This window comes from Salipiger marinus (genome assembly GCF_900100085.1).
Lineage (GTDB): Bacteria > Pseudomonadota > Alphaproteobacteria > Rhodobacterales > Rhodobacteraceae > Salipiger > Salipiger marinus.
In genome coordinates this window covers 1-54,389 of sequence record NZ_FNEJ01000021.1, presented here as the reverse complement: position 1 = coordinate 54,389, position 54,389 = coordinate 1, and the positions used below count along the sequence as shown (strand labels likewise).

The following is a 54,389-nucleotide window of genomic DNA, read 5'->3' as shown; positions in this document are numbered from 1 at the left end:
GAGGGGGCCGCCGCCGATGCGCTGGAAGCGGCGCTGGCCGCCGCCGACCGCGCCGAGGTCGCCCGCGCCCTGGGCATCCTGCAGGTGCTGGAGCAGGCGATGGAAGGGCTGACCGGGGATCCGTGGCTGGCCGCACTGCTGGCACAGGCGCATCTGGCCATGGCGCGGGTCTGGCAGGGGCGGCCCGGCGCGCCCGATCCGACCCCGGCGCGGCGCGAGGCCCGCGCGCAGCATCTGGACGCGGCGGCGCGGCTGGTGGCGCCGTTCGAGCCGCTGGAGCTTGACTCGCCGCTGCTGGCCGCGCTGCGCTGCGCGCTGCTGGACCGCGCGGCGCGGCCCGGGGCGCGGGTCGCCGATGATTACGAGGATCTGATCGATCTCGACCCCGGCAGCCCCGAGCACATGCGCGCGCTGGGGCGCGACCTGCATCCGGCACGGTTCGGCAGCTGGCGCAGGCTTGATCTGGAGGCGCGCCGCTGCGCGCAGCGCACCGCCGATCTGTGGGGGGCGGGCGGCTATGTCTGGGTGTGGATGGATGTGCTGGCCGGGGACAGCCGCGGCTTTGCCCATGTGGAGGCGGAACTGTTCAGCGAAGGCCTGCATGACATTCTGGCCCGGCGCGACGGCCAGCACATGGCGAACCTGCTGGCGGCCTATTGCGGGCTGACCCTGTCGGGCGCCGCCGGTCCCGGCACGGCGCGGGCGCGGATCACCGGCGCGCTTGGCTGGATCCTGCGCGACCACCTGCGCGAGATCCATCCCGAACTCTGGGCCGAGGCACGGCCCGGCGCGGGCAGCGGCGACACGGCGCTGCGGCGCGGCAAGGTCCGCGCGCTGTCGGTGCTGGCCGAACATTTTGCCGCCGATCTGCGCCGGGGCCATCGCGTGGTGATCTCTGCCCAAGGGCTGGAGATCCGCGCGGCAGGCTGAGCCGCCTGTGCCCTTGCCCCCCCTGCCGCTCTGGCGTATCCCCATGTCATTCTGCCAGACGAGGAACCGCCATGCTTGACCTGAGCTTCGAGCCCCCCAGACCCAAGGTCATCGCCGGGGCGAAACACGACTGGGAACTGGTGATCGGGATGGAGATCCATGCCCAGATCTCGTCCCAGTCGAAGCTCTTTTCCGGCGCCTCCACCCGGTTCGGCGCCGAGCCCAATTCCAATGTCGCCTTCGTGGATGCGGCCATGCCCGGCATGCTGCCCGTCATCAACGAATTCTGCGTGGAACAGGCGGTGCGCACCGGGCTGGGGCTGAAGGCGCAGATCAACCTGAAATCCGCCTTCGACCGCAAGAACTACTTCTATCCGGATCTGCCGCAGGGCTATCAGATCAGCCAGCTGTATCACCCCATCGTGGGCGAGGGCGAGGTGATCGTGGACATGGAGCCGGGCATCGCGCGGCGGGTGCGCATCGAACGCATCCATATCGAACAGGATGCGGGCAAGTCGATCCATGACATGGATCCGGCCATGTCCTTTGTCGATCTCAACCGCACCGGCGTGGCGCTGATGGAAATCGTCAGCCGCCCCGACCTGCGCGGCCCCGAAGAGGCGGCGGCCTATGTGGCCAAGCTGCGCCAGATCCTGCGCTATCTGGGCACCTGCGACGGCAACATGCAGAACGGCAACCTGCGCGCCGACGTGAACGTGTCGGTCTGCCGCCCCGGTGCCTATGAGCGCTATCAGGAAACGCAGGATTTCGGCCATCTGGGCACGCGCTGCGAGATCAAGAACATGAACTCCATGCGGTTCATTCAGGCGGCGATCGATTTCGAGGCACGGCGCCAGATCGCCATCCTTGAAGCGGGCGGCACGGTGGATCAGGAAACCCGGCTTTACGATCCCGACAAGGGCGAGACGCGGTCGATGCGGTCCAAGGAAGAGGCGCATGATTACCGCTACTTCCCCGATCCGGACCTGCTGCCGCTGGAAATCGAACAGGCTTGGGTCGATGACATCAGGGCGACGCTGCCGGAACTGCCCGATGCCAAGAAGGCGCGCTTTGTCACCGAATTCGGCCTGTCGGAATATGACGCGGGCGTGCTGACCGCCGAAGTGGTGAACGCCGCCTATTTCGAAGAGGTGGTGACCGGCTGCGGCGACGGCAAGCTGGCCGCGAACTGGGTCATCAACGAACTCTTCGGTCGGCTGAAGAAGGAAGGCCACGAGATCACCGAAAGCCCGGTCAGCCCCGCCCAGCTTGCGGGCATCATCACGCTGATCAAATCGGGCGACATTTCCGGCAAGATCGCCAAGGACGTGTTCGAGATCGTCTATACCGACGGCGGCGACCCGGCCCAGATCGTCGAGGCGAAGGGGCTGAAGCAGGTCACCGACACCGGCGCCATCGAGGCCGCGGTGGACGAGATCATCGCCGCCAACCCCGCGCAGGTCGAAAAGGCCCAGCAGAACCCCAAGCTGGCGGGCTGGTTCGTGGGGCAGGTGATGAAGGCCACCGGCGGCAAGGCCAACCCGCAGGCGGTCAACGAGATCGTGACGGCCAAGCTGGGCCTCTGAGCGCGGGCCTATTCTGGACAGAAGGGCGGACCCGCAAGGTCCGCCCTTTTTACATGTCCGGCGCCATCAGGGCGAAGGGCCTTGTGGACCGGCCTCCGGCAAGCCGCGCCCTGCTGCGGCGTCTTGGTCCCGGCGATCACCCCTGCCGTGGCACCGTCTGGATAGCGGCTTAGCCGTCCCGCCCGGGCTCGTCCTGAGTGCTGCAAAACAGCGCGATCTTGTTGCCCTGCGGATCACGCAGATAGCCCACGTAAAAACTGGCCCCGTAGGCGTCGCGAAACCCCGGCGGCCCTTCGTCCCGCCCGCTTACGGCGAGCGCCGCTGCATGAAGGTCGCGGACCTCCTGCTGGCAGCTTGCCTGAAACGCGATCATCGCGCCATTGCCCGCTGATGCGGGCCCTCCATCGAAGGGCGGTTTGACGTAGAACTCGGGCAGACTGGCGCCTCGGCCCGGGTGTTGCGGCAGCGCGTAGCTCAGGCCTTCCGGCCCTTCCTCCAGCCCGTAGCCCAAAGGGGGCAGGATCGCGGAATAGAACCGCTTCGCGCGCGGGATGTCGTCGGCACCGACCGTGACATAACCGATCATGCTGCACATCTCCTGTCAGAGGCCGGGCTGGCGATTGTGCCGGGGCTCGCAAAGGTCATAGCCCGTGGCACGGCCCGGCTCCAGCTTCTGCTGTGGTCCCGCTGCATCGCGCCATCGGGGACCATCGCAGCACCGCCAAGGCCTGCGCATCTGGCAAAGGCCTGCCCGCAAGGTCCGCCCTTTCTGCTGCCTGCGGCCAGCGCAAGCCGCAATGACCCGCGCAGAAAACCGGACTTCGGCCTATATGAACAGCCTCCTGCGGGCAGCGGCAAAGGCCCCGGATACGCTGCCGGGGCAGCGGAGGAAACGTAAGGAATCCCCCACTCGCGGCTCTGCTCACGGATTTGCTAGGGTTACGTTACCGGGTCCGTGAGTGCCCGGTGCGCGCTGCAGGTCATCGTGGCGGGCGTACCAGTCCATTGAAACTTCGCATTTCCAGCAGCCGAGCCGGGGGAGGGCCACAGGTCCGCCCCCGGTCTTTACTTGGCGGAGCGCCGCCGATACCCCCTTGCCAGACAGCAAGGATCCGGGGAAAACCGCAGCCATGAACAGGTATGAATACAAGGTCGTGCCCGCCCCCGCGAAGGGCGAGAAGGCACGTGGACTGAAGGGCGCGGAAGACCGCTTTGCCTTTGCCATCGAGCGGCTGATGAATGACATGGCCGCGCAGGGCTGGGACTATCAGCGCGCCGAAACCCTGCCAAGCGAGGAACGCAGCGGCCTTGCCTCCAGCCAGACGGTGTGGCGCAACCTTCTGGTGTTCCGCCGGGAGGTGACGCAGGGCGCGCAGATGCACGCGCCCTCCCCTGCCCCGGCCGTGGTGACGGCACCTGCGCCCGTGGCGGCAGAGACCCCCGCCCCCGCGCCCCGGATCGATCCGCCGCGACAGGGCCCGGTCTTTCCCGACCCCCAGCCCGAGCCGGAGCCGGAGCGCAATCTGCTGCGCGCCACCCGCGAGGCCCCGCTGCGGCCCCCGGCAGAGGCGGGCCCGGACGGCGCGCCCCCGCTGGAGCGTCCGCTCACCGTCCTTTCCGACCGCGACACGCGGACGAAGGACAGCGGCGGCACGGACTGACCGGCAGCGTCAGTCCTGCAGATCCAGCGACAGCGCGTGGATGGCGCCGACCAGATCCCCGCCCAGTGCGCTGTGCACGGCGCGGTGGCGGGCGATGCGGCCCATGCCCTTGAACTCCGGTGCGCGCATCCGCACATGGAAATGGCTTTCGCCCCCTTCCTGATACCCCGCATGGCCGATATGTTGCGCGCTCTCGTCGCGCACCTCCAGCTCGGCCGGTGAAAACGCTGCCCTCAGGCGGCTCTCGATTTCCATGACTCGCGACAATTTTCCCTCCGTGACACTTCAATCTCTCGGAGGATTGTCTAAACTGCTGCGTCCGAGTCGAAAAGGTGAGACCATGAGCAGACCCGATCCCTTCGGTTTCGACATGTCGATCAAGTCGGCAAAAAGAAAAAATCCGCGCGGGCGGCGCGGCATGACCGGCGAGCAGGAGACCTCGACCCGCGTGTGTGATCACGAGGGCTGTCAGGAGCCCGGCAAGTTCCGTGCGCCCAAGGCGCCGGATGTGCTGGATGACTTCTTCTGGTTCTGCAAGGACCATGTGCGCGACTACAACAACCAATGGAATTTCTTCCACGGCAAGACCGAGGCGGAGATGAACGCGCAGTCCACCGCCGACAAGGTCTGGGAGCGCAAGACCAAGGATTACCGCGATCCCGAAGCGCGGGCCTGGGCCCGGCTGGGCATCGAGGACGCGCATCAGGTGCTGGGCGAAAACGCCACGCGCAATCCGGGCCGCAACAAGGCGGCGGGCACCGGGCGCCGCCTGCCCCCCACCGAAAAGCGCGCGCTGGAGATTCTGGACCTGCGCGATGCCGAGACCAAGGCCGAGGTGCGCAAGGCCTACAAGGCGCTGATCAAGGTGCTGCATCCCGACATGAACGGCGGCGACCGCAGTCAGGAAGACCAGCTGCAGGAGGTGGTCTGGGCATGGGATCAGATCAAGGAGAGCCGCAACTTCAAGTGAGCCAGTCAGGGATGTGCCGGAAATTTCGGCATCTCCCCGGCCTTTTCGCCGACTCGGCAGCTTCTCGCCTTCGCTCACCCTATGGTTGCACGTTCACGCTGGACGCTCGCCTTCAACACATGGTAGGGCTGGGCTGTCGGTGGAGATGATCCACCGGTGAGCTTCCGCGCTCCCTGTGCCGGACTCTCACGGACCGAACGGGCCTGCACGCCACTCCCCTAGGCGTGCAGGTTGTCCCTGTCTGCCGCCCCGCCGTCACCCTCCGGCGGGGCGGTTTGCCGTCCGGGGCTTACATGGCGGGCAGCAGCACCCGGTCGATCACATGGATGACGCCGTTGGACTGGCGCACATCCGCGATGGTCACGGTGGCAGAACGGCCCTGTTCATCGGTCAGCGTGATCTTGCCGCCCTGCATCCGCGCCTGCAGCGTGCAGCCGCCGACGGTCGGCACCGGATGCACGCCGCCATCATCCGCGATCATCCCGGCGATGGCATCGGACATCACGCTGGCAGCCACGACATGACAGGTCAGGATCTGGGCCAGCTGCGCCTTGTTCTGCGGCATCATCAGCTGCGACAGGCTTTCGTCGGAAATCCGGTCAAAGGCCGCATCGGTCGGCGCGAAGACCGTGAACGGACCTTCGGAATTCAGCGTGTCCACCAGACCGGCCTGCTGCACGGCGGCGACCAGCGTTTCATGATCCTTGGAATTGACCGCGTTCGCCACGATGGAGCGGTCGGCAAACATGGCGGCGCCGCCCACCATCGGGTTTTCCTGCGCGACGACCGGCAGGCCAAGCGGCAGGACCAGAAGGGCAACCTTGAATGCGTCAAACATGATGATAGTTCCTCCAACTGCCCCGCCGGATGTCGGCGGGATCAGTCGAAGTCACGCCATCTGGCGGGTTGGAGTTTCAGCGGCGGCAGCGGTTCCGCTCACATCCGCGTGACCATGCGCAGGCGCCCGAAGGCGCCGCGCGACCGTCACAGGCTGGCGGGGATGCGGGCGTCCAGCAGGCCGCTGGCCAGCACCGGGCCGGTGGGCAGGCCGGTGGGCGATCCGCCCTCGGGCTCTTCGGAAATGGCGACCGTGGCCCCCGGCACCTGCGCCGCCAGATCCTCCGGCAGCCAGATCGAGGTCAGCCCCTCGCCGCGCGCGATCAGGCCCACCGACAGCGGCGTTTCCGCCCCTTCGGGGATCACCCAGATCTGCAGCGCGCGGTCGTCGGGATAATCCCCGCCATCCCAGCGCACCATGAAGGTGCCGGTTTCCGGCGACCAATGCGCCAGCATGTCGAGCCCCCGGTCGGGCACCCGCAGTTCGGCATAAAGATGCGGATCTTCCGCCGGTCCGACCAGACCCGTGGTCAGCGCGGCCCAGGCCAGCGCCCCGGCGGTGACCGCGCCCAGCAGATAGGGCAGCAGACTGCTGCCAAAGCCCCGGCGGCGACGGCCATAAAGCCGCGCCTCGATCCGGCGCAGCACCTGCGGCGGCGGCGCCACCGGCGCGATCTCGTCCGTCAGGGTGGAAAAGTAATCCTGCCATGCCTCGACATCGCGCTGCAGGTCACGGTCCTGCCCCAGCCGCGCATGAAAGGCGCGCGCCTCAGCCTCCGGCAGAAGCCCGAGGACGTATTCCGCCGCGGCGGCTTCCCAGCCCCCCGGCAGATCCGTCTCGTCTCGCCCGGTCATCGGCTCAGGCACTCCCTCAGTTGCATCAGGCTGCGTCGCAGCCAGGTTCGAACAGTGTTGAGCTTGACCCCCGTCGCGGTGGACAGCTCGGCATAGGTGGCGCCTTCCAGATAGGCCCTGCGGACCATCTCGGCGCGGTCGGGCGGCAGTTCCCGCAGACAGGCCCCCAGCGCCGCCGCTTCGGCCCGCGCCTCCAGCAGGGCTGCAGGGCCCGGAGAGGGATCGGCCACAAAATCCGCAGCATCGATCGGCTCGGGCCGTCGGCCCGCATCACGCTTCCGCCGCCGGTCCACCGCCGCATTGCGCGCCAGAGTGATCAGCCACGTCATCGGAGAAAACCCGTTGACCCGGTACTGACCGGCATTGTTCCAGACCTTGATGAAGACATCCTGTAATGCCTCCTCGGCTTGGGTGCGATCATCCAAGACACGCAGGCAGACGCCAAAGAGTTTCGCGGAGGTGCGATCATAGAGCGTGCGGAAGGATGCTCTGTCCCCCATCGCGATGCGGGCGATCAGATCCTCGATATCAGGATGCGGGGAAGTCACGGTTTATTTTTCGCCGGTCTCTGTTCGTCGAGCGATACCCTAGCGCGGGCCGCTGGCCCCGGCAAACATATTCGCGGACAGATATTTGAGCGCGCGCCCGACCGGTGCTGCGGCGCAGCTTTGCCCGCGCCGCCGCCAATCACCGGCCCGCCCGGCGACGATGCGCCCGCGCCCCTTGCCCTTGGTCAGGATATGAGGCACGACGGAGCCCAAGTTTCTTCACGACCGGACAGGGGCACGACCATGGCGGATGGCATCATCGACATCAATGCGAAACCCACCGAGGAAATCTCGGTCCGCGAGGTGTTCGGCATCGACACCGACATGGTGGTGCATGGCTTTGCCGACCGCACCGACCGCGTGCCGGATCTGGACAGCACCTACAAGTTCGACCCCGACACCACGCTGGCCATCCTTGCGGGCTTTCGCAACAACCGCCGCGTGATGATCCAGGGCTATCACGGCACCGGCAAATCGACCCATATCGAACAGGTGGCCAGCCGCCTGAACTGGCCGGCCGTGCGGGTCAACCTCGACAGCCATATCAGCCGGATCGACCTGATCGGCAAGGACGCGATCAAGCTGGTGGACGGCAAGCAGACCACCCAGTTTCAGGAAGGCATCCTGCCCTGGGCGCTGCGCAACCCCTGCGCCATCGTGTTCGACGAATATGATGCAGGCCGCGCCGACGTGATGTTCGTGATCCAGCGCGTGCTGGAAACCGACGGCAAGCTGACGCTGCTGGACCAGAATCAGGTGCTGACCCCGCACAAGTATTTCCGCATCTTCGCCACCGCCAACACCGTGGGTCTGGGCGACACGACCGGGCTTTACCACGGTACCCAGCAGATCAACCAAGGCCAGATGGACCGCTGGAGCCTCGTGGCGACGCTGAACTATCTCAGCATCGACGCCGAAGTGAACATCGTGCTGTCGAAGGCCCCGCATTACAACAACGAGAAGGGCCGCAAGACCATCCGCCAGATGGTGACCGTGGCCGACTTCACCCGCCGCGCCTTCATGAACGGCGAACTGTCGACGGTGATGTCGCCGCGGACGGTCATCGCCTGGGCGCAGAATGCCGAGATCTTCCGCAACGTCGGCTACGCGTTCCGGCTGAGCTTCCTCAACAAATGCGACGAGCTGGAACGCCAGACAGTGGCGGAATTCTACCAGCGCTGCTTTGACGAGGAACTGCCCGAAAGCGCCGCAAGCCTGTCCATCACGTGACCGGGCGCGCTCCGCGAGGGACAGCCGCTGCCGGGGGGCTCTGCCCCCCGCGCCTGCGGCGCTCCCCCCGGAGTTTGACGGGCAAGATGAAAGGGCCGGGGCTGTGCCTCGGCCTTCTGCTTGCCGCGGGTCCGGGCGCGGCGGACAGCGACGCGGCGCTGCGCTGCGCCGCCTTCTGGCAGGCCTCCGCCGATATCCGCCGCGCCTCCCCCGGTTACGGGATCAGCCCTGCCACATCTGAAGCGCTGGCGGATGACTTCCGGGCGCGCATCACCACACCCGATGACGCCGCCTTCGCCCGTGAACGGGAAGGATTCCGGCTGCTGCATCGGGGCGTGCTTCGCGGCGACAGGCAGAGCCGGGATCTCGCCGAACGCATTGCCGCGCGCTGCGATGGGCTGCTGCGCGCGGAGTAGCGCTTTCATCTTGCCCCTAAACTCCGGGGGGAGCGCCGCAGGCGCGGGGGGCAGAGCCCCCCTGCCCCCTCAGGCGCTTGTGGCGCGGGCGGCCATGGTGGCCTCGGCCCACCACAGCAGTTCTTCGATCATCGCATCGGCAGATCCGCCGATGGCGTTCTCGACCTCCGCCAGCGGCTTTTCCTGCCCGCCCAGCGGATGAACCTCCATGAAGGTGCCGGCAGCGATATGTACGGCGTTGCGCAGCGGCACCATCTGCAGCTCCACCGCGATGCCGCGCAGATGCTCGATCGCGCGCGCAGCCCCCACGCCGCCATAGCCCACGGCGCCTGCAGGCTTGCGGTTCCATTCCTTGTAGGCCTGATCCAGCGCGTTCTTCAGCACACCGGTGATGGAGTGGTTGTATTCCGCGACCACAAAAATATAGCCGTCAAACTCCGCCAGCGTTTCCTGCCAGCGCACGGCACGGGGATCCTGCGAGGGCGCCCAGAGGTTGGAGGCCGCCTCGTCAAAGAAGGGCAGGTCGAAATCGCGCAGGTCCAGAAGCTCGGCTTCCATCCGGCCATCGGCCTGCAGGCGCGCGGTGATCCAGTCGGCGGGCACATGGTTCCAGCGCGCGTCACGGGTGCTGCCGGTGATGACGGCGATGCGGGGCTTGCGGGTCATGAAAGTCTCCTTGGCAAAGGGGGTGTCCCCGCACAACATGGCGCGGCACGGTCCACAGGCAAAGATCCGGTCCCCGCACAGCCGCTGTGCGCTTCCCTCTTGCCAATCCCGCGCGGCGGCGCGAAACCTGTGCCATGGCACGCGACACCGACAACCCCGCAGATCCGTTCAAGAAGGCGCTGGCCGAGGCCACCAAGGTCATGGCCGACGATCCCGAGCTTACGGTCAACTATTCCGTCGACCCCTCCGGGGTGTCGGGCGACATCATGCGCCTGCCGCAGGTGTCGCGCCGTCTGACCCGCGACGAGGTGCTGCTGGCCCGCGGCACCGCCGACGCGCTGGCGCTGTACCGGCGCTATCACGATCCCGCGACCCATACCCGCTACGCGCCCCCCGGCGCCATCGCCCGCGATCTTTACGAGGCGATGGAAACCGCGCGCTGCGAAGCGATGGGGGCGCGCGACATGCCCGGCACCGCCGGCAATATCGACGCCAAGATCGGCCACGAGGCGGCGCGGCGCGGCTATGGGCAGATCACCCAGGCCTCGGAGGCGCCGCTGCCGGTGGCAGCGGGCTACATGATCCGCCATCTGGCCACCGGACGCGACCTGCCCAAGGACGCGCGCCATGTCATGGAACTGTGGCGCGGCTTCATCGAGGATCAGGCGGGCGGCACGCTGGAAAGCCTGCAGGACAAGCTGGCCGACCAGACCGCCTTTGCCCGTTTCGCGCGGCAGATCATCACCGATCTGGGCTATGGCGACCAGCTGGGCGATGACCCGGACCAGCTGGATGACGACCAGCAGGACGAGGCCGAACCCGGATCCGACGAAGACGAACAGCCCGATTCCAACGGCGACGACCAGCAGGATCAGGACGAGGCGGAAGCCTCGCCCGAACAGTCGCAGGACGACACGCAGGACCAGAGTCAGGCGCAGGTCTCCATGGACGAGCTTGCCGATCAGGAGATGGGCGAAGAGGCCGAGATGCCGGACGGCGAGGCGCCGCTGGAACCGCCGCCGCCCCCCGCCGCCTCCGAGGCCGATCCGCTCTACAAGGTCTATGACGGCAGCCATGACGAGGAAATCCCCGCCGAGGATCTGGCCGATCCCGCCGAACTGGAACGCCTGCGCGCCTATCTGGACCAGCAGCTTGATCCGCTGAAAGGGGCGGTGTCGCGGCTGGCCAACAAGCTGCAGCGCCGCCTGCAGGCGCAGCAGAACCGCAGCTGGGAATTCGATCTGGAGGAAGGCATCCTTGATGCCGGACGTCTGGCACGCGTGGTCGCGAACCCGACCACCCCGCTCAGCTTCAAGGTCGAGAAGGATACGGAATTCCGCGACACGGTGGTGACGCTGCTGCTGGACAATTCCGGATCCATGCGCGGGCGCCCCATCTCCATCGCGGCGATCTGTGCCGATGTTCTGGCGCGCACGCTGGAACGCTGCTCGGTCAAGGTGGAGATCCTTGGCTTCACCACCCGCGCGTGGAAGGGCGGGCTTGCCCGTGAAAAATGGCTGGCCGAGGGGCGCGAACAGCAGCCCGGGCGGCTGAATGACCTGCGTCACATCATCTACAAACGCGCCGACGCGCCGTGGCGCCGGGTGCGCGACAATCTGGGCCTGATGATGAAAGAGGGCCTGCTGAAGGAAAACATCGACGGCGAGGCGCTGGAATGGGCGCACCGGCGTATGGTCGGGCGCCCCGAGGCGCGCAAGATCCTGATGGTGATCTCCGATGGCGCGCCGGTGGATGACAGCACCCTGTCGGTGAACCCCGCCAACTACCTTGAAAAGCACCTGCGCGATGTCATCGCCATGGTGGAACGGCGCCGGCAGGTGGAACTGCTGGCCATCGGCATCGGCCATGACGTGACCCGCTACTACAACCGCGCCGTGACCATCACCGACGTGGAACAGCTCGCCGGAGCGATGACCGAACAGCTCGCCGCCCTGTTCGATTCGGACCCGCGCGCCCGGGCACGGGTCATGGGCATGCGCCGCATAAGCTGAGATGCCGGGGCCGAGGGGCCAGCCCCTCGGGCTCCCCGGGATATTTTTGGTCAGAAGAAGGATATGCGAGTTTTCTTCTGACCAGAAATATCCCGGGGTGAATTGGCGCGGCACGCGCCAAGAGGGGCAGAGCCCCTGACCAGCCCTCCAGAGGAGAGACCGCCATGTTCCAGAGCTTCGAGACCGCCGCCCGCCCGGAGCAGGGGCCGCCCCGTCTGGCCGCCCTGCGTGCCGAGCTTGCGGCGGAGGGTCTGGACGGGTTTCTGGTGCCGCGCGCCGATGCGCATCAGGGCGAATATGTGGCGCCGCATGACGACCGGCTGGCATGGCTGACCGGCTTTACCGGATCGGCGGGCTTTTGCGTGGCGCTGCGCGACAGTGCCGGGGTGTTTGTCGATGGCCGCTACCGGGTGCAGGTCAAGGCGCAGGTGGCCGCCGAGTTCACCCCGGTGGACTGGCCGGAAACCAGCTTGGGCGTCTGGATCGCGGCGCGGCTGCCGCAGGGCGGTCGGGTCGGGTTTGATCCATGGCTGCTTTCGGTGGAGCAGGCCACGCGGCTGCGCGCCGATCTGGGCGCGGTGGAGCTTGTGCCGGTCGCCAATCTGGTGGACCGGATCTGGACCGACCAGCCGCCGCCGCCCGCGGGCCGGGTCTTTGCCCAGCCCGAGGATCTGGCGGGGCTGTCCCATGGCGACAAGATCGCGCAGCTGGCGGCGGGGCTCACCCGCGCCCGTGCCTGTGTCCTCACCCTGCCCGACAGTCTGGCATGGCTGCTGAACATCCGGGGATCCGACATTCCGCGCAATCCGGTGCCGCATGGCTTTGCGCTGCTGCAGGCCGAAGGAGGAGTGACGCTGTTCATGGCGGCGGAGAAGCTGGCGGATCTGGGCGCGCATCTGGGGCCGCAGGTCACGCTGGCCGAGCCTGACGCCTTTCTGCCCGCCCTGCGCGCGCTGGAAGGCCCGGTGCAGATCGACCCCGCCACCTGCCCCGTGGCGGTGGCCGAGGCGCTGGCAGGCCGCGCGCTGGTGGAGGCGCCCGATCCCTGTCTTCTGCCCAAGGCGCGCAAGACCGGGGCCGAGCTTGCCGGAACCCGCGCCGCCCATCTGCGCGACGGGGCGGCCATGGTGCGCTTCCTGACATGGCTCGACGCGCAGACCCCCGGCAGCTTTTCGGAGATCGACGTGGTGCGCGCGCTGGAGGCCGAGCGCCGCGCCACCAATGCCCTGCGCGACATCTCGTTTGAGACCATCGCGGGCAGCGGTCCCAATGGCGCCATCGTGCATTACCGCGTGACCGAGGAGACCGACCGCGTGGTGCAGGCGGGCGATCTGCTGCTGGTGGACAGCGGCGGGCAGTATCAGGACGGCACCACCGACATCACCCGCACGCTGGCCATCGGTCCTGCCGGAGACGAGGAGCGTCAGGCCTTCACCCGCGTGCTGAAGGGCATGATCGCGCTGTCGCGGCTGCGCTGGCCCGAGGGGCTGGCCGGGCGCGACATCGACGCGCTGGCGCGGGTCTCGCTCTGGGAGGCGGGGCTGGATTATGGCCATGGCACCGGGCATGGCGTCGGCGCCTATCTGTCGGTGCATGAGGGGCCGCAGCGCATCGCCCGCAGCGGCACCGTGCCGCTGGAGCCGGGGATGATCCTGTCCAACGAGCCGGGCTTCTATCGCGAGGGCGCTTATGGTATCCGCATCGAGAACCTCATCGCGGTGGAGCCCGCGCCCCCCCTGCCCGGCCAGACTGTTGCGCGCATGCTGCGTTTCGAGACGCTGACCTATGTGCCCATCGACCGGCATCTGGTGGAGACGGGGCTGCTGACCAGCGCGGAGCGCGACTGGCTGAACGCCTATCACGCCGAGGTTCTGGAACGTATCGCACCGCTGGTGGAAGGCGCGGCACGGGACTGGCTCGGGGCGGCCTGTGCGCCGCTTTGACACGGGACTGTCGCAGGGACGTCGCTATACCATGAGCGGGTTGATGGGAGAGACAGGATGCTGAAACATATCGCAGTCCGTCCGGCGGGCGGCACTTGGGTGATCCGCGCGGGCGGGGCCGTTCTGGGCGAAAGCAGCCGGGCGCTGGAACTGACCGAGGGCGACAAGCCCTTCGTCATCTTCTTCCCGCGCGAGGATGTGGCCATGGCCTTTCTGGAGCCCAGCCCCTATCGCAGCTCCAGCGCGGCGCTTGGCGAGGCGGAGCATTACCACATCGCCTCGAAAAGCCGCACCTATGAGAATGCGGTGTTCTGCTATACGCAGCCGAAACCCGACGCGGCAGAGATCGGCGGCTATCTGGCCTTTGACGTGCAGGATGGCGTGGCGGTCGAACAGGTCTGACCGGTTCGGCCTGAACTCCGCAGGCGGGCGCGGGCTGCTGGCCTGACGCCCGGCTGCGCGACGCCTTCAGGCCTTGCGCAACTGGTCGCGCAGCGTGGTGATCTCGTCGCGCAGGCGCAGCAGATCGTCCAGCGGCAGGCCCGCCTCATCCGCGATGCAGCCCGGCACATGGGCGGCGCGGGCGCGCATCTGCTGGCCTGCTTCGGTCAGGTCCAGCCGCACCTGCCGCTCGTCCTCCGGATCGCGGCGGCGGATCAGCAGACCTGCCGCCTCGAGCCGTTTCAGCAGCGGCGTCAGCGTGTTCGATTCCAGCTGCAGCTGGCGCGCGACATCGCCCATGCGCGGCGGGGTGTCGGCGGTCCAGAGCGCGCTCAGCACCAGATATTGCGGATAGGTCAGGCCCAGCCGGTCCAGATGCGGGCGGTAGGCCTGCTGCATCGCATGGGTGGCGGAATACAGCGCGAAGCAGATCATGTCGGCGGGGGCTAGGGTCATCGCGGCAAGTTATATCGCGCGCGATCCTTTCGCAAGCGATTGACGGCAGTTCCGGGCCGCGTTATCAATCGTGCACGATACAATCGTTAGCGAAGGAATTACCCCCATGACCATTGATACAAAATACTGGACCGAAGCGCAGGCCACCGGCGGCGGCCGCAACGGCGTGGCGAAGCTTGCCTCCGGCATGCTGACCGTCACCATGGCGAGCCCGAAGGAGCTGGGCGGATCGGGCGCGGGTCACAACCCCGAAGAGCTGTTCGCGCTTGGCTATGCCGCCTGCTATCTGGGCGCGATGCGCTTTGCCGCAAGCTCCGAAAAGTTGGGCACCGTGCCCGAGGATGCCACCGTCACCGCGCATGTGGGCATCGGCCCGCGCAGCGAGGGCGGCTTTGGCCTGAAGGTCAAGCTGGTGGTCGCCCTGCCCGGGCTGGAGCGCGACGTGGCGGAAAAGATCGTGGAACGCGGCCATTTCATCTGCCCGTATTCCAACGCGACCCATGGCAATATCGACGTCGAGACCGAACTCGCCTGAGCCACGGCCAAAGCTAGACCGTCGCGGCGGCGCGGCGGTCTAGCTGTGCTCTTCTTCCGCCGTGGCGGCCAGCGCCCGGTTATAGGCCTTGAGCGCGTCGACATGGAACAGCGCGCCCTGCAGCACCGGGGTGCCGTCGGGCTCGGTCCGGGTGATGACCGGCAGATAGGCCACGCCGGATTTCTCGAACAGCGGCAGCGCGGTTTCCAGCGTGGACTGCGCGTTCAGATACAGCCCCTGATCCATCATGCGCAGGCAGGCTTCCTCGTCGGCGGCGCCCTCGGCGGTCACCGGGCGCATCACGCCCTGCACCCGGAACATCGCCAGCAGATAGGCCTGTGGCCCCGCCGCCAGATGCACGTTGCGCCGTTCCAGCTGCGTCAGGAAGAAGCTGCGATGCACCAGCCGCGACGCCACGGCGGTGGACATCGACACCGAGATCATCACCGCGAGCCCCGTCTGCCAGTCGCCGGTCAGCTCGAACACGATCAGCGTGGTGGAGATCGGCGCGCCCAGCACCGCCGCCGCCACCGCCCCCATGCCCGCCAGCGCATAAAGCGTGAAGGCCGAACTGTGATCGGGCACGATGGCCGTTGCCACATGGCCGAAGGCGAGCCCGGTCAGCGCCCCCACCATCAGCGAGGGCGAAAACACCCCGCCCCCCATGCGCCCGGCCATGGTCACCGATACCGCCGCCACCTTGACCACGGCAAAAAGCATCGCCTCGCCCAGCCCCAGCGTGCCGGTCAGCGCGCGCGAGGTCGTCTCGTAGCCCACGCCGATGATATGCGGAAACAGGATGGCGATGGCCCCCAGCATCAGCCCGGTGACCGCAGGCCGCAGCCAGTGCGGCAGCGACAGGCGGCGCTGGATGGTGGTGCCCAGATCGTCGGACCAGAAGATGGCCCGCATCATCAGCACCGCCACCAGCCCGCAGACCAGCCCCATCAGGAAAAACGCCGGAAGCTCCAGATAGAATTCCACCGTGGTCTGGCCGGGCAGCACAAATTCCGTGACATCGCCAAAGGCGAGCCGGTTGATGACCGTGCCCGCCGCCGAGGCCACGACGATGGGCGCAAAGGCATGCAGGGCGAAATGGCGCAGCACCACCTCCAGCCCAAACAGCGCGCCCGCAATCGGCGCGTTGAAGCTGGAGGAGACGGCGGCAGCCACCGCACAGCCCAGAAGGTCGCGCCCGGTGATGCCGTCCACCCGCAAGAGGTTCGACGCCCAGCTGGAGATCATGGCGGCGATATGCACCACCGGCCCCTCGCGCCCGGTCGACCCACCGGTGGAGAGCGTGATCCATGAACAGAGCGCCGAGGCGAGCCCCGCCTTCTTTTCCACCCGCCCGTCGCAGAGTGCCGCCCCCTCGATCACGTCGGCGACGCTGCGCACCCGCCCGTCGGGGGTGAACTTGTGCAGGATCAGCCCCACCACGCCACCCCCCAGCGCGGGCACCAGCAGCACCCAGATCCAGGGCAGGCCCGAGGCAAAGGTGGCCAGCGTGCTGACATCCTCTGTGCCGTAAAGCGCGGCCTGCAGCCGTTCGATGGCCAGCCGGAACAGCAGCGCGGCAAAGCCCGAGGCGGCGCCCACCACCAGCGCGATCATCCAGAAGGTGATCTGCCCCGGCCCCTTGTGGCGCAGCAGATCCCAGCCTTCTGCGCAGGCGGCGCGGGTCTCGCGCCAGTGCCGGTCAAATTGGCTCAGCATTTCCCGTCCCATGGCTTTCGCAGGGCGCGCGGCTTGGATAGGATCGCCCGGCACGTCTGGAGGACCCCGAATGACAACCGCACCGGCCCTGGAGGCTCTGGCCCACTTCCTAGGCGAACGCCTCACGCGCTCCAAGTCCGAACTGGAGCTGCATGGCCGTTCGGAGTCGCATTTTCCGCTCACCCTGCCCGATGCGGTGGCCTATCCCGACACGGTCGAGGAGGTGGCGCAGATCATGCGGGTCTGCGCGGCCCATGACTGCCCGGTGGTGGGCTGGGGCGCGGGCAGCTCTCTGGAAGGCCACGGGCTCGCGGTCCAGGGCGGCGTGGTGGTGGATTTCACCCGCATGAACCGGGTGCTGCAGATCCGGCCCGCCGATATGGATGTCACCCTGCAGCCCGGCGTGACGCGCGAGGCGCTCAATCAGGAGCTGCGCGCGACCGGGCTGATGTTTCCGGTCGATCCCGGCGCCAATGCCACGCTGGGCGGGATGGCGATGACCCGCGCCTCCGGCACCACGGCGGTGCGCTACGGCACCATGCGCGACAACGTGCTGGGGCTGCAGGTGGTGCTGGCCGACGGGCGGGTGATCCGCACCGGCACGCGGGCGCGCAAATCCTCCGCCGGCTATGACCTGACCGGGCTTCTGGTCGGATCCGAAGGCACGCTGGGGCTGGTCACCGAACTGACCCTGCGCCTGCATGGCATCCCCGAAGCCACCAGCGCGGGCATCTGCGCCTTTCCCGACATGCAGGCGGCGGTGACGGCGGTGATGGACACCATCCAGATGGGCATTCCCATGGCGCGGATCGAATTTGTCGATGCCGCCACCGCCCGCGCCTTCAGCAGCTATGCCGGGGTGGAGATGGCCGAGGCGCCGCATCTGCTGGTGGAATTCCACGGCTCGCCCGACAGCGTGGCGCAGGATGCGGCCCGCTTTGCCGAGATCGTCGAGGATCACGGCGGCTCGCCCTTCCGCTGGTCCGCCCGCGAAGAGGAACGCCGCGCGCTCTGGGCGATGCGGCATAACGGCTATTACGCCATCCTCGCCTCGCGCCCCGGGGCGCGGGCGCTGGTCACCGACATCTGCGTGCCGATCTCAGAACTGGCCCGCGCCGTCGAGGAAACTCAGGCCGACATCGCCGCCAGCCCGATTCCCGGGCCGATCCTCGGCCATGTCGGCGACGGCAATTTCCACGCCATCCTGCTCATCGACCCCGACAGCCCCGCGGATCTGGAGGCGGCCAAGGCGCTGTCGCACCGCATGGCCGAACGGGCGCTGGCGCTCGGCGGCACCTCGACCGGCGAACATGGCGTGGGTCTGGGCAAGCTCGCCTATATGCGCGCCGAACATGGCGAAGGCTGGGACGTGATGGGAGAGATCAAGCGCGCGCTTGATCCCAAGGGCCTGCTCAACCCCGGCAAGCTGGTGCCGCAGGGCTAGGGCCGCGCCACCACAGGCGCCGCCCCCTCCGCGCGCCGCGGGTGCGGGGCGGCCACGCGCGCAAGGCAGACGCGGCGCCCCGGCACGCGGATCTCAGATCTGCTTTTCCGGCATCTGCACCACCAGACCGTCCAGCGCGTCGCTGACCTTCAGTTGGCAGGTCAGCCGCGAACGGGCCGGATCGGGCTGGAAGGCGAAATCCAGCATGTCCTCTTCCATGTCATCCTTGGCGGGCAGCTTCTCCACCCAGTCGGGATGCACATAGACATGGCAGGTGGAACAGGCGCAGGCGCCACCACAATCGGCCTCGATGCCGGGAATGTTGTTGTCGCGCGCGCCTTCCATCACGGTCAGCCCGTTCGCCACCTCGACGACATGCTCGGTTCCGCCAAACTCGATATAGGTGATCTTTGCCATGGGCCTTGCCTCCTTCGTGGGTTGCCCCGGTTTTATCGCCCCGCCGCGCGATGGGCCAGAGCCCAGATCCGTCAAATCCGCTCCACCCGCCGTCTTTGCGCAAGTCCCGGGCGCAAAGCCGCTTTTCCCGCCCGCTGCGGCTTGCTAGGCTCCGCCCGCGCCCGCATAGCAGAACAAGGCCAGAGCAGATGATCCCCCTTCGCCCGCCTGCGGTCCTCCTCCGCCTGAGCCTGCTCGGACTGCTGGCCGCCTGCGCCCCCACCCCGCCCGACGCGCCGCCGCTACCCCCCGAAACCGATCCCGACGGCACCTGCTGGGCGCGCGAACATGTGCCCGCCATCTACGAGCAGGTGATGGGCGAGGTGCAGGTGGTGCAGGCCGAAATTGCCGAGGACGGCACGGTGATCCGCCCGCCGATCTATCGCCGCGCGCCGGTGCCGCGCGTGGTGCGCCCGCGCGGCGAGATGCGCTTTCAGGCGCCCTGCCCGGCGGAGATGACGGCGGAATTCATCGCCTCGGTCCAGCGCGCACTACAGGCCCGCCGCTATCACAGCGGCCCAATCACCGGGCAGATGGATGCCGCCACCCGCCGCGCGCTGCGCGCCTATCAGACCGAACGCGGCCTCGACAGCGCGCAGCTGTCGCTGGAAACCGCCCGCGCGCTGGGGCTGGTGGCGGTCGATCCCGCAACGCTGCTGTGACGCGGCTTTGGCGGGCACCGATCGGCGAGATCCTGCCACCGGACCCCCCTGCCCGTTAACCAAGTCTTGATTTTAACCTTCGTTAAGGGAACCTGACCAAGGTCGCCACCAACGAGCGGCCGGGCAGAAACAACTGATCGAGGGACGCATGAGCGTGAACCGCTCCGGGACGGCTATACGCCGCCTTCCATACCTGTGCGCTTTGCTTCTTCTGGCCGCCGCCTGCGCCAAGACCCCGTCGGAGCAGCTTCCGCTGTCCTCCCAGATGGGGATTGACCTCGACCGTCAGACGCTGGCGCTGCGCGAGGCGGAAACGCTGCAGGCCAAGGGCCAGCGCGTCTGGTGCGTGCCCTTCGCGCGCAATCTCAGCGGCATCGACATCCGCGGCAATGCCGAAACATGGTGGTCCAACGCCAAGGATCTCTATGCGCGCGGACGCCAGCCCGCCGTGGGCGCGGTGATGGCCTTCGGCTCCACCGGATCCATGCCGATGGGCCATGTCGCCGTGGTCTCCGAGGTGGTCTCGCCGCGCGAGGTGCGCGTCGACCACGCCAACTGGCACCGCAATCAGGTCTCGCTGCGCATGGCGGTGATCGACGTGTCGGACCGCAACGACTGGTCCGCCGTCCGGGTGCAGAGCCAGCCCACCGCCTTTGGCAGCGTCTACCCCATCGACGGCTTCATCTACCCGCAGCGTCTCAGATAACAGGACAGCGGCGGGCGCAGACATAAGAACGGCGCGGGAAGCTCTCCCGCGCCGTTCTCTTTTGGTCAGCCCCTCCGCTCAGGCGTCGTCGATGCAGTCCTGCCGCTGGCTGCCCAGCTTCTCGATGCCAAGCTCGACCACATCCCCCGCCTTGAGGTAAACTGGCGGCTTCATGCCCAGACCCACGCCCGGAGGCGTGCCGGTGGAGATGATGTCGCCCGGCTCCAGCGTAAAGAACTGCGACAGATAGGACACGAGGAACGGCACGCGATAGACCATGGTGGCGGTCGAGCCGTCCTGCATGCGCTTGCCGTTCACGTCGAGCCACATACCAAGGCTGTCGAAATCGCCCACCTCGTCCGGGGTCACCAGCCACGGGCCGGTCGGGCCGAAATTGTCCGAAGACTTGCCCTTCACCCACTGGCCCGCGCGCTCGGCCTGAAACTCGCGCTCCGACACGTCGTTGATCAGGCAGAAGCCCGCGACGTGATCCATGGCCTCCTCTTCCTTGACGTATTTTGCGGTCTTGCCGATGACAAAACCCAGCTCGACCTCCCAGTCGGTCTTGACGGATTTGCGCGGGATGATGATCGGATCGTTCGGCCCGCAGATGGCAGAGGTGAACTTGGCAAAGATCACCGGCTCCGGCGGCACGTCCATGCCCGATTCCGCCGCGTGATCGGCGTAGTTCAGGCCGATGCAGATGAACTTGCGCGTGCCCCCCACACAGGCGCCCAGACGCGGGCTGCCCTCGACCAGCGGCAGCGAGGCGGGGTCGATGGCTTTCAGCGTCTCAAGATCGGTCAGCACATCGCCTGCGATGTCGGCCACATGGCCGCTCAGATCGCGCAGCTTGCCGTCGCCATCCACCAGCGCGGGCTTTTCCGCGCCTCTCTCGCCATAACGTGCAAGTTTCATGCTCTTCCTCCAAGAAGTGGTCAGATTTTCATACCACCGTCCATGCCATGATCCTGCCGCGGGGGAAAGACATCACGAACGGTTGCGGGCCCCCTGCGCGTCCCCGCAGCGGTCCGGCCCGGCCGGGCGGACCCGGCAGCCCGGCACCACCCGCGCCTCCCCCTGTCACCCTCAAGCCCCCGGGGCCCTGCCGCGACCACAGGCCGGCCTTCATCTTGCCCCTGAACTCCGGGGGTGACTGCGGCAAAGCCGCAGAGGGGGCAGAGCCCCCTCCCGCCCTGCCGCCTGCTCAACGGTAGATCAGCGTGGGCAGCCACATGGTGATCTGCGGCACATAGGTGATGAGGATCAGCACCAGCACCAGCGGGATCAGGAACGGCGCGGTGCCGGTCATGGCGCGCTCGAAGGGAATGTTGGCCACCCTCGACAGCACGTAAAGCACCATGCCCACCGGCGGCGTCAGCAGCCCCAGCATCAGGTTCAGCACCACGATGACCCCGAAATGTACCGGATCCACCCCGATCGCCACCGCCACCGGCAGCAGCACCGGCACCAGAATGGTGATCGCCGCCACCGTCTCCATGAAACAGCCCACGATCAGCAGGATGATGTTGATGAGCAGCAGGATCACCCACGGATTGTCCGAGGCCCCCAGCAGCAGCGCCGCCGCCATTTCCGGCACCCGGTTCGAGGTCAGGATCCACGCGAAGATCGACGCGGCCCCCACCACCAGCAGCACCACGGCGGTGGTCTCGATGGTGTCGAAGCTCACCCGCACGAAGCGGCGCAGCGTCAGCGTGCGATAGACCACGGCGCCAAGGAACATCGCATAGGCGCAGGCGGCAACGGCGGCCTCGGTCGGGGTGAAGGCGCCGCTCAGGATGCCGCCCACGATGATGACCGGCGTCATCAGCGACAGGAAGGCGCGGCGGAAGCTGGAAAACAGGATCTTCCAGACAAAGGCCTGATCGCGCGGATAGCCGCGGCGCCGGGCGGTCCATGCCACCATCAGCATCAGCGCCACCGCCATCACCAGCCCGGGCACGAAGCCTGCGGCAAAGAGCTGCCCGATGGAGGCGCCCGCCACCACGCCATAGATCACCATGGGCAGCGAGGGCGGGATGATCGGCCCGATGGTCGAGGAGGCGGCGGTGATGCCCACGGCAAAATCCGTGTCATATTTGGCATCGCGCATCGCCTTGATCTCGATGGCGCCAAGGCCGCCGGCATCGGCCACCGCCGCCCCCGACATGCCCGCGAAGATCACGCTGGCGCCCACGTTCACATGGCCCAGCCCGCCGCGCATCCAGCCCACCAGCGCCAGCGCGAAGTTGAAGATGCGTTCGGTGATGCCCGCCGTGTTCATCAGGTTGCCCGCAAGGATGAAGAACGGCACCGCCAGCAGCGGAAAGCTGTCCACGCCGTTGACCATGCGATGCGCCACCACCATGGGCGGCACCGTGCCCGACAGGATGAACAGCGCCGAGGCGCCCGCCAGCGCGATGGCCACCGGCACCCCGATCAGGATGAGGACCAGCAGCGCCACAAAAAGAAGGGTAATGGTCATGACGTCCTCAGTCGATGGCGCGGACATCGTCCGCATGAAGCTCGGGATCGATCAGGCGGCTGGTGCCGCTTGACAGGTGGCGCCACATGTTGATCGCGGCATGCACCGCCATCGCGGCGAAACAGGCGGCAACAAACCAGTAGACCCAGGACTTCGGCACATCGATGGACACCATCATCTGCCCGGTCCGTCCGGCCAGCTGCACCGACAGCCCGGCAAGGGCGGCAAAAAAGCCGGTGGTGATCAGGTCGATCACCGTCTGCATCACCCGGCGCAGCGGACGCGGCACCCAGCGATACAGGAATTCCACCGCGATATGGCAGTTCTTGCGCGCCGCCATCACCGACCCGGCAAAGGTCACGCCGATCAGCAGGTAGCGGGCGATTTCCTCGGTCCAGCCAAGGCTGTCATTCAGCACGTAGCGGGTGAAGAACTGCAGGAACACCACCAGCGCGAGGATCCAGAAGATCGCCAGCACCAGCCCGTCCTGCCAGCGCAGATCCGACAGGTCGATCTCCTGACTGTCGAGATCGGAAATCTGCAGGCTGTGATCCCCCGGCGGCGGGCCGGACCGGCGCGGATCTGTGTCGTCAGTCATGAGGAAAGCCTTTCGTGGCAGAGGCGGAAGCGCAGGCACAGGCGGCAGGGCAGAGGCCCGAAGGCCCCCGCCACTGCGCTTGTGCGGATCTTGGGTCAGGCCGGAGCGTTACTCGATGGCCTGCAGCCGGTCGTAGGTTTCCTGATCCCAGCTTGCCATGTCGCCGTTATGCACCGCCTGCACCGCTTCGATGAACGGGCCGCGATCCACTTCGTTGACGGTCACGCCCTCGTCGGCGAACCACGCCTTGAGGTCTTCTTCGGCCTTGATGATCTGGTCGGTGGCGCAGACTGCCGCCTCGTCCAGAACCTGCTCCAGCGCCGCGTGATCTTCCTCGCCAAGGCTGTCCCATGCCGGGCCGCCGACGATGGTCAGCAGCGCGTCGGTGATGTGCCCGGTCAGCGAGATGTCGGACTGCACCTCATAGAACTTCTTGGCCTGAATGGTGGGCAGCGGGTTTTCCTGCGCATCCACCGTGCCCTGCTGCAGCGCAAGATAGACCTCGGCAAAGGCGATGGGGGTGGGGTTGGCGCCGGTGGCTTCGGGGAACATCATGTAAAGCGTGGCATTGGGCACGCGGATCTTCAGCCCTTCCATGTCGGCGGGGGTCACGATCGGCTTGTTGGCCGTCACGTGGCGTTCGCCGTAATAGGTCATGGAGGTGATGTGGTTGCCCGTGGCCTCGTTATAGCCCAGCGACAGTTCCCCAAACAGGTCGGAATTGCGGTAGGCATCCCAATGCGCGTAATCGCGGAACATGAAGGGCGCGCCGCCGATGGCGATGGGACCGTAAGCCCGGCCCGCAAACAGCTGGCCGGTATAGATGATGTCCACCGTGCCAAGGCTCAGGCCTTCGTTGATGTCGGTTTCCTTGCCCAGCGAGGACGCCGGGAAGACCTCGACGCCCAGCCGGTTGTCGGTGGCGGCCATCAGCGCGTCATTCGCGGCGACGGCGCAGGTGTGATAGGGTTCGTTCGCCTCGTAGACATGCGCCCATTTCAGCACGCGCTCGGCCTGCTGTGCGGATGCGGGCAGCGCTGCGCCAAGCGCCAGCCCCGCCGTGGTGGCCAGTGCGGCGGCCTTTGTAATCCGGTTCATCTGTTCTCCTCCCTGATGTAACCTGTGGTCTAGCGGGTCAGCACCTCCAGCGGTGCGATCCCCTTCTCCCCGGCGAAGCGCGTCAGCGCCTCCACCGCCGTCTGGTCAAGCAGCAGACCGGACATCCGGCGCCGCCTGCCTTCGGACCATTCGCGATCCCCTGCTGCCATCACCGTTCCTCCTGCGGTGGTGGCAGAGCCGCGAATGGCGTCCCGGTAGCGCCTGAGCGTTCCGGTAAAGATATCAAGCCCGGCAAAGGCCGCTGGGTCAAGCGCCAGCACGAAGGCGCCCAGCCCCCGGGGTGTCGCCATGTCCTCGGAAATCATCGGCGGCAGCTCGAAGCTGAGCGGCGCGCCCGACAGCGCGGTGCTGAGGATTTCGGAAATCCCCGCCAGCCCCGCGCCCTTGTAGCCGAACTCGCCCCCCAGCGGCGCCAGCATCGCGGCCTCGTCAGGGTCGGTGGTGTTGACCCCCTGCCCGTTCGACGCGGTGTCGGGCGGCAGCGGGATCCCCAGCGCGCGGCTGAGCTGCACCTTGTTGAACGGAATGGCGCTGGTCGCCATGTCGAACAACCACGGATCCTGCCCCTCGCCCGCAGGCCCCGCCATGGCGATGGGATTGGTGCCGTGGAATTTCTCGGCCCCGCCCTGCAGGCGCACGAAACTGTCGGAATTGCAGAAGCAGAAGCCCAGCATCCCCGCCTCGGCCACCGCCTTGGCATAGGCGCCCGCCGCGCCGAAATGCGAACTGGCGCGGATCGCCACGGCGCCGGTGCCGCTGCTGCGCGCCATCTCGACCGCCAGATCCACCGCCGCATAGGTGGCCCGCGCACCGTGGCCGTCGCCGCCATCCAGCACCGCCGCCCCGGGGGCGCCCTGCTCCCATGTCACCGAGGGGCGCGCCACCAGACGGCCCCCGACAAACCCTTCAAGGTAATGCGGCAGCAGCCGGTAGCCGTGGGTATCGACCCCGTGGATCGAGGCATGGCTCAGCGCGCGGATCACGGCGGCGCGGGTCGCGTCGTCGCAGCCTGCGGCCAGCATGGCGGCATCGGCGAACCGCTCCATCTCGGCCAGCATCACCCGGGCGGGCGGGCGCTGTGCCGCAGGCACGGCGGACAGCGCCTGCGCCAGATAGTTCTGCGTGGTGTCGCGGATATGGCTGCGCATCAGATCCAGCGCCGCCTCCAGATCCATGGCGGCAACCAGATCGGTCAGGGCGGCATGTTCGCCCAGCGAGCGGTCGTTCAGCGCCATGTCCCGGCTCAGCCGGTTGCGCAGCGCCTGAATCCGGAAGGACAGCATGTGATGCGTCTTTTCCAGATAGACATTGCCGCATTGCGCAAAGATCGCGTGATGAAAGGCGTTGTCCAGCAGCTTGTAGCTGCGCCCGTCCTGCGCCGCCAAGGCCTCGCGCATCTGGTCGACCACGGCCCGCAGCGCGGCGGCAAGCGCCTCGGGGTCGCGCTGCAGGGCCAGCCGCAGTGCCTCGGATTCCAGCATCTCGCGCAGTTCGCCCAAGTCCCGGATGTCATCCGAGGTCATGTCGAACACCTTGTGGCTGCGGTTGGGCGACATCTGGATCATGCCTTCGCATTCCAGCTGCACCAGCGCCTCGCGCACCGGGATTTTCGACATGCCCAGCAGGGCCGCCAGTTCGGATTCCCGCAGCACGGCGCCCATGGGCAGATCACCTTCGATGATCCGGTCCCGGATCACGTCGCGCGCGTGGTCAGACAGTTTCGGTGCCGCCTCGCGCGGGGTCTGCAAATCTGCGGTCATAAAATCCTCCACTCCGGGAGGACGGTATATGGTATATCACCTTTGCGTCAACTCTGCTTTCGTTGCTGAAAGCAAGTTTCAGATAGACGGCATCTCCAGAGCGGCGGCGAACATCGGCCCGCCCTTCCAGCGCGGAAAGCCGTAGCCGTGGATCTTCACCAGATCGATGTCGGCGGGCGCCTGCGCGATGCCCTCCGCCAGCAGCGCCTGCCCTTCGGCGGCCATGGCGCCCACCAGCGCTGCGGCAATCGCCTCGGGGGGCAGCGGATCGGCAGCGGCGACATGCGGCGCCAGCAGCGCCTCCACCGTGGGCGAAACCTGCGGGCGGCGGTCGCCTTCGGCATAGTCATACCAGCCGCCGCCGGTCTTCTGGCCCTTGCGCCCGGCCCGCACCAGCAGATCGCCCAAGGTTTCGGGCACGTCCTGCCCATCGGCCCGGGCGCCTTCGCGCTGCAGATAGGCGATGTCGAGCCCGCCCAGATCCTGCGCCTCGAACGGGCCCATGCGGAAGCCATAGGCGCGCATCGCCGCATCCACCTGCGCCAGCGGCACGCCGCGCCGCACCAGCTGCTCCGCCTCGGCGCGGGTGCGTTTCAGGATGCGGTTGCCGATGAAGCCTTCGCAGATCCCCGCCTGAACCGGCATCTTGCCCAAGGCCCGCGCCAGCGCAAAACCGGTGGCCAGCACCTCGGGCGCGGTATCGGGCAGCGGCACGATTTCCAGCAGCTTCATCACATGGGCGGGGCTGAAGAAATGCAGGCCAAGCATCCGCTCGGGATGCGGCACGCCTTCGGTCAGGCCGCGCGGATCAAGATAAGAGGTGTTGGTGGCCAGCACCGCATCGGCGCGGCAATGGCGGCCCAGTTCGGCAAAGACCGCGCGTTTTACGGCGGCATCCTCGAACACCGCCTCGATCACCAGATCGGCCTCTGCCAGCCTGTCATACCCGGTGCTGCCGCTCAGCCCGTCGCTGCGCGCGGCACGGTCCGCCTGCGACAGCTTGCCCCGCGCCATGGCCCCGTCAAAGATCGCCTCAACCGCCGCCAGCCCGCGCGCCAAGGCCGCGTCGTCGCGTTCGATCAGCACCACCTCCAGCCCCGCCTCGCGGCAAGCGGCGGCGATGCCCGCGCCCATCGTGCCGCCGCCGATCACGCCCACGCGCTGCAGGGCGCGCGGGGCGACCTCCTTCAGCGCGGCAGGACGCGGCGCGGCGCGTTCGGCAAAGAACACATGGCGCAGCGCCTGCGCCTCGGGGGTGGGGCGCAGGGCCAGAAAGGTCTCGCGCTCCTTGGCCATGGCCTCGGCAAAGGGCGCCTCGGACGCACAGCGCAGACAGTCGAGCGCGGCGAGCGGCGCGGCATGTCCGGCCCGCGCAGCCGTCTTGCGCGCTTCGGTCCAGAACTCCTCGGGCATGGGCGACAGCGGGCGGGCCGAGGCGGGATCGGGCAGATCCTTTTCCAGCGCGCGGCGGGCAAAGCCCATGGCCGCCTCGGTCAGGTCCCCGTCCAGCACCGCGTCAAGCAGCCCGGCCTCCAGCGCTTTGGCGGCGGGCCAGTGCCTGCCGCTGGTCACCAGATCCACCGCCGCCGCCATGCCCACCAGCCGTGGCGTGCGCACGGTGCCCGACGCACCGGGCACGATGCCAAGCGTCACTTCCGGCAGGCCCACGCGCGCCGTCGGGGCGGCCACGCGGAACCGGCAGCCCATCGCCACCTCCAGCCCGCCCCCCAGCGCCGCGCCGTGGATCGCCGCCACCCAAGGCTTCGCCGCGCCTTCCAGACGCGCGACCACATCGGGCAGATGCGGCTCCACCGGGGGCTGGCCGAATTCCCGCACATCCGCCCCGGCGATGAAGGTGCGGCCCGCGCAGGTCAGCACCACCGCGCGCACCGCCGGATCGGCGTCCAGCGTTTCGGCCATGTCCCACAGCGCGCGGCGCACGGCGGCGGACAGCGCGTTGACCGGCGGGTTGTCCAGCGTCACGCAGGCGATGCCCGCATCGATGCGGCAGGTCAGCAGGGTCATGTCATACTCCCAGATAGGCTTCGCGGATGCGCGGATCGGCAATCAGTTCCGCAGCAGGGCCGGTCATGGTGATCTGCCCGGTTTCCATCACATAGCCGCGGTCGGCAATCTTCAGCGCGCCAAAGGCGTTCTGTTCCACCAGCAGCACGGTCACGTCGCGCGCGCGCAGCGACTGCACCACCTCGAAGATCTGCGCCACCAGCAGCGGGGCCAGCCCCATGGAGGGCTCGTCCAGCAACAGGCAGTGCGGGCGGCCCATCAGCGCGCGGGCGATGGCCAGCATCTGCTGCTGCCCGCCCGACAGGCCCCCGGCGGCAAGGTTGCGCTTTTCCTTGAGGATGGGGAACATGGCAAAGGCATCGGCCATGTCGCGGTCCACCCGCTCGTCGCTGTACAGAAAGGCGCCAAGCCGCAGGTTTTCCTCCACCGACAGGTTGGTGAAGATCTGCCGCCCCTCGGGGGATTGCGCCAGCCCCCGGGCAAGCCGCCGGTGGGCCGGCACGCGGGCCAGATTTTCGCCGCGAAAGACGATGCTGCCCTCGCTTGCGGGCTGCGTGCCCGACAGGCAGCGCAGCAGCGTGGTCTTGCCCGCGCCATTGGCCCCCACCACGGTCACGATCTCGCCCGAGCGCACCTCCAGATCCAGACCGTGCAGCACTTCGATGCGGCCATAACGCGACCGCAGGCCTTCAACCGTCAGCATGGGCGGGATCCTCCGTCGGGGCGTCGGTGCCAAGATAGGCGGCGATCACGGCGGGATTGCGCGACACGGTGGCAGGATCGCCCTCGGCGATCTTCTGGCCATGGTCGAGCACCACGATATGGCTGGAAATGCGCATCACCAGCTTCATGTCATGTTCCACCAGCAGGATGGCGATGCCCGAGGCCGCCAGTTCCGCGATCAGATGGTCGATCTCTTCGGTCTCCACGGCGTTGCAGCCTGCGGCGGGTTCGTCCAGCAGCAGAATTTTTGGCCCCAGCGCCAGCGCGCGGGCAATCTCCAGCCGTTTGAGCGCGCCATAGGACAGGCTGCCCGCCTCCTGCTCGGCGGCCTTGTCGAGCCGCACCCGCGCCAGCAGATCCCGCGCGCCGCGCCGCACCTCTGCCGCGCGCCGCCGCATGGAAGGCAGCGCCAGCAGATCGGCCCAGACCGGCCCGCGTTCGGTCAGGTGATACCCCGCCAGCACGTTGTCGAGCACGGTCATCTCCTGAAAGATCTGCAGGTTCTGAAAGGTGCGCGACAGGCCCATGCGCGCCAGCAGATGCGGCGCCGTGGCGGTCACGTCCTGCCCGTTCAGGCGCACCGATCCGCGCCCGGGCCGGTAGATCCCCGAGATCATGTTGAACAGCGTCGTCTTGCCCGCGCCGTTCGGCCCGATGACCGACACGATCTCTCCGGGGCTGACCGAAAAGCTGACATCTTCCACCGCCCTGAGCCCGCCGAAGCTGATGCCAAGACCCGATACTTCCAGAAGGCTCATTCGCTGGTCCCCCTCAGCCGCCGCGCGATGGAGGGCAGCAGCCCCTGCGGCAGAAAGATCATCACGCCGATCATCACCGCGCCCAGCACAAGCTGTTCATATTCCGCAAAGACCGTCAGCACCTGCGGCAGCAGCGTCAGGATGGCCGCGCCCAGCGTGGCCCCCAGCACGGACCCCACGCCGCCCAGCACCGCCATGGTCACCATCTCTACCGAATGCAGGAAGCCTGCGACATCCGGCGTGACATACTGGTTCTGCAGCGCCAGCAGCGACCCCGCGACCGAGGCATAGACCGCCGAGATCACGAAGGCGCGCAGCTTCTGCGCCGCGACGTCAATGCCCACCGTGGCCGCCGCCACCTCGGATCCGTGCAGCGCGCGCATGGCCCGGCCCGTGGGGCTGTCCAGCAGGTTCAGCGCGATCCACGCCCCCACCAGCAGCACCAGACCCGACACGCCATACCACAGCTCGCCCCCCGACAGGCGCAGGCCCAGATCGCGCAGCAGGTCGCGCAGGCCCGGATCGGCCACCACCATGCCGTCCGGCCCCCCGGTCAGCGCGCGTTCATTGGTCAGCACCATGGAGACGAGGATGCCGAAGCCCAGCGTCGCCACGGCAAGGTAATAGCCCTTGAGCCGCAGGATGGGCCGCCCGATCAGCAGCGCCATCACGCCGGAAATCCCCGCCCCCAGCAGCACCGCCAGCCCCGGATGCAGGCCCAGATGTTCGGGCGCCAGCGCGCAGGCATAGGCGCCGATCCCGGCAAAGCCCGCATGGCCAAGGCTGATCTGCCCGGCATAGCCGATCAGGATGACCAGCCCCACCACCGACAGCGCATTGACGAAGATCAGCGCGCCGACCCGGTAGTAATAGCCAGAGGGGAAGAGCAGCGGCAGCAGCACGATCAGCGCCGCCAGCACGCCCAGTTGAATCCATTTCATGCGGCGGGTCATCACACGCGCTCCGTCGATTTATGGCCGAAGATCCCCTGCGGCATCACGAACAGCACGCCAAGGATCACCAGAAACGCCACGGCATCCTTGTATTGCGAACTGAGATAGCCTGCGGTCATCGCCTCCAGCAGCCCCAGCAGCAGCCCGCCCACCAGCGCGCCCTTGGGGTTGCCCATGCCGCCCAGCATCGCGGCGGCAAACCCTTTCAGCGCCAGCGCCACGCCCACGTCATAGCTGACCAGCGTGATCGGCGTGACCAGCACCCCCGCCAGCGCGCCGATGGCCGCCGACAGGCCGAAAGACAGCGTCATGACCCATGCGGTGTTGATGCCCACAAGCTGGGCTGCGGTGCGGTTGTTGGCGGTGGCCAGCACCGCGCGCCCGGTCAGCGTGCGGGTAAAGAACAGCCACAGCGCCACGAACACCGCCACCGCCCCGACGATGACCCACAGGCTTTGCGGCAGGATCGTCGCCCCCAGCACCCGGATCGGATCATCGCCGGAAAAGGCCGGAAAGCGGTGCAGCTGCTTGTCGAAGATCAGCTGCGACGCGCCCCGGATCAGGATCGAGGCCCCGATGGTGATGATGATGAGCGACACCACCGGCGCGCCGCGCGCGGGTTCGATGGCAAGCTTGTTCAGCGCCACGCCCAGCGCTGCGGTCAAAAGGATCGCCGCCAGCGCCGCGAGGGGCAGCGGCAGCCCCGCTTCAAAGGTGAAGACGGTGATCATGCCGCCCAGCATGACGAATTCGCCCTGTGCGAAATTCACCACGTCCGAGGCGTTGTAGATGATGGTAAATCCCAGGGCCACCAGCGCATAGACTGCGCCCACGGTCAGGCCGGAAAAGACGAATTGCAGCAGGGCGTCCATGGCGGCTCCCGGGCTTTGATCAGGGGAAACGGGGGGACCGGGGGAACACTCCCCCGGCCCTGCAGAGACGATCAGTCGACGGCAGACCAGCCGCCATCCCGGATCTCCAGCATGCGGAAGGCGCTAAGGTCGAGCCCGAGGTGATCCTCTGCCGAGAAGGTGTAGGTGCCGGTGGTGCCCACCAGCCCCTCGGTCGTTTCCAGCGCGTCGCGGATGTCGTCGGGATCGGTGCTGCCCGCGCGGGTCACCGCATCGACGATCAGCGCCACCGCGTCATGCGCATAGCCGCCAAAGGTCGAGGTCGCGGTGCCATAAGCCTCGCGATAGGCGGCGGTATAGTCGGTCACCACCTGATACTGCGGGTCATCCTCGGCCAGAAGATCGGCGATCAGCAGCGCGGTGCCGGGAAGGCGGACGCCTTCGGCGGCCTCGGCCCCAGCCAGTTCGATGAAGGCGTCAGAGGCAACGCCATGGCTCTGATAGAGCGGAATCTCGAAACCCAGCTGCGCCACGTTGCGGGTGACGATGGCGGGCCCCTGCCCGAAACCGGGGTTGAGCACCGCCTGCACGCCTTCGGTGTTGCGGATGCGGGTCAGCTGCGGAGTCATGTCGGCATCCTGCGGACCATAGGTCTCGTCCGCCAGAATCTCGATCCCCTGCGCGCCCGCAACTTCCTTGCACTGCGCCTGCATCGAGGCGCCAAAGCCGTCGGTGCCAGAGATCATGCCGATCCGGGTGATGTCCTGCGCCGCCATGTCGGCGAAGATCTTTTCGCAGGCCATGCGGTCGGTATGCGGGGTCTTGAACACATACTCGCGCACCGGGTCGATGATGGAAATGGCGCCCGCCAGCGAGATGAAGGGAATGCCCTCGGCCTCGGCCACCGACAGGATCGACATGGTGGTGCCGGTGGTGGATCCGCCGATGATCGCCACGACCTCGTCATCTTCCACCAGACGGGTGGCAAAGGTGCGCGCCTTGTTCGGATCGCCGCCATCGTCATAAAGCGTCAGCGCGATTTCCTCGCCGTTGATGCCGCCAGAGGCGTTGATCTGCTCCACCATCATCTCGATGGTCTTGGCTTCCGGATCGCCCAGAAAGGCGGCGGGGCCGGTGGCGGACACGCTGGCGCCAAGCCGGATTTCGGCCTGTGCCGCGCCGGTCAGCGTGGCCAGTGCGGCCAGCGTGGCAAGCGCCGTGGTGGTTCTGGATCTCATGGTATCTCCTCCCGAAAAGACATCCCCAAGCAGGCGGGTCAGGCCGCGATCCGCGCTCCGCACCCGCACGGGCGGACCCAGCCCCAAAGGGCTGTCCACAACGCGCGCTGGCGGTCCGACCTGTCCGGCTTGGCTCCTCCCAAAGCTCGAGTCATATCATTGACCGACCGGACGGTTTATGCAACATTTATCTTGTAGAGCCCGTTGGAGGCGGGCCGGGAGGACCACATGACATCATCCGATACCGTCCTGGCGGAGCTTGGCTCCGGCGTGCTCAAGCTGGTGCTGAACCGGCCGGAAAAGCTGAATTCCCTGAACGAAGACCTGCATCTGGCGCTGCGCGCGCAGATTCAGCGCGCCCATGACGACCCGGCGATTCGCGCCGTGCTGCTGACCGGGGCCGGGCGCGGCTTCTGCGCCGGGCAGGATCTGGGCGACCGCGATCCGCGGCAGGGCGGGCCGAAGCCCGATCTGGGCCAGACCATCGGCACCTTCTACATCCCGACGCTGCGGCTGATCCGGGCGCTGGACAAGCCGGTGATCTGCGCGGTCAACGGCGTGGCGGCGGGGGCTGGCGCCAATCTGGCGCTGGCCTGCGACATCGTTCTGGCCGCGCAGTCCGCGCGCTTCATCCAGTCTTTCGCCAAGATCGGGCTGGTGCCCGACGCGGGCGGCAGCTGGCATCTGACCCGGCTTCTGGGCGAGGCGCGGGCCAAGGCGCTGGCGATGACCGCAGAGCCGCTGAGCGCAGAGACCGCCGCCGACTGGGGCCTGATCTGGAAAGCCCTGCCCGACGACGCCCTGCTGCCCGAGGCGGAGGCGCTGGCGGTCAAGCTGGCAGCGGGCCCGACGCTGGGTCTGGGGCTGACCAAGCGTCTGATCCATCAGGCCGGAGCGCAGGATTTCGACACGCAGCTGGAGGCCGAACGCGACAGCCAGCGCGCAGCGGGCCTGTCCGACGATTACGCCGAAGGCGTCACCGCCTTTCTGGAAAAACGCGCGCCGCGCTTTCGGGGGCACTGAACGATGAAGGACACCGCGACCCTGACCCCGCAGCAGCTGGCCGAAGCCTGCGCGCAGGCCATGTGGAACGCCGACAGCGCCTCGCAGCGGCTGGGAATGGTGCTGACCCGCATCGCGCCCGGACAGGCGGTGCTGACCATGACCCTGACCGAACGGATGACCAATGGCCATGGCAATGCCCATGGTGGCTATCTGTTCACGCTGGCCGACAGCGCCTTTGCCTTTGCCTGCAACACCTACAACGTGATGACCGTGGCACAGCACTGCGCGGTCACCTACATCACCCCCGGCGCGCTGGGGGACCGGCTGGTGGCCACCGCCCGCGAGGTATCCCGCACAGGCAGGTCCGGCATCTATGACGTGACGGTGACCCGGGAGGACGGGACCGTCATCGCAGAATTCCGCGGTCATTCGCGGGCGCTCAACAGGCCGCTGCTGCCGGACACCGGTGCAGAGGCCTGACGTCCAAGGGAGGAGGACAACATGACCGACATGACCCCGGCGCGGGCCAGTCTGGACCCGATCGAGATCGCCAGCCGCGACGAGATCGCAGCCCTGCAGCAAAGCCGCATGGCATGGTCGCTGCGCCACGCCTATGAACACTCGCCCTTCTACCGCAAGCGGTTCGACGATCACGGCGTGCATCCCGACGATTTCCGGACGCTGGCCGATCTGGCGAAATTCCCCTTCACCACCAAGCAGGATCTGCGCGACACCTACCCGTTCGGCATGTTCGCCGTCCCGCGCGAGAAGCTGGCGCGCATTCACGGATCCTCCGGCACCACGGGCAAGCCCACCGTCGTGGGCTATACCGCGCGCGACATCGACATCTGGGCCGACTGCATGGCCCGGTCGATCCGCGCCAGCGGCGGGCGGCCCGGCGACATCTGCCATGTCGCCTATGGCTACGGGCTGTTCACCGGCGGGCTGGGCGCGCATTACGGCGCCGAACGGCTGGGCTGCACGGTGGTGCCGATCTCGGGCGGGATGACCGAGCGGCAGGTGGTGCTGATGCAGGATTTCCAGCCCAGCATCATCATGGTGACGCCGTCCTACATGCTGTCCATCCTTGACGAATTCCGCCGTCAGGGGATCGATCCGCGGCAAAGCTCGCTGCGGGTGGGGATCTTCGGTGCCGAGCCCTGGACCAATGCCATGCGCGAGGAGATCGAACAGGCCTTCGACATGCACGCCGTCGACATCTACGGCCTGTCGGAAATCATGGGGCCGGGCGTGGCCAATGAATGCGTGGAAACCAAGGACGGGCTGCATGTCTGGGAAGATCATTTCTACCCCGAGATCATCGACCCCGTGACCGGCGAGGTGCTGCCCGATGGCGAAATGGGCGAGCTGGTCTTCACCACGCTGACCAAGGAAGGTCTGCCCATGGTGCGCTACCGCACCCGCGACCTGACCCGGCTGCTGCCCGGCACCGCCCGGTCGATGCGGCGCATCGAAAAGATCACCGGGCGCTGCGATGACATGATCATCCTGCGCGGCGTCAACGTCTTTCCGACCCAGATCGAGGAGCAGATCCTGAAATGCGCCGGCCTCGCCCCGCATTTCCAGATCGAACTGACCCGGCAGGGCCGCATGGACAGCATGACCGTGCATGTGGAATGCGGCCCCGAGGCCACGGGCGCCGAGGCGCGCGCCGCATCGGCCCGCGATCTGGCCCATCACATCAAGTCGGTGGTGGGCGTGTCGACCCGGATCGAGGTGCATGACCCGCAGGGCGTCGCACGATCCGAAGGCAAGGCAAAACGCGTGGTCGACAACCGGCCGAAATAGGCCGTCCGCCGGACTGGCATACCTTCCGGCAAGGGGATATCCCCTTGCCGCCTGAACCACGAGGAGCACTTGCGCTGATGGCAAGGACGCGCGCCAATGATTTCGAGGAAAAGCGGCATCAGCTGCTGCTGTCCGCTGCCAATGTCTTTGCGACGCAGGGCATGGAAAAGGCCTCCATGTCGCAGATCGCCTCCGAGGCGGGGGTGTCGAAATCGCTGCTCTATCACTATTACCCGTCCAAGGACGCGCTGATCTTTGCGATCATAGAGACGCATCTGGAGGATCTGGACACAGCCCTTGCCGAGGCGCATGACCCCGCCCTGCCCGCCGAGGCGCGGCTGGAACGGCTGGTGATGACCGTGCTCGACGCCTATCGCGGTGCCGACGACCTGCACAAGGTGCAGCTGAACGCGGGCCCTGCGCTGTCGGACGCGCAGAAGGCCGACCTGACCGGCATCGAACGGCGCATCGTCAAACGCTTCTCCGCCGTCATCCGCGAGATTCACCCCACGCTCGACACGCCCGACCGTCCGCTGCTGATGCCGGTCACCATGTCGCTCTTCGGCATGATGAACTGGGTCTACATGTGGTTCCGCGACGGCGGCGCCATCAGCCGCGAGGATTACGCCCATATGGCGACGACGCTGATCCTTGAAGGCGTGAAGGCGGTGAAATAGCGCCTAGCGCGCCGCCGGAGGGGTGATCTCCACCTGCAGTTCCAGCCCAAGCTGGCGCGCGATCTGTTCCAGCTGACGTTTCTTAGCTGCGGTGCTGCTATGGGTTCTCACGATGACCCCGTCCACGGGCATAACGCGACTGGCGGAAGGCCTCCGCTCCCTCGCCGTTCAGATCCTCGATCGCTGCGGCAAGCTCCTGCCCCATCAGATCGAAGGCCACCGAAACGCTGTATCCCTGTTCATGTCCCCCCTCTGCGCTGTCCGCAGCAATCCTGCCGCAGCGAGATGCAAAGGGAAAGCCGGTCAGCCCGCCGCCGCCTTGCGCATCTCTTCCTCGAACTGGCGGCGGAGCTTGCGGCGCAGGGTGGCGGCGCGGTGGCGGCGCTGTTCGGTTTCGGTTTCGACCTGCAGCACCGGCACCTCGGCGGGGCGGCTGGCATCGTCCACCGCCACCATGGTGAAATAGCATGAATTGGTGTGCCGCCGGGTGCCCTTGCGGATGTCCTCGGCCTCGACCCGGATCCCCACCTCCATCGAGGTGCGCCCGGCATGGTTGATGCTGGCGCGGAAGGTCACCAGTTCGCCCACATTGATCGGCTCCTTGAAGATGACCTGATCCACCGACAGCGTGACCGCATAGCGGCCCGAAAACCGGGAGGCGCAGGAAAACGCCACCCGGTCCAGCAGGTTGAGCAGCGCCCCGCCATGCACCTTGCCGCTGAAATTCGCCATGTCGGGCGTCATGAGAACGGTCATTTCAAGGTGGCGGGGATCCATTGCTTACTCCGTCAGCGGCCAGGTTTTCGCCACCATGGTTAGCACATCATATTGGGCGACCACCTCCTGATTCTGGTTGGTCACGCAACAATCCCAGCGCACTTCGCCATAGACCGTGCCGTCGCGCGGGGTGATCTGCTTGCAGGTCAGCCGCACCTGCAGGCTGTCGCCGAAATAGACCGGCGCCAGAAAGCGCAGGTTGTCCACGCCGTAATTGGCCAGCACCGGGCCAGGTTCAGGCATCACGAACAGCCCCGCCGCAAAAGAGGCGATCAGATAGCCATGCGCCACGCGATCCTCGAAGAACGGATTGGCGCGCGCCGCCTCGCGGTCCATATGGGCATAGAAGGTGTCGCCGGTGAAATGGGCGAAATGCTCGACATCCGCTTCGGTGATCTCGCGCCGTTCGGTGACGATCTGGTCGCCGATGCGCAGCTCGGCCAGCGATTTGCGGAACGGGTGGATGTCCTGCTGCGCGGGCGCGCCCGGCACCCATTCGCCCGTCACCGCCGCCAGCAGCCGGGGCGTGCCCTGAATGGCGCTGCGCATCATGAAATGTTTGACCCCGCGCATCCCGCCCATTTCCTCGCCGCCGCCCGCGCGGCCCGGTCCGCCATGCACCAGCGGCGCCAGCGGTGCGCCATGCCCGGTGGAGGATTTGGCGCTGTCGCGGTTGCCCAGCATGATCCGCCCGTGAAAGGCGGCAACGCCGCGCACCATCTCGGCCGCCACGCCTGTGTCATTGGTAAAGACCGACGACACCAGCGAGCCCTTGCCCAGCTTCGCCAGCGCCACCGCCTCTTCGACGCCGTCATAGGCCATGACCGTGGCGACGGGGCCAAAGGCCTCGATCTCGTGCGGGGCGCGGGCGCTGAAGGGATCGGCGCAGCGCAGCAGCACCGGGTTCAGGAACGCCCCCCGCGCCGCATCGCCCGAAGACAGCCGCACCTCGTCGGGGGTGCCGCAGACGATCTCGGCCTCTGCCGCGATCTCGCGGATGCGGGCGCGCACGCCCTCGCGCTCGCCCAGCGACACCAGCGCCCCCATGCGGGTCTGCGCGTCATCGGGCAGGCCCACGGCGGTGCGGTCCAGCGTGGCGCGCAGCGCGTCGATCACCGCGCCCTCATGGGCGGCGGGCACCAGCACGCGGCGGATGGCGGTGCATTTCTGCCCGGCCTTCGCCGTCATCTCGCGCGCCACCTCCTTGACGAACAGATCGAATTCCGGCGTGCCGGGGCCTGCATCGGGGCCAAGGATCGCGGCGTTCAGGCTGTCGGCCTCCATGGTGAAGCGCACCGAATTCTGCACCACCGCCGGATGGGTGCGCAGCTTCTGCCCGGTCTGGGCGGATCCGGTGAAGGTGACGGCATCCTGCCCGGTCACATGGTCCAGCAGGTCGCCCACCCCGCCGCAGATCAGCTGCAGCGCGCCGTCGGGCAGGATCTGCATTTCCAGAATGCGCCGCACCACCAGTTCGGTCAGATAGGCGGTCTGCGAGGCGGGCTTGACCACGCAGGGCACGCCCGCGATCAGCGCAGGCGCGATCTTTTCCAGCATGCCCCAGACCGGGAAGTTGAAGGCGTTGATATGCACCGCCACACCTTCCAGCGGGGTCAGGATGTGCTGGCCCACAAAGCTGCCATCGCGCGACAGCATCTCCACCGGGCCTTCGGGCAGCACATGCGCATTGGGCAGTTCGCGCCGCGCCTTGGAGGCAAAGGTCAGCATCGTGCCGATGCCGCCGTCGATGTCGGGCCATGCGTCGCGGGGCGTGGCGCCGGTGGCAAGGCTTTCGGCGTAGAATTCATCCTTCCCCGCCATCAGCGCCTGACCGATCGCCTTCAGCATCAGGGCGCGGTCGTGCAGCGTGTGGCGGCGCAGCGCCGTCCCCCCCGTGCGGCGGCCCCAGTCCAGCGCCCCGGCAAAATCGAGCCCGTCCGAGGAGATCAGCGCATGGACCTCGCCCGTTGCGGCATGGGCCAGCGGCTTAGCCTCGCCCTGCCCCGCGCGCCACGCGCCCGAGACATAGCTTTCAAGGCGGCGCGCGGTGCGTCCGGTGTCCAGCATCAGATGTCCTTCCTGTTCAGATCAGCCCCAGCGGCGCCAGCGTGGCCTCCGCCGTGGTCCGCCACGCCCTGCGCAGCGTTTCATTGTCGGTGCGGCGCAGGCCCATGGCCTGCAGCCGGTCAAACCGGTCCGACTGCGCGGGCCCGAACGTGTCCGCCACCCGGGGCAGCCAGTAGGCGACCGAGGCGCGCGCCTCGGCGGTGGCGCCGATGCGCTCCAGCCCCTCCAGCCCCAGTTCCATGTGCCGCCGCTCGCGCGGGAGGATGTCGCGCAGCACTTCGGCCAGCGGCTGATAGGAACAGCGCGCCAGATCCTCCAGCACCTCCAGCGTGGCCTGCCCCATCAGCACGTTCATCACCACCGCGTCGGTCCAGCCGGTCAGCGGCGCGTGGAACACCGACAGCCGCATGTCGCCGCCCCGGCGCCGTGCCTCTGGCGCCGCGTCGCGCGGGCCGCGCGCGGCCCAGTCATGCGCCTGTTCGTAAAGCGCCTTGTCGGTGCCGAAGGCCTGCATCAGATCCAGCACCCGTTCGGCGTGATCGGCCTTTTCCAGCGTGATGCGGCTGGCGGCGATGCGCGCCTTGATGCCGGGCGCCCAGTTGATGGCCCCGGCAAAGCCCGCCGATCCGGCAAGCTGGCTGTCGACAAACGAGGCCATGAGCCGCAGCACCTCGCCCCGGTAGCGCGGCGGCACGTTTTCCGGCGAGGTCAGCTTGCCGCCCTGCGCCAGATAATCCGCCAGCGCCATGTGATCCGCGTCATTCGTCATAGCTGAGCACCACCCGGTCCGACAGCGGCACGCACTGGCAGGACAGCACATAGCCCGCGCGCACCTCGTAATCCTCCAGCGCGTGGTTGACCTGCATCTCCACCTCGCCGTCCAGCACCTTGGCGCGGCAGGTGGAACAGACCCCCGCCTTGCAGGAATAGGGCGCGTCCATGTGGTTCTGCAGCGCCGCATCCAGCAGCGCCGTGCCGTCCTTGGGCATCCGGAAGCTGCGCGTGGCCCCGTCCAGCGTCACCGACACCTCGCAGCTGTTGCCCGCCGTGGCGGCCTGCCGCGACACGGCCCGCGCCTTGGCCCGGCCCGGCTGGGACGAGGCGAAAAGCTCGAACTTGATCTGATCCTCGGCCAGACCCTGCTGGCGCAAGCTTTCGGCGATGGTCAGCATCATCGGCTCCGGCCCGCAGATGAAGGCGGTGTCCACCGTGGCGGCATCGATCCACAGCCGGAACAGCATCGCCATCTTCTCCGCGTCGATCCGCCCGGTGAACAGGTCGATCTCCTGCCCCTCGCTTTCAAGGATATGGATGACCGACAGCCGCCCCAGATAGCTGTTCTTCAGATCCTCCAGCTCCTCGCGGAACATGATGGAGGCCACCTGCCGGTTGGCATAGACCAGCGTGAAGCTGGACTGCGGTTCGCGCGCCAGCACGGTCTTGATGATCGACAGCAGCGGCGTGATGCCCGACCCGCCCGCAAACCCCAGATAGCTGCGCGCGCGGCCCGGATCGAGCGGGGTGTGGAACCGGCCCTGCGGCGGCATCGCCTCCAGCATGTCGCCGGGGCGCAGGCCCTCGTTGGCCCATGTGGAAAAGGCGCCGCCCTCCACCCGCTTGATCCCGACCCGCAGGCAGCCCTCGTCGCGCCCCGCGCAGATCGAATAGGACCGGCGCAGTTCCTCGCCGTCAAAGGCCCGGCGGAAGGTCAGATACTGCCCTTGGGTAAAATCGAACTGCGCGGCATCCTCGGGGCGCGGGCGCAGCGTGACCACCACCGCGTCGCGGGTGTCGCGGCGGATCTCTGTCACCTCTAGGGGATGGAAACGGGGCATGTCAGACCTCCTCCTGTCCGGATGCGGGGCGTGCGGCGGCGGGCAAGGCCCGTCGGGGGTTTCATCGGGCTAAGCCCGTCAGTGGCATTTGAAATAGTCGAAGGGTTCAAGGCAGTCGCGGCAGCGCCACGCCGCCTTGCAGGGGGTGGAACCGAACTGGCTGACGCGCTCGGTCTGCGCCGACCCGCAGCGCGGACAGGCGATGACCAGATTGCTGCCCCCGGCGAGCCGCGCCGCCCGGCCCGAGCGGCCATCCGGGGCGGTGCCGTCCACCGGCGGGGCGATGCCATAGGCGGTCAGTTTCGCGCGGCCCGCCTCGGTCAGCCAGTCGGTGGTCCATGGCGGCGAGAGACGCCGCTCCAGCCGCACCCGCACCACGCCGCGCGCCTGCAGATGGGTCTCGATCGCGAGATCAATGACCGCCGTGGCCGGACAGCCGGAATAGGTCGGCGTCACCGCCACCACCAGCGTATCGCCCTCCCAGCGCAGATCGCGCACGATGCCCAGATCGGTGACAGAGATCACCGGGATCTCGGGGTCGGGCACCTCTGCCAGCCAGTCCCAGATCTGCGCGTCGGTCGGGGTCATCGCACTACCAGCTTGCGCCGGGATAGGCGCGTTGCAGGAACTGCATCTGGGCAAGGATGTAGCCCAGATGTTCGGTATGCCGCCCCTGCTTGCCCCCGTGCTGCGCGTCGAAGCGGCGGTCGGGCACCTGCAGCGTCGCCTCGGCCAGCACCTCGGTGACGGTGCGCTGCCAGAGCGGCAGCAGAGCGGCGGGATCGGGCGCGATGCCCGCCTCCGTCACCGCCCGGTCGATGGCATCGCCCGCGAACATCTCGCCGGTATAGGGCCAGAGATAGTCCAGCGCCGCCTGCATCCGCTCATGGCTCTGTTCGGTGCCGTCACCCAGCCGCACCACCAGATCCGAGGAGCGTTCCAGATGGTAGGACACTTCTTTCACCGCCTTGGCGGCGATCTCGGCCACGCGCGGGCTGGTGGAGTTGCCCAGCGCGGTCAGCATCTCGAAATGCCATGCGTCGAACAGGAAACCCCGCATCAGCGTCTGGCCGATGTCGCCATTGGGCAGTTCCACCAGCTTCACGTTGCGGAATTTCATCGCGTCGCGCAGAAAGGCCAGATCATCGGCGCTGCGGCCCTGCGCCTCGACCTCGGCGGCCAGCCCCAGCCAAAGCTGCGTCTGCCCGATGAAATCCAGCGCGGTATTGGCCAGCGCGATGTCCTCTTCCAGCACCGGGCCATGGCCGCACCATTCCGACAGGCGGTGGCCAAGGATCAGGGTGCTGTCGCCCATCCGGCACAGCCAGTCGAAAAAGGCGGGCTTCAGCGCCACATCCTCCAGATGCGGATCGGCAGTCTGGCCAGAGGCGGCGCGGCGGGCCAGATCCGCCACTTCGGGGATCATCACATCGGGCAGCGACGGCATCACATATGCCCCACGTCTTCGGGAATGTCGTAGAAGGTCGGGTGGCGGTAGACCTTGCTTTCGGCGGGATCGAACAGCGGCCCCTTGTCCGAGGGCGCCGAGGCGGTGATCTGCGCCGAGGGCACCACCCAGATCGACACGCCTTCCTTGCGGCGGGTATAGACGTCGCGCGCGTTGTTGATCGCCATTTCCGCATCCGGCGCGTGCAGGCTGCCCACATGGCGGTGGTTCAGCCCGTGCTGGCCCCGGATGAAGATCTCCCAAAGCGGCCATTCTTTTCTGGACATGTCAGACGCTCCTTACTCTGCGGCCACGCGCGCGGCGGCGCGGCGGGCGGCGGCTTTTTCGGCATAGGCGCTGAGCCCGTCGCGGAACCAAGCCCCCCGATCCCAGGCGCTGCGCCGCGCCTCCAGCCGTTCCTCGTTGCAGGGGCCGTTGCCCTTGATGACCTCGAAGAACTCGTCCCAGTCGGGTTCGGCAAAATCGTAATGCCCGCGCGCCTCGTTCCAGCGCAGCGTCTCGTCGGGCACGGTCAGGCCCAGAAATTCGGCCTGCGGCACCGTCTCGTCGACAAATTTCTGCCGCAGCTCGTCATTGGTGTTCATCTTGATCTTCCACGCCATCGACTGCGCGGAATGCACCGAATCCTTGTCGGAGGGCCCGAACATCATCAGCGCCGGGAACCAGAAGCGGTTGAAGGCATCCTGCGCCATCTCGCGCTGCTCCGGCGTGCCCTGCGCCATCTTCATCATGATCGCATAGCCCTGCCGCTGGTGGAAACTTTCCTCCTTGCAGATGCGGATCATCGCGCGGCTGTAAGGCCCGTAAGAGGTGCGCTGCAGCGGCACCTGATTCATGATCGCGGCCCCGTCCACCAGCCAGCCGACAGCGCCCATATCGGCCCATGTCAGCGTCGGGTAATTGAAGATGGAGCTGTATTTCATCGCGCCGGAATGCAGCTTTTCCATCAGCTCGTCGCGGCTGACCCCCAGCGTTTCGGCGGCGGAGTACAGGTAAAGCCCGTGCCCCGCCTCGTCCTGCACCTTGGCCAGCAGGATCGCCTTGCGTTCCAGCGTCGGCGCGCGGGTGACCCAGTTGCCTTCGGGCAGCTGGCCCACGATTTCGGAATGGGCATGCTGGCCGATCTGGCGGATCAGCGTCTTGCGGTAGCCTTCGGGCATCCATTCCTTCGGCTCGATCTTTTCGCCGCGGTCGATCCGCTCCTGAAAGGCGCGCTCCTCGGGCGTCATGTCCTCGAGGGATTTCATGCCTTCGGATTTTACCATCTGTGCATACATCGTCGTGCCTCCGGTTGCGTCAGCTGCGTTCAAGGATAAGGGCAATGCCCTGCCCCACGCCCACACACATGGTGCAGAGCGCGTAGCGGCCGCCGGTGCGGTGCAGCTGGCGGGTGGCGGACAGCACCACCCGGGCGCCGGACATGCCCAAGGGATGGCCCAGCGCGATGGCGCCGCCCTGCGCGTTCACATGCGGCGCGTCATCGGGCAGGCCCAGATCGCGCAGCACCGCCAGCCCCTGCGCGGCAAAGGCCTCGTTCAGTTCGATCACGTCCATCTGGTCCAGCGTCAGACCGGCGCGGGCCAGCACCCGGCGCGTGGCGGGCACCGGACCAATGCCCATGACGCGCGGCGCCACACCGGCGGCGGCCATGGCGACGATGCGCGCCTGCGGGGTCAGGCCATGCTGCCGCGCCGCCGCTTCGGACGCGACGATCACCGCCGCCGCCCCGTCATTGACGCCGCTGGCATTGCCCGCCGTCACGCTCAGGTCAGGCCCGTTCACGCCGCGCAGCTTGGCCAGCTGCTCCGCCGTGGTGCCGGGGCGCGGATGCTCGTCGGTGTCCACCACCAGCGGCTCGCCCTTGCGCTGCGGAATCTGGACCGGCACGATTTCCTCGGCAAAAAGCCCGCGCTCCTGCGCCGCCTGCCAGCGCGCCTGCGACCGGGCGGCAAAGGCGTCCTGATCCTCGCGGCTGATGCCATAATCTGCGGCGACGTTATCCGCCGTCTCGGGCATGGAATGGGTGCCGAAGAGCTTGTCCAGCTTCGGGTTCTTGAACCGCCAGCCGATGGTGGTGTCGTAAATTTCCGCGTTGCGGGAAAAGGCCGTCATGGCCTTGGCCATCACGAAAGGCGCGCGGCTCATGCTTTCGACCCCGCCCGCCAGCAGCAGATCGGCATCCCCCGCGCGGATGGTGCGCGCGGCAAGCCCGATCGCATCCATGCCCGACCCGCAAAGCCGGTTGACCGTGGTGCCCGGCACTTCCTGCGGCAGACCCGCCAGCAGGGCCGCCATGCGCGCGACGTTGCGGTTGTCCTCCCCTGCCTGATTGGCGCAGCCAAGGATCACATCCTCGACCTGCGCCCAGTCCACCGACGGGTTGCGCGCCATCAGCGCGGCCAGCGGCAGGGCGGCCAGATCATCGGCGCGGATGCCCGAGAGCGCGCCACCATAGCGTCCGATGGGCGTGCGCACGGCATCGCAGATGAAAGCGTCGGTCATGGGATCCTCCTCGCGTCGCGCGGCGGGTGCCTCCATATTCACCGACCGCTCGGTCATGGACATAGCGCCGAAAGCGTCACACGCAAAGAGAAAAGATGGAAAGGACGTGATGCTTTGGCGGAGCAACCAGAGGCGGCCAGCAAAATCAGTCGCTTGGCCGCGCCGCCTCGCGCCGCAGCCGGTCCAGCCGCAGGTCGGTGGCGGCGGTGGCCTGCGGCAGCAGCCCGTCGGGATCAAGGAATCGGCTGCCGATGCAGGCATCCGCCGCCTCGGCCAGCGTCAGATACAGCGTGACGAACAGCCGCCGCGCCGCGGGCCCCGGCCAGTCGGCGGGCAGCGCCGCCTGCGGCAGACGCGGATCGGCCAGCGCCGCCAGCCGGTAATCGTGCACCAGCCGCAGCCGCAGCGCCAGCGCGCGCACCGCATCGGGCGGATCGCTGCGGCACTGGTCCAGCAGCGGCGCGAACCGCGCGACAAAGGCGGCATAGGCGGTGCCCACCTCCGCCACCGGCCAGAGCGCGGCGGCAAGCCCGGGCAGGTCCGCCACCCCCGACACCACGTCGGCAGACCAGACCAGCCCCGCCGGGCGCGGCATGTCGCTGCGGTTGGGGGCCAGCGCCACCCCGCCCAGCGGTGCCCAGCCGGGCGCGGGCGGCTGGTCTGCCGGGGCCAGCAGCCAGCCCTGCGGCGCGGGCGGCGGGGTGTAAAGCACCTGCGCGGCGGCACCGAATTCGGCGCGCGCGGCGGCGGCCAGCCGGTAATGGCTGCGTCGCCCGATGCGTTCGCCCTCCAGCCGTCCGGCGCTGACCAGCCGCGACACGGCGGTGCGCACAAGGCTTTCGCTGATGCCGTGCCCGGCGCAACAGTCGATCAGCGTGCCCATCCACAGCCGCCCGCCGCGCGGCTCCACCACATCGCCATAAAGCGTGACGATGAAGGCGGAGGCGCGCGGCGGATCCTCCGCCAGCGGGTCCGGAAGGACGGTCAGGGCGGGGGCAAGCATGTCTGGCGGCATAAGTCCTCGGTCGGCAAAAGCGGCACGCCACTATCCCACAAACGCGGCGGGCTGTCAGGTCTGAACCGGCTCAGCCGTCCAGCGTCTTGTCGGAGGCATCGGCCCGCCCGGCGGTCCAGTAGCCCGAGGCTTTCATCCATGTCTTGGGATGGCCCCGCGCCAGCAGCGCGTCACGCAGCGCCCGCGCCACGCCCGCCTCGGCGGCCAGCCAGACATAACACCGCGCTGGCAGGTCGATACCGGCCAGCGCCGCCAGCAGCGGCCCGGGATCAGCGGCGGCGGACAGCGGACGGTGCACCCAGATCCCGCGCCAGTCGGCGGCGGTTGACAGCGCCTGTTCATCCGCCTTCCCCGGCACCGCCACTAGGCTGGTGACGGCAGTCCCCGCAGGCAGATCCTCGATCCGGCGCCCGATGGCGGGAAGTGCCGTTTCATCGCCGATCAGCAGCCAGTGGGCGATGTCGCCCTCCACCACGGCAGAGCCGCGCGGCCCCGCCACGGTCACGCTGTCGCCCACCCGCAGATCCCGGGCGAAATCGGCGGCAGGACCGCCGGGATGGTCGACAAAATCCAGCACCAGTTCATGAAGCGCGGGGTCAAAGCGGCGGGGGGTGTAATCGCGGCGCGCCTCCTCCGGCCCGGCCTGCGGGAGGATGACCTTGAGGTGATCATCCGCGCCAAGGCTGACAAAATCCGCCAGATCGGCGCCGGTCAGGGTCAGGCGGATCATGTGCGGGCTCAGCTGCACGGTGTCGGCCACGGTCAGGCTGCGGCGGCGCAGCTCGTGCCGGATGCGGCGGATCTGCGGCGGCGCATCCTCGGCGGCGGCGGGGGTGCTGTCCGGGTCGGTGTCGAAAATTCTGGTCACGTCCTGTCCTTTGATACGGCCATGGGCAAAGCGCGCCCTCCGCAGCGGCCAAAGCCGGTGCGGGTCTGCGCGTGGAGGACGTCACCACATGCGATGGCCCGGTGGCGCCTGCCCCGGGCTATAGTTGAATAAATTAGTCAGGAATGAAAAGTCACGCTTGCGTGAGGGGCAGGCCAGTCACGGCCCGCCCCCGCCGGGTCAGCTGCGGCAGGTGCGCAGGCCGATCAGCGTGTAAAGCGGGCAGTTGCCCGCAAGCGAGGTCACAAGAAAGACTGCGGCCACCGCAACCGCCAGCCACATCCACAGGCCGGTGCCCAGCACCGCCGTGCCAAAGGCCAGATAGAGCAGCCCCAGCGCCACGATGGTCCGCAGCGCGCGGTCAAGTTTTCCCATGTTTCGGGTCATGTCATCCTCCGGGGGATCAAGGGTCATGGCCCCTTGTGCCACGGAACCCGCCCGCCGGACGGTGACCATGTCACCAAGCCGGGGCTAGCGCGTGCCGCCCCGCGCAAGCTGCCGCAGCGCCTCCGGATCGGCCAGCCGCACCGCGCCACGCGCCTGCGCGATCCAGCCCCGGCGGTGAAATTCGGCCAGCGTGCGCGTGATCACCTCGCGCGCGGTGCCAAGCTCATGGGCCAGCACCTGATGCGTGGCCTGCACCTGACCGCTGTCATCGGCCAGCGCCAGCAGCCGCGCCGCCAGCCGCACATCCATGCGCTGCGACAGGATGTCGTCGATCAGCGCGAACAGATCCGCGATGCGCCGGGCGTAGGCGTGGAAGACCAGCCTGCGGAATGCCGCAGATCCGGCGATGATCGCCTCGAACCCGGCGCGGGGGATCGCCACGGCGGTCACTTCGGTTTCGGTGATGGCTTCGGCGGTATAGGCCTCGGAGGAGAGCAGGCAGGCGGTGGTCAGGATGCAGCTTTCCCCGGCATGCACGCGATACAGAAAGACCTCGCGCCCGGTTTCGGTCTGCTGCTGCACCCGCACCGTGCCCGTCCGCAGCAGGAAGAAGGTCTGCGCCTCCTGCCCGGGGGCAAAGACCGTGCGGCCTGCGGGCAGGTGCATCGGGTGGGCGCTGCGCCGCAGCAGCGCCTGTTCGTCTGCGGGCAGATCGCGCAGCCCGTCAAAATGCGTGGTCCAGTCCTCGGTCATGCGCTGCCCCCTGCCCCGGCCCGCCCCAGCGGTAGCGCAGGCGGGCCGGGTGACGCAAGCCAGCGGTCCCTAATCGGGGAGGCAGATTTGCCCTGCGCGTGCCGCGCGCAGCGTGCGCCAGAGCAGGCCCGCGATGGTGACGGCCAGCACCGCCAGCAGCCCCTGCCCCAGCAGATGGTGCAGCCCCGATCCGGTCAGCGCGGCGAAGCGGAAGCTGGCCGTGGTCAGTGCCGCCAGCGGAAAGGACAGCGCCCAGAAGGACAGCGCGAAGGGCAGCCGCAGCAGCGCGGGGATCTGCAGCGCCACCAGCGCGGCAAAGAAGTAGCCCAGATTGAGCAGAAGCCGCGCCACGGCATCCACCTCTCCGCCCAGTTGCAGCCATGCCAGATGCGCGACGGCAGGCGGCGCCACAAGGATCACCAGCGTCGGGCGCAGCTTGCCCGGCAGCGGATCGTGAAAGATCAGCCGGTTGAACACCAGCGTCAGCAGCACCAGCCAGAAGATCAGCCCGACCGAAAAGAAATACCAGCTGAGTTCCACAAACCCCAGCCCCACCCCCGCCAGCGGCGCCACGACATTGCCCACCGCCGGGATGAACCATGCGGGCGACAGGTGCTGCGGGCCAAAGGCGCGGTGCGAGATCCATGCCGACACCACCACCAGCGTCAGCACCGCCTGCGCCCCCGCCCCCAGCAGCCAGACCGGCCGCGCCAGCAGCGGCGCGTTGGGGCCAAGGAATGCCGCCAGCAGCAGCAGCGAAATGCTGATGGCAGGAAAGAAGGCCAGCTTCACCGGATGCGCCCAGTCCGCCGCCAGGGCTGCGGGATGCCGCATCGCCTTGACGGCGAGCACCGCGCCCAGCCCCAGCAGCACCGCCAGCGCGCCCCAGCCGGTGATCTGGCCCGCGCCCTCCAGCCCGGCGGCGCGCAGCGCCAGCGCAAAGCCGAAAAGCCCCATGGGGATGGCAAAGGCGCTGACCGGGAAATGCGCCAGCGACGCGGCGGGCGGGGGGGGCGGCTGTGTCTTGGGCGGTCATCAGGAACGGTCCTTCTGCGGTCTGGGGGAATGCCCGTCCGCGGCGGACGGGGCATCGGGGCGGTCATCGGGCAGTCTTCGTCGCGGGCACGGGCGTTATTGCGGGCAGGCCCCCCCGCCCACCGAGCCACAGCTTTGCCCGCAGGGCAATGCGGCGGCACAGCATGTGGCCAAGGGTCGGGCCCGCCCGCATCTTCGTCAGGCAGAGCGACAGTGCCCTGCCGCCCTCCTGCCCGATGCCGCGCCGCCTGTCTGTGATCTGGGTCACACTGGGGGCCGTTCACGCAAGCGTCACTGTGCCGGGCGGCTTGGGGCACTAGGTTCCGGGGCGTCATCCAACTCCGGACCGACACGGACCCCGAACCAAAGGAGCCCGATCATGGCCCATCTTTCCCGCCTTCCCCTTGTTGCCCTGCTGGCCGCCTGCGGCCCCGCCTCGGCACAGGATTTCAACGCCGAGCCGCCCAACGCTCCCGACCAGTCCCCCGCCTTCGAGGCCCAGACCCGCGCCCCGGTGCTGGATGAGGGCATGACCCTGAGCCATGAGGTGGTGGTGGACGGGCTGGTGCACCCCTGGGGCATGGACCAGCTGCCCGACGGGCGCTGGCTGGTGACCGAACGGCCCGGGCGGCTGCGCATCGTGGCCGAGGATGGCACGCTGTCCGATCCGGTGCAGGGTCTGCCCGAGGTGGACACCCGCCGTCAGGGCGGGCTGCTGGACGTTGCCATCAATGACTCGACCTTTGCCGACACCCGCCGCGTCTGGTGGAGCTATGCCGAACCGCGCGACGGCGGCACCACCGGCACCGCCGTGGCCACCGGCATCCTGTCGGAGGATGGCAGCCAGATGACCGAGGTCGAGGTGATCTTCCAGCAGGATCCGGCATGGGAGTCGACCATGCATTATGGCTCGCGGCTGGTCTTTGACGGCGAAGGCGCGCTGTTTGTCACCACCGGCGAACGGTCGCTGCCCGAACCCCGGCAGCTGGCGCAGGATGTGGACACCCATTTGGGCAAGGTGCTGCGCCTTGATCCCATGGGCGGTGCCGCAGAGGGCAATCCGCAGATCGAGGGCGGCCTGCCCGAGATCTGGAGCTATGGCCACCGCAACCTGCAATCCGCAGCCCTTGGCCAGGATGGTGCGCTCTGGACCGTGGAACACGGTCCCAAGGGCGGCGACGAGCTGAACCGCCCCGAGGCCGGGCTGAACTATGGCTGGCCGGTTGTCACTTACGGTCTGGATTATTCCGGCGGCCCCATCGGCGAAGGCCGGACCGAGGCCGAGGGCATGGAGCAGCCGATCTATTACTGGGATCCGGTGATCGCGCCCTCCGGCATGGTGTTCTATGACGGCGAGATGTTCCCCGACTGGCAGGGCAGCGCCCTGATCGGCGGGCTGGCCAGCCAGTCGCTGGTGCGGCTGACGCTGGAAGACGGTCAGGTCAGCGGCGAAGGCCGCTATCTGCAGGGCGAAGGCCGGGTGCGCGATGTCGACGTGGCCCAGCAGGATGGCGCGGTGATGCTGCTGATGGATGCCGATGACGGCACGCTGCTGCGCGTGACGCCCTAAGCTTGCGGCGCGGTGGTCCGCCAGCGGGCCACCATCCGCGCCAGCCCCTCCTCCAGACCCACGCGCGGCGCCCAGTCCAGCAGGTCACGGGCGCGGGTGATGTCGAGCACGCTGGATTTCACCTCCATCTGCGACGGCGCGTGGCGCAGGCTCAGGCGGCGGCTCGTCGCCGCCTCCAGCCGCGGGATCAGGTCGATCAGGGCGGTGCCCGTGCCGCTGCCAAGGTTCAGCCTTGTGATCCGGCTTTCGGGCGGGCGCAGGCAGACCCGTTCCACCGCGCGCAGGAAATCCGACATGTGCAGGTAATCGCGCAGCCCGGTGCCGCCGCCATAGACGGTGAACTCTGCCCCGCTCTCCGCCGCATCCATCAGCAGCCGCATCACCCCCCGGTCACGCCGGGGCAGATCGCCGCCATAGGGATTGGCGACACGCAGGAGGGTCAGGCGGAAACCGTGCTGCGCCGCCAGAAACAGCAGCGCGTTTTCCACCATCAGCTTCTGCAGGGCATAGACCCCCTTGGGCTGCGGCTCGCGTGGCTCGGGGATCGGCAGATCGTCGCTGTCGCCATAGACGGCAGCGGAGGAGAGATAGACCAGATGCCCGCGCCAGCCCCGCGCCAGCAGCGCCTCGGCAAAGCCGGTCTGCGGCAGCACCTCGCGTGTGACCAGATCGCCCACGCCCTCGATATGCGCCCGCGCATCCGAAAGACCGGCGCAATGCACAATCGTCGCCGCCTCCTCGCCGGGCTCCAGCCAGTCCGCCGCCAGCACATCCGCCACCCGCCGATGCGCGGCCCCCGGCACGGGCGCGGGCAGCGCGCTGCGCGAGATGCCGGTGACGGGGCCAAGCCGTGCCAGATGGCACAGGATTTCAAAGCCCAGAACCCCCGCGCAGCCGGTGACATGGATCATGACCGTTCCTTTCGCCTCAGACCGTCATCGTCGCCTGCACGGCGCGTTGCCACGCGGCATATCTCGCCTCGCGCGTGGCACTGTCCATGGCGGGGGTGAACTGCCGGTCCAGCGCCCAGCCCTTGGCGAACTCCTCCGGCCCCGGATAAAGCTCGGCGCGCTGCCCGGCAAGCCACGCCGCCCCCATCGCGGTGGTTTCCAGCACCTGCGGACGGTCCACCGGCGCGCCAAGGATGTCTGACAGGAACTGCATCGCCCATTCGCTGGCGCTCATGCCGCCATCAACGCGCAGCGTCGCCACCGAACTGTCGATGCCCGCCCAGTCGGCGCGCATCGCCTCCACCAGATCGCGGGTCTGGTAGCCCACGCTTTCCAGCGCGGCGCGGGCAAATTCCGCAGGCCCCGAATTGCGGGTCAGACCGTAAACCGCGCCCCGGCATTCGGCGTTCCAGTAAGGCGCGCCCAGCCCGGTGAAGGCAGGCACGAGGATCACCTGCTGCCCGTCATCGGCACGCTCCGCCAGCCCCTGCGTGTCCGACGCCTGCCGGATAAGCCCCAGCCCGTCGCGCAGCCACTGCACCACCGCGCCCGCGATGAAGATCGACCCCTCCAGCGCATAGGTGGTCTGCCCGTCGAGCCGGTAGGCGATGGTCGACAGCAGCCGATGCTGCGAGGTCACCCGCTCCGTCCCGGTGTTGAGCAGCGCAAAACACCCCGTGCCATAGGTGGATTTCAGCATGCCGGGCGCAAAACAGGCCTGCCCCAGCGTCGCCGCCTGCTGGTCCCCCGCCACGCCAAGGATCGGCAGCGGACGCCCGAACAGATCAGGCCGCGTCGTGCCGAATTCGGCGCCGCAATCCAGCACCTCGGGCAGCATCTCCTTCGGGATGTCGAGCATGTCGCACATCTCGGGCGACCACGCATTGCGGCTGATGTCGTAAAGCATGGTGCGGGCGGCATTGGTGGCATCGGTGACATGGCGCGCGCCGCCGGTCAGTTTCCAGATCAGCCAGCTGTCCACCGTGCCAAAGGCCAGCTCGCCCCGCCGCGCCCTTTCCCGCGCGCCCTCCACATGATCGAGGATCCATGCCAGTTTCGTGCCCGAAAAATACGGGTCAAGCAGCAGGCCGGTGATCTCGGTCACGCGCGCCTCCTGCCCTTCGTCGCGCAGGCGGCGGCACAGATCGGCGGTGCGCCGGTCCTGCCAGACGATGGCGCGGTGGATGGGCTGGCCGGTCTTGCGGTCCCAGACCACCGTGGTCTCGCGCTGGTTGGTGATGCCGATGGCCACCACATCCTCGGGCCCCGCCCCGGCCTTTTCCAGCGCCGCCCGGCAGGTGCCCGCCGTCGAGGACCACAGATCGGCGGCCTCATGCTCCACCCAGCCCGACTGCGGGAAATGCTGCGGAAATTCCTCCTGCGCCTGTGCCGCGACCCGCAGGTCGGCGTCGAACAGGATCGCCCGGCTGGAGGTGGTGCCCTGGTCAATGGCAAGAATGTAGCGCGTCATGGTGACCTCCCCTCTGAAAATTCCGGCCACACGGGCCGGACCGGTCTAGGGTAAGGCATGAGGCGCGGCTGTCCACAGCCATGGCGCACCGCCCGCAGCCCCGGCGATCTGACGATCCGCTGGACGCGCCGGGTCGCGGTCGCTGGCCGCTGATACGTGGGGCGCTGGTGATGTGCCTTTGAGCGAGGAAAGTGAAGCCAATGAGGTGGAACCCCGTGATGGCAAAGCCGTCAAACGCACACTGACCACCACGACCAACGTCCTCTACACCTCAGCCCAGCAGACCGCCGATTGGGGCGCACCATCGGCCCCGGCCAATCCCTCGCCCTCCGCCTCTACCAGCTCTCAGCCCTGATCGTCCGGGGCGCTGGGCGATCCGTCACGCTCAGCTTCTGAAAGCAGGATCATGTCCGAAATGTCGATCGCACTGTCTGCACCCTGCCCGAAGGCAGCAGAAAGCTGCGCATTGCGATCAACGGATTCGGGCAGCCCCCGTTCCGGCCAAAGGTCGGCAGAGCCATGGGCATCATCTCGCCCTTCTTGTCGCCCGAAGCGCTGGTTCAATTGACCAAGGGCCTTGACCCCTCCGAATGCTGGTTGCTGAGCCGGGCCGAGGAACTGGCGCCGATGCCGCCTGACGTGCTGGCCCGCTTCGGGCAGGTCATGGTTCTGGACGATCTGGCTGAAACCGAAGATGGCGAGGAGGCATCCGCGGCTCTTGGCCTTCATGCCAAGGTCTTTGTGACCGAACGCTACCCGAGGTCTGAGTCGACCACGGACCTGACCGTCGGATCGGGCAACGCCACGGCGGCCCCCCCTGCTGAACGGCAGCAATGTTGAGGTGCTTGCCACCCTTTCCGGCTCCTCGCGCCGGATGGGCTGCGTTGCCGATCATGTTTCGCCAGAACGGCTGGGCCGGTTCCTTCGGCCGTGGCAGGCCCCGGCAGCGCTGCCCGCCCCTGATCTGACCTTAGCGGCAGAGGCGCGCCTTGATGCGATGCGCAAGGCACTGGCGGCGGCTGACCTGACCTTGCGCTGCACTCCGGCCGAAGACGGGCGGATCGGCCTGACCCTGACCGCTCGCGGCACCGTTGGCCTCCCCGCCATCTTGCGGGCTGAACTTTGGCCACTGACCCTTGGCCCGAACCATTCTTTGACCCTGAAGGCGGAGCTTGGGCGGACCGGCCTGCACCTTGGCCAGTTCGCCCTCGCCGATGTGACGCGCTGGCTGGGACTTCGCCTCACCGATCTGGAAACCGGGGCCGAACTGGTCTTCACCCTGGGCACCATGAGCTGCTGCCGGTTTCGTGGACACGAAGATAAGATCGTGACCCATGAACTGGAGAGTGGATATGACGAGACGGAAGTTCAGCCGCGAGTTCAAGATCGAGGCCGTGAGGCTGGTGACGGATCGGGGTGTGGCCGTGGCGCAGGCCGCCCGTGACCTCGATGTGGCGGAGAGCGTGTTGCGCCGCTGGATGCGGGAGCTGACCGCAACCCCTGCTGTTGCCTTTCCCGGGAACGGGCAGTTGCGCGCTGATCTGGCCGAGATTTCATCCTTGAAGAAAGAGGTCGCCCGGCTCAGGGCGGAGCGTGACATCC

57 protein-coding genes and 1 pseudogene (1 of these 58 running past the window's edge) are annotated in these 54,389 nt (G+C 67.8%); 21 read left to right on the top strand and 37 right to left on the bottom strand.

Features of this window, described 5'->3' with window-relative positions; genetic code table 11:
* Both BLR51_RS19990 and gatB read left to right on the top strand, forming a co-directional pair.
* On the top strand, positions 1 to 930 hold the 3' portion of the coding sequence (locus BLR51_RS19990) for a hypothetical protein (RefSeq protein ID WP_089850303.1). 300 nt of this gene lie to the left of the window's left edge; the window shows 930 of its 1,230 coding nt (coding positions 301-1,230); its start codon lies off the left edge, out of view; it ends in the stop codon at positions 928 to 930.
* Between the two features lie 71 nt (positions 931 to 1,001).
* A complete protein-coding gene (gatB, locus tag BLR51_RS19985; protein WP_089850301.1) occupies positions 1,002 to 2,516 on the top strand; it encodes an Asp-tRNA(Asn)/Glu-tRNA(Gln) amidotransferase subunit GatB in 1,515 nt (504 codons plus the stop codon).
* Positions 2,517 to 2,685: 169 nt separating this feature from the next.
* Here gatB and BLR51_RS19980 read toward each other — a convergent pair whose 3' ends face one another.
* The gene (locus tag BLR51_RS19980) at positions 2,686 to 3,102 is read right to left on the bottom strand and encodes a VOC family protein (RefSeq protein WP_089850383.1); all 417 of its coding nucleotides are present in this window, start codon (positions 3,100 to 3,102) and stop codon (positions 2,686 to 2,688) included.
* Positions 3,103 to 3,646: 544 nt separating this feature from the next.
* Between BLR51_RS19980 and BLR51_RS28035 the strand changes: the two genes are divergently transcribed.
* Positions 3,647 to 4,177 (top strand): DUF4177 domain-containing protein, encoded by a 531-nt coding sequence (locus BLR51_RS28035; protein WP_207543669.1) that lies wholly within the window; start codon positions 3,647 to 3,649, stop codon positions 4,175 to 4,177.
* A gap of 9 nt (positions 4,178 to 4,186) precedes the next feature.
* On the opposite strand, the gene BLR51_RS19970 is transcribed toward BLR51_RS28035, so the two are convergent.
* Entirely contained in the window at positions 4,187 to 4,444 is a 258-nt protein-coding gene (locus BLR51_RS19970; RefSeq protein ID WP_089850299.1) for a BolA family protein, read from the bottom strand.
* A 73-nt stretch (positions 4,445 to 4,517) separates the two neighbouring features.
* On the opposite strand from BLR51_RS19970, the gene BLR51_RS19965 reads away from it, so the two are divergent.
* The gene (locus tag BLR51_RS19965) at positions 4,518 to 5,147 is read left to right on the top strand and encodes a J domain-containing protein (protein WP_089850297.1); all 630 of its coding nucleotides are present in this window, start codon (positions 4,518 to 4,520) and stop codon (positions 5,145 to 5,147) included.
* 289 nt (positions 5,148 to 5,436) lie between these two features.
* Here the strand turns inward: BLR51_RS19965 and BLR51_RS19960 are convergent, their stop codons facing one another.
* The 3 genes from BLR51_RS19960 to BLR51_RS19950 all read right to left on the bottom strand — a co-directional run bounded on the left by BLR51_RS19960 (position 5,437) and on the right by BLR51_RS19950 (position 7,339).
* Positions 5,437 to 5,985 (bottom strand): fasciclin domain-containing protein, encoded by a 549-nt coding sequence (locus BLR51_RS19960; RefSeq protein ID WP_089850295.1) that lies wholly within the window; start codon positions 5,983 to 5,985, stop codon positions 5,437 to 5,439.
* 146 nt (positions 5,986 to 6,131) lie between these two features.
* On the bottom strand, positions 6,132 to 6,839 hold the full coding sequence (locus tag BLR51_RS19955) for an anti-sigma factor (protein WP_089850294.1): 708 nt from the start codon (positions 6,837 to 6,839) through the stop codon (positions 6,132 to 6,134).
* A complete protein-coding gene (locus BLR51_RS19950; protein ID WP_269062087.1) occupies positions 6,836 to 7,339 on the bottom strand; it encodes a sigma-70 family RNA polymerase sigma factor in 504 nt (167 codons plus the stop codon). Before BLR51_RS19950 ends, BLR51_RS19955 begins: the two co-directional genes overlap by 4 nt.
* A gap of 291 nt (positions 7,340 to 7,630) precedes the next feature.
* Here BLR51_RS19950 and cobS point away from each other — a divergent pair, with 291 nt between their 5' ends.
* Positions 7,631 to 8,617 carry a cobaltochelatase subunit CobS gene (gene cobS / locus BLR51_RS19945; RefSeq protein ID WP_089850290.1) on the top strand — a complete coding sequence of 329 codons (987 nt, stop codon included), beginning with the start codon at positions 7,631 to 7,633 and terminating at the stop codon, positions 8,615 to 8,617.
* 86 nt (positions 8,618 to 8,703) lie between these two features.
* Positions 8,704 to 9,033: a hypothetical protein gene (locus BLR51_RS19940; protein WP_089850288.1), complete on the top strand. Its 330-nt coding sequence runs from the start codon at positions 8,704 to 8,706 to the stop codon at positions 9,031 to 9,033.
* A 69-nt stretch (positions 9,034 to 9,102) separates the two neighbouring features.
* Here the strand turns inward: BLR51_RS19940 and BLR51_RS19935 are convergent, their stop codons facing one another.
* Complete coding sequence (locus BLR51_RS19935; protein ID WP_089850285.1) at positions 9,103 to 9,699, bottom strand: NADPH-dependent FMN reductase; 597 nt, start codon at positions 9,697 to 9,699, stop codon at positions 9,103 to 9,105.
* A gap of 134 nt (positions 9,700 to 9,833) precedes the next feature.
* Between BLR51_RS19935 and cobT the strand changes: the two genes are divergently transcribed.
* The 3 genes from cobT to BLR51_RS19920 all read left to right on the top strand — a co-directional run bounded on the left by cobT (position 9,834) and on the right by BLR51_RS19920 (position 14,056).
* On the top strand, positions 9,834 to 11,711 hold the full coding sequence (cobT, locus tag BLR51_RS19930; RefSeq protein ID WP_089850381.1) for a cobaltochelatase subunit CobT: 1,878 nt from the start codon (positions 9,834 to 9,836) through the stop codon (positions 11,709 to 11,711).
* Positions 11,712 to 11,875: 164 nt separating this feature from the next.
* Entirely contained in the window at positions 11,876 to 13,654 is a 1,779-nt protein-coding gene (locus BLR51_RS19925; RefSeq protein WP_089850283.1) for an aminopeptidase P family protein, read from the top strand.
* A 57-nt stretch (positions 13,655 to 13,711) separates the two neighbouring features.
* Positions 13,712 to 14,056 carry a DUF427 domain-containing protein gene (locus tag BLR51_RS19920; protein ID WP_207543668.1) on the top strand — a complete coding sequence of 115 codons (345 nt, stop codon included), beginning with the start codon at positions 13,712 to 13,714 and terminating at the stop codon, positions 14,054 to 14,056.
* 66 nt (positions 14,057 to 14,122) lie between these two features.
* Here BLR51_RS19920 and BLR51_RS19915 read toward each other — a convergent pair whose 3' ends face one another.
* Positions 14,123 to 14,551, bottom strand: a complete 429-nt coding sequence (locus BLR51_RS19915; protein WP_089850281.1) for a MarR family winged helix-turn-helix transcriptional regulator — start codon at positions 14,549 to 14,551, stop codon at positions 14,123 to 14,125.
* A 106-nt stretch (positions 14,552 to 14,657) separates the two neighbouring features.
* Between BLR51_RS19915 and BLR51_RS19910 the strand changes: the two genes are divergently transcribed.
* Positions 14,658 to 15,086: an organic hydroperoxide resistance protein gene (locus tag BLR51_RS19910; RefSeq protein WP_089850279.1), complete on the top strand. Its 429-nt coding sequence runs from the start codon at positions 14,658 to 14,660 to the stop codon at positions 15,084 to 15,086.
* Between the two features lie 39 nt (positions 15,087 to 15,125).
* Here BLR51_RS19910 and BLR51_RS19905 read toward each other — a convergent pair whose 3' ends face one another.
* On the bottom strand, positions 15,126 to 16,802 hold the full coding sequence (locus BLR51_RS19905; protein WP_089850277.1) for a chloride channel protein: 1,677 nt from the start codon (positions 16,800 to 16,802) through the stop codon (positions 15,126 to 15,128).
* Positions 16,803 to 16,872: 70 nt separating this feature from the next.
* Here BLR51_RS19905 and BLR51_RS19900 point away from each other — a divergent pair, with 70 nt between their 5' ends.
* On the top strand, positions 16,873 to 18,246 hold the full coding sequence (locus BLR51_RS19900) for an FAD-binding oxidoreductase (RefSeq protein WP_089850275.1): 1,374 nt from the start codon (positions 16,873 to 16,875) through the stop codon (positions 18,244 to 18,246).
* Positions 18,247 to 18,339: 93 nt separating this feature from the next.
* On the opposite strand, the gene BLR51_RS19895 is transcribed toward BLR51_RS19900, so the two are convergent.
* Positions 18,340 to 18,663, bottom strand: a complete 324-nt coding sequence (locus BLR51_RS19895) for a 2Fe-2S iron-sulfur cluster-binding protein (protein ID WP_089850273.1) — start codon at positions 18,661 to 18,663, stop codon at positions 18,340 to 18,342.
* A gap of 188 nt (positions 18,664 to 18,851) precedes the next feature.
* On the opposite strand from BLR51_RS19895, the gene BLR51_RS19890 reads away from it, so the two are divergent.
* Positions 18,852 to 19,364 (top strand): peptidoglycan-binding domain-containing protein, encoded by a 513-nt coding sequence (locus BLR51_RS19890; protein ID WP_089850272.1) that lies wholly within the window; start codon positions 18,852 to 18,854, stop codon positions 19,362 to 19,364.
* A 148-nt stretch (positions 19,365 to 19,512) separates the two neighbouring features.
* Positions 19,513 to 20,070 carry a CHAP domain-containing protein gene (locus tag BLR51_RS19885; protein WP_089850270.1) on the top strand — a complete coding sequence of 186 codons (558 nt, stop codon included), beginning with the start codon at positions 19,513 to 19,515 and terminating at the stop codon, positions 20,068 to 20,070.
* 78 nt (positions 20,071 to 20,148) lie between these two features.
* On the opposite strand, the gene BLR51_RS19880 is transcribed toward BLR51_RS19885, so the two are convergent.
* The 11 genes from BLR51_RS19880 to BLR51_RS19830 all read right to left on the bottom strand — a co-directional run bounded on the left by BLR51_RS19880 (position 20,149) and on the right by BLR51_RS19830 (position 32,580).
* Positions 20,149 to 20,988: a fumarylacetoacetate hydrolase family protein gene (locus BLR51_RS19880; protein ID WP_089850268.1), complete on the bottom strand. Its 840-nt coding sequence runs from the start codon at positions 20,986 to 20,988 to the stop codon at positions 20,149 to 20,151.
* A 289-nt stretch (positions 20,989 to 21,277) separates the two neighbouring features.
* Positions 21,278 to 22,555, bottom strand: coding sequence for a TRAP transporter large permease (locus BLR51_RS19875; protein ID WP_089850266.1), 1,278 nt, complete (start codon positions 22,553 to 22,555; stop codon positions 21,278 to 21,280).
* A 7-nt stretch (positions 22,556 to 22,562) separates the two neighbouring features.
* Entirely contained in the window at positions 22,563 to 23,153 is a 591-nt protein-coding gene (locus BLR51_RS19870; protein ID WP_089850265.1) for a TRAP transporter small permease, read from the bottom strand.
* 108 nt (positions 23,154 to 23,261) lie between these two features.
* Positions 23,262 to 24,251, bottom strand: coding sequence for a sialic acid TRAP transporter substrate-binding protein SiaP (locus BLR51_RS19865; protein ID WP_089850263.1), 990 nt, complete (start codon positions 24,249 to 24,251; stop codon positions 23,262 to 23,264).
* A gap of 29 nt (positions 24,252 to 24,280) precedes the next feature.
* Positions 24,281 to 26,032 carry an Ldh family oxidoreductase gene (locus BLR51_RS19860; protein WP_089850261.1) on the bottom strand — a complete coding sequence of 584 codons (1,752 nt, stop codon included), beginning with the start codon at positions 26,030 to 26,032 and terminating at the stop codon, positions 24,281 to 24,283.
* A gap of 78 nt (positions 26,033 to 26,110) precedes the next feature.
* Complete coding sequence (locus BLR51_RS19855) at positions 26,111 to 28,057, bottom strand: 3-hydroxyacyl-CoA dehydrogenase NAD-binding domain-containing protein (RefSeq protein WP_089850259.1); 1,947 nt, start codon at positions 28,055 to 28,057, stop codon at positions 26,111 to 26,113.
* 1 nt (position 28,058) lies between these two features.
* Entirely contained in the window at positions 28,059 to 28,760 is a 702-nt protein-coding gene (locus tag BLR51_RS19850) for an ABC transporter ATP-binding protein (protein ID WP_089850257.1), read from the bottom strand.
* Positions 28,747 to 29,538 carry an ABC transporter ATP-binding protein gene (locus tag BLR51_RS19845; RefSeq protein ID WP_089850255.1) on the bottom strand — a complete coding sequence of 264 codons (792 nt, stop codon included), beginning with the start codon at positions 29,536 to 29,538 and terminating at the stop codon, positions 28,747 to 28,749. Before BLR51_RS19845 ends, BLR51_RS19850 begins: the two co-directional genes overlap by 14 nt.
* Positions 29,535 to 30,491, bottom strand: a complete 957-nt coding sequence (locus BLR51_RS19840; RefSeq protein ID WP_089850253.1) for a branched-chain amino acid ABC transporter permease — start codon at positions 30,489 to 30,491, stop codon at positions 29,535 to 29,537. The genes BLR51_RS19845 and BLR51_RS19840 overlap by 4 nt, the downstream gene beginning before the upstream one ends.
* Entirely contained in the window at positions 30,491 to 31,363 is an 873-nt protein-coding gene (locus BLR51_RS19835) for a branched-chain amino acid ABC transporter permease (RefSeq protein WP_089850250.1), read from the bottom strand. Before BLR51_RS19835 ends, BLR51_RS19840 begins: the two co-directional genes overlap by 1 nt.
* Positions 31,364 to 31,434: 71 nt before the next feature.
* Positions 31,435 to 32,580 (bottom strand): ABC transporter substrate-binding protein, encoded by a 1,146-nt coding sequence (locus BLR51_RS19830; protein WP_089850248.1) that lies wholly within the window; start codon positions 32,578 to 32,580, stop codon positions 31,435 to 31,437.
* Positions 32,581 to 32,808: 228 nt separating this feature from the next.
* Between BLR51_RS19830 and paaG the strand changes: the two genes are divergently transcribed.
* From paaG to BLR51_RS19810, 4 genes are all read left to right on the top strand, one after another.
* Positions 32,809 to 33,603 carry a 2-(1,2-epoxy-1,2-dihydrophenyl)acetyl-CoA isomerase PaaG gene (gene paaG / locus BLR51_RS19825; RefSeq protein ID WP_089850246.1) on the top strand — a complete coding sequence of 265 codons (795 nt, stop codon included), beginning with the start codon at positions 32,809 to 32,811 and terminating at the stop codon, positions 33,601 to 33,603.
* A gap of 21 nt (positions 33,604 to 33,624) precedes the next feature.
* Positions 33,625 to 34,065 (top strand): hydroxyphenylacetyl-CoA thioesterase PaaI, encoded by a 441-nt coding sequence (gene paaI, locus BLR51_RS19820; protein ID WP_089850377.1) that lies wholly within the window; start codon positions 33,625 to 33,627, stop codon positions 34,063 to 34,065.
* Positions 34,066 to 34,086: 21 nt separating this feature from the next.
* Positions 34,087 to 35,394 carry a phenylacetate--CoA ligase PaaK gene (paaK, locus tag BLR51_RS19815; RefSeq protein ID WP_089850244.1) on the top strand — a complete coding sequence of 436 codons (1,308 nt, stop codon included), beginning with the start codon at positions 34,087 to 34,089 and terminating at the stop codon, positions 35,392 to 35,394.
* A gap of 77 nt (positions 35,395 to 35,471) precedes the next feature.
* The gene (locus BLR51_RS19810; protein WP_089850242.1) at positions 35,472 to 36,071 is read left to right on the top strand and encodes a TetR/AcrR family transcriptional regulator; all 600 of its coding nucleotides are present in this window, start codon (positions 35,472 to 35,474) and stop codon (positions 36,069 to 36,071) included.
* A 303-nt stretch (positions 36,072 to 36,374) separates the two neighbouring features.
* Here BLR51_RS19810 and BLR51_RS19805 read toward each other — a convergent pair whose 3' ends face one another.
* The 14 genes from BLR51_RS19805 to BLR51_RS19740 all read right to left on the bottom strand — a co-directional run bounded on the left by BLR51_RS19805 (position 36,375) and on the right by BLR51_RS19740 (position 48,754).
* The gene (locus tag BLR51_RS19805; RefSeq protein WP_089850240.1) at positions 36,375 to 36,848 is read right to left on the bottom strand and encodes an acyl-CoA thioesterase; all 474 of its coding nucleotides are present in this window, start codon (positions 36,846 to 36,848) and stop codon (positions 36,375 to 36,377) included.
* Between the two features lie 3 nt (positions 36,849 to 36,851).
* Positions 36,852 to 38,915: a phenylacetic acid degradation bifunctional protein PaaZ gene (paaZ, locus tag BLR51_RS19800; protein ID WP_089850239.1), complete on the bottom strand. Its 2,064-nt coding sequence runs from the start codon at positions 38,913 to 38,915 to the stop codon at positions 36,852 to 36,854.
* A gap of 16 nt (positions 38,916 to 38,931) precedes the next feature.
* Positions 38,932 to 39,684: a Phenylacetic acid catabolic protein gene (locus BLR51_RS19795; RefSeq protein ID WP_089850237.1), complete on the bottom strand. Its 753-nt coding sequence runs from the start codon at positions 39,682 to 39,684 to the stop codon at positions 38,932 to 38,934.
* Positions 39,674 to 40,750: a 1,2-phenylacetyl-CoA epoxidase subunit PaaE gene (gene paaE / locus BLR51_RS19790; RefSeq protein WP_089850235.1), complete on the bottom strand. Its 1,077-nt coding sequence runs from the start codon at positions 40,748 to 40,750 to the stop codon at positions 39,674 to 39,676. Before paaE ends, BLR51_RS19795 begins: the two co-directional genes overlap by 11 nt.
* A 78-nt stretch (positions 40,751 to 40,828) precedes the next feature.
* The gene (gene paaD, locus BLR51_RS19785; protein WP_089850233.1) at positions 40,829 to 41,338 is read right to left on the bottom strand and encodes a 1,2-phenylacetyl-CoA epoxidase subunit PaaD; all 510 of its coding nucleotides are present in this window, start codon (positions 41,336 to 41,338) and stop codon (positions 40,829 to 40,831) included.
* Positions 41,339 to 41,342: 4 nt separating this feature from the next.
* Positions 41,343 to 42,197, bottom strand: coding sequence for a 1,2-phenylacetyl-CoA epoxidase subunit PaaC (paaC, locus tag BLR51_RS19780; protein WP_089850231.1), 855 nt, complete (start codon positions 42,195 to 42,197; stop codon positions 41,343 to 41,345).
* On the bottom strand, positions 42,197 to 42,484 hold the full coding sequence (gene paaB, locus BLR51_RS19775) for a 1,2-phenylacetyl-CoA epoxidase subunit PaaB (protein WP_089850229.1): 288 nt from the start codon (positions 42,482 to 42,484) through the stop codon (positions 42,197 to 42,199). Before paaB ends, paaC begins: the two co-directional genes overlap by 1 nt.
* Positions 42,485 to 42,496: 12 nt before the next feature.
* Positions 42,497 to 43,495: a 1,2-phenylacetyl-CoA epoxidase subunit PaaA gene (gene paaA, locus BLR51_RS19770; RefSeq protein ID WP_089850227.1), complete on the bottom strand. Its 999-nt coding sequence runs from the start codon at positions 43,493 to 43,495 to the stop codon at positions 42,497 to 42,499.
* 19 nt (positions 43,496 to 43,514) lie between these two features.
* The gene (gene pcaF / locus BLR51_RS19765; RefSeq protein ID WP_089850225.1) at positions 43,515 to 44,720 is read right to left on the bottom strand and encodes a 3-oxoadipyl-CoA thiolase; all 1,206 of its coding nucleotides are present in this window, start codon (positions 44,718 to 44,720) and stop codon (positions 43,515 to 43,517) included.
* Positions 44,721 to 44,865: 145 nt separating this feature from the next.
* A complete protein-coding gene (locus BLR51_RS19760) occupies positions 44,866 to 45,723 on the bottom strand; it encodes a PaaX family transcriptional regulator (RefSeq protein WP_089850223.1) in 858 nt (285 codons plus the stop codon).
* 82 nt (positions 45,724 to 45,805) lie between these two features.
* A complete protein-coding gene (locus BLR51_RS19755; RefSeq protein WP_242656790.1) occupies positions 45,806 to 46,603 on the bottom strand; it encodes a siderophore-interacting protein in 798 nt (265 codons plus the stop codon).
* Between the two features lie 198 nt (positions 46,604 to 46,801).
* Positions 46,802 to 47,008 carry a YgaP family membrane protein gene (locus BLR51_RS19750; RefSeq protein WP_089850373.1) on the bottom strand — a complete coding sequence of 69 codons (207 nt, stop codon included), beginning with the start codon at positions 47,006 to 47,008 and terminating at the stop codon, positions 46,802 to 46,804.
* Between the two features lie 84 nt (positions 47,009 to 47,092).
* The gene (locus BLR51_RS19745) at positions 47,093 to 47,761 is read right to left on the bottom strand and encodes a Crp/Fnr family transcriptional regulator (protein ID WP_089850222.1); all 669 of its coding nucleotides are present in this window, start codon (positions 47,759 to 47,761) and stop codon (positions 47,093 to 47,095) included.
* A gap of 69 nt (positions 47,762 to 47,830) precedes the next feature.
* Positions 47,831 to 48,754 carry an SLAC1 anion channel family protein gene (locus tag BLR51_RS19740; protein ID WP_278184867.1) on the bottom strand — a complete coding sequence of 308 codons (924 nt, stop codon included), beginning with the start codon at positions 48,752 to 48,754 and terminating at the stop codon, positions 47,831 to 47,833.
* Between the two features lie 421 nt (positions 48,755 to 49,175).
* On the opposite strand from BLR51_RS19740, the gene BLR51_RS19735 reads away from it, so the two are divergent.
* Positions 49,176 to 50,366 carry a PQQ-dependent sugar dehydrogenase gene (locus BLR51_RS19735; protein ID WP_089850218.1) on the top strand — a complete coding sequence of 397 codons (1,191 nt, stop codon included), beginning with the start codon at positions 49,176 to 49,178 and terminating at the stop codon, positions 50,364 to 50,366.
* Here BLR51_RS19735 and BLR51_RS19730 read toward each other — a convergent pair.
* Both BLR51_RS19730 and glpK read right to left on the bottom strand, forming a co-directional pair.
* Positions 50,363 to 51,277: an NAD-dependent epimerase/dehydratase family protein gene (locus tag BLR51_RS19730; protein ID WP_089850216.1), complete on the bottom strand. Its 915-nt coding sequence runs from the start codon at positions 51,275 to 51,277 to the stop codon at positions 50,363 to 50,365. The genes BLR51_RS19735 and BLR51_RS19730 overlap by 4 nt on opposite strands.
* Before the next feature lie 16 nt (positions 51,278 to 51,293).
* A complete protein-coding gene (gene glpK / locus BLR51_RS19725; protein WP_089850214.1) occupies positions 51,294 to 52,787 on the bottom strand; it encodes a glycerol kinase GlpK in 1,494 nt (497 codons plus the stop codon).
* A gap of 75 nt (positions 52,788 to 52,862) precedes the next feature.
* Here glpK and BLR51_RS28660 point away from each other — a divergent pair.
* Positions 52,863 to 53,183: pseudogene (locus BLR51_RS28660) on the top strand (hypothetical protein); the annotation flags it as partial.
* Here BLR51_RS28660 and BLR51_RS27825 read toward each other — a convergent pair.
* Positions 53,133 to 53,516 (bottom strand): hypothetical protein, encoded by a 384-nt coding sequence (locus tag BLR51_RS27825; RefSeq protein WP_165616886.1) that lies wholly within the window; start codon positions 53,514 to 53,516, stop codon positions 53,133 to 53,135. The pseudogene BLR51_RS28660 and the gene BLR51_RS27825 sit on opposite strands and share 51 nt — an antisense overlap.
* A gap of 112 nt (positions 53,517 to 53,628) precedes the next feature.
* On the opposite strand from BLR51_RS27825, the gene BLR51_RS27480 reads away from it, so the two are divergent.
* Together BLR51_RS27480 and BLR51_RS19705 are read left to right on the top strand one after the other, a co-directional pair.
* A complete protein-coding gene (locus tag BLR51_RS27480) occupies positions 53,629 to 54,231 on the top strand; it encodes a hypothetical protein (protein WP_131821845.1) in 603 nt (200 codons plus the stop codon).
* A partial coding sequence (locus BLR51_RS19705) for a transposase (protein ID WP_242656789.1) occupies positions 54,140 to 54,389 on the top strand: 250 nt, incomplete at its 3' end. The genes BLR51_RS27480 and BLR51_RS19705, both read left to right, overlap by 92 nt.

Coding starts and splice junctions, on each gene's coding strand:
- BLR51_RS19910 (WP_089850279.1), top strand. CDS start 14,658: ATGACCATTGATACAAAATACTGGACCGAAGCGCAGGCCACCGGCGGC.
- BLR51_RS19845 (WP_089850255.1), bottom strand. CDS start 29,538: ATGAGCCTTCTGGAAGTATCGGGTCTTGGCATCAGCTTCGGCGGGCTC.
- BLR51_RS28035 (WP_207543669.1), top strand. CDS start 3,647: ATGAACAGGTATGAATACAAGGTCGTGCCCGCCCCCGCGAAGGGCGAG.
- paaD (WP_089850233.1), bottom strand. CDS start 41,338: ATGACCCCGACCGACGCGCAGATCTGGGACTGGCTGGCAGAGGTGCCC.
- BLR51_RS19980 (WP_089850383.1), bottom strand. CDS start 3,102: ATGATCGGTTATGTCACGGTCGGTGCCGACGACATCCCGCGCGCGAAG.
- BLR51_RS19865 (WP_089850263.1), bottom strand. CDS start 24,251: ATGAACCGGATTACAAAGGCCGCCGCACTGGCCACCACGGCGGGGCTG.
- BLR51_RS19830 (WP_089850248.1), bottom strand. CDS start 32,580: ATGAGATCCAGAACCACCACGGCGCTTGCCACGCTGGCCGCACTGGCC.
- glpK (WP_089850214.1), bottom strand. CDS start 52,787: ATGACGCGCTACATTCTTGCCATTGACCAGGGCACCACCTCCAGCCGG.
- BLR51_RS19920 (WP_207543668.1), top strand. CDS start 13,712: ATGCTGAAACATATCGCAGTCCGTCCGGCGGGCGGCACTTGGGTGATC.
- BLR51_RS19890 (WP_089850272.1), top strand. CDS start 18,852: ATGATCCCCCTTCGCCCGCCTGCGGTCCTCCTCCGCCTGAGCCTGCTC.
- BLR51_RS19860 (WP_089850261.1), bottom strand. CDS start 26,032: ATGACCGCAGATTTGCAGACCCCGCGCGAGGCGGCACCGAAACTGTCT.
- BLR51_RS19900 (WP_089850275.1), top strand. CDS start 16,873: ATGACAACCGCACCGGCCCTGGAGGCTCTGGCCCACTTCCTAGGCGAA.
- BLR51_RS19935 (WP_089850285.1), bottom strand. CDS start 9,699: ATGACCCGCAAGCCCCGCATCGCCGTCATCACCGGCAGCACCCGTGAC.
- BLR51_RS27825 (WP_165616886.1), bottom strand. CDS start 53,516: ATGAAGGCCAAGAGCCGCGGATGCCTCCTCGCCATCTTCGGTTTCAGC.
- BLR51_RS19915 (WP_089850281.1), bottom strand. CDS start 14,551: ATGACCCTAGCCCCCGCCGACATGATCTGCTTCGCGCTGTATTCCGCC.
- BLR51_RS19855 (WP_089850259.1), bottom strand. CDS start 28,057: ATGACCCTGCTGACCTGCCGCATCGATGCGGGCATCGCCTGCGTGACG.
- BLR51_RS19940 (WP_089850288.1), top strand. CDS start 8,704: ATGAAAGGGCCGGGGCTGTGCCTCGGCCTTCTGCTTGCCGCGGGTCCG.
- cobT (WP_089850381.1), top strand. CDS start 9,834: ATGGCACGCGACACCGACAACCCCGCAGATCCGTTCAAGAAGGCGCTG.
- BLR51_RS19895 (WP_089850273.1), bottom strand. CDS start 18,663: ATGGCAAAGATCACCTATATCGAGTTTGGCGGAACCGAGCATGTCGTC.
- paaZ (WP_089850239.1), bottom strand. CDS start 38,915: ATGCTGGACACCGGACGCACCGCGCGCCGCCTTGAAAGCTATGTCTCG.
- BLR51_RS19850 (WP_089850257.1), bottom strand. CDS start 28,760: ATGCTGACGGTTGAAGGCCTGCGGTCGCGTTATGGCCGCATCGAAGTG.
- BLR51_RS19730 (WP_089850216.1), bottom strand. CDS start 51,277: ATGATCCATGTCACCGGCTGCGCGGGGGTTCTGGGCTTTGAAATCCTG.
- BLR51_RS19805 (WP_089850240.1), bottom strand. CDS start 36,848: ATGGATCCCCGCCACCTTGAAATGACCGTTCTCATGACGCCCGACATG.
- BLR51_RS19880 (WP_089850268.1), bottom strand. CDS start 20,988: ATGAAACTTGCACGTTATGGCGAGAGAGGCGCGGAAAAGCCCGCGCTG.
- BLR51_RS19810 (WP_089850242.1), top strand. CDS start 35,472: ATGGCAAGGACGCGCGCCAATGATTTCGAGGAAAAGCGGCATCAGCTG.
- paaB (WP_089850229.1), bottom strand. CDS start 42,484: ATGTCCAGAAAAGAATGGCCGCTTTGGGAGATCTTCATCCGGGGCCAG.
- BLR51_RS19955 (WP_089850294.1), bottom strand. CDS start 6,839: ATGACCGGGCGAGACGAGACGGATCTGCCGGGGGGCTGGGAAGCCGCC.
- BLR51_RS19885 (WP_089850270.1), top strand. CDS start 19,513: ATGAGCGTGAACCGCTCCGGGACGGCTATACGCCGCCTTCCATACCTG.
- BLR51_RS19925 (WP_089850283.1), top strand. CDS start 11,876: ATGTTCCAGAGCTTCGAGACCGCCGCCCGCCCGGAGCAGGGGCCGCCC.
- BLR51_RS19950 (WP_269062087.1), bottom strand. CDS start 7,339: ATGGGGGACAGAGCATCCTTCCGCACGCTCTATGATCGCACCTCCGCG.
- pcaF (WP_089850225.1), bottom strand. CDS start 44,720: ATGACCGACGCTTTCATCTGCGATGCCGTGCGCACGCCCATCGGACGC.
- BLR51_RS19750 (WP_089850373.1), bottom strand. CDS start 47,008: ATGACCCGAAACATGGGAAAACTTGACCGCGCGCTGCGGACCATCGTG.
- BLR51_RS19735 (WP_089850218.1), top strand. CDS start 49,176: ATGGCCCATCTTTCCCGCCTTCCCCTTGTTGCCCTGCTGGCCGCCTGC.
- BLR51_RS19760 (WP_089850223.1), bottom strand. CDS start 45,723: ATGCTTGCCCCCGCCCTGACCGTCCTTCCGGACCCGCTGGCGGAGGAT.
- paaK (WP_089850244.1), top strand. CDS start 34,087: ATGACCGACATGACCCCGGCGCGGGCCAGTCTGGACCCGATCGAGATC.
- paaG (WP_089850246.1), top strand. CDS start 32,809: ATGACATCATCCGATACCGTCCTGGCGGAGCTTGGCTCCGGCGTGCTC.
- BLR51_RS19965 (WP_089850297.1), top strand. CDS start 4,518: ATGAGCAGACCCGATCCCTTCGGTTTCGACATGTCGATCAAGTCGGCA.
- gatB (WP_089850301.1), top strand. CDS start 1,002: ATGCTTGACCTGAGCTTCGAGCCCCCCAGACCCAAGGTCATCGCCGGG.
- BLR51_RS19905 (WP_089850277.1), bottom strand. CDS start 16,802: ATGCTGAGCCAATTTGACCGGCACTGGCGCGAGACCCGCGCCGCCTGC.
- BLR51_RS19840 (WP_089850253.1), bottom strand. CDS start 30,491: ATGACCCGCCGCATGAAATGGATTCAACTGGGCGTGCTGGCGGCGCTG.
- cobS (WP_089850290.1), top strand. CDS start 7,631: ATGGCGGATGGCATCATCGACATCAATGCGAAACCCACCGAGGAAATC.
- paaE (WP_089850235.1), bottom strand. CDS start 40,750: ATGCCCCGTTTCCATCCCCTAGAGGTGACAGAGATCCGCCGCGACACC.
- BLR51_RS19960 (WP_089850295.1), bottom strand. CDS start 5,985: ATGTTTGACGCATTCAAGGTTGCCCTTCTGGTCCTGCCGCTTGGCCTG.
- BLR51_RS19795 (WP_089850237.1), bottom strand. CDS start 39,684: ATGACGAATGACGCGGATCACATGGCGCTGGCGGATTATCTGGCGCAG.
- paaC (WP_089850231.1), bottom strand. CDS start 42,197: ATGCCGTCGCTGCCCGATGTGATGATCCCCGAAGTGGCGGATCTGGCC.
- BLR51_RS19835 (WP_089850250.1), bottom strand. CDS start 31,363: ATGGACGCCCTGCTGCAATTCGTCTTTTCCGGCCTGACCGTGGGCGCA.
- BLR51_RS19870 (WP_089850265.1), bottom strand. CDS start 23,153: ATGACTGACGACACAGATCCGCGCCGGTCCGGCCCGCCGCCGGGGGAT.
- BLR51_RS19875 (WP_089850266.1), bottom strand. CDS start 22,555: ATGACCATTACCCTTCTTTTTGTGGCGCTGCTGGTCCTCATCCTGATC.
- paaA (WP_089850227.1), bottom strand. CDS start 43,495: ATGTATGCACAGATGGTAAAATCCGAAGGCATGAAATCCCTCGAGGAC.
- BLR51_RS19745 (WP_089850222.1), bottom strand. CDS start 47,761: ATGACCGAGGACTGGACCACGCATTTTGACGGGCTGCGCGATCTGCCC.